Source organism: Aquiflexum gelatinilyticum, from assembly GCF_024813435.1.
GTDB classification, from domain to species: Bacteria; Bacteroidota; Bacteroidia; order Cytophagales; family Cyclobacteriaceae; genus Cognataquiflexum; species Cognataquiflexum gelatinilyticum.
This window is the reverse complement of the sequence record NZ_JANAEZ010000007.1, coordinates 173,014-230,684: the sequence shown is the minus strand read 5'-3', so window position 1 is coordinate 230,684 and position 57,671 is coordinate 173,014. Positions and strand designations below refer to the sequence as shown.

56 protein-coding genes (2 of these 56 only partly in view) are annotated in these 57,671 nt (G+C 40.9%); 43 read left to right on the top strand and 13 right to left on the bottom strand.

From position 1 onward, the window contains the following. Positions 1 to 374: the start of an NTPase gene (locus NK987_RS16030; protein ID WP_259264670.1), read on the bottom strand. The gene continues 616 nt to the left of window position 1, outside the view; the window shows 374 of its 990 coding nt (coding positions 1–374); it begins with the start codon at positions 372 to 374; its stop codon lies beyond the left edge, outside the window. Between the two features lie 73 nt (positions 375 to 447). Here NK987_RS16030 and NK987_RS16025 point away from each other — a divergent pair, with 73 nt between their 5' ends. Further along, positions 448 to 1,356, top strand: a complete 909-nt coding sequence (locus NK987_RS16025; protein WP_259264669.1) for a M28 family peptidase — start codon at positions 448 to 450, stop codon at positions 1,354 to 1,356. Between the two features lie 40 nt (positions 1,357 to 1,396). Beyond that, positions 1,397 to 3,175 (top strand): chloride channel protein, encoded by a 1,779-nt coding sequence (locus NK987_RS16020; protein ID WP_259264668.1) that lies wholly within the window; start codon positions 1,397 to 1,399, stop codon positions 3,173 to 3,175. Positions 3,176 to 3,716: 541 nt separating this feature from the next. Here the strand turns inward: NK987_RS16020 and NK987_RS16015 are convergent. Beyond that, entirely contained in the window at positions 3,717 to 5,072 is a 1,356-nt protein-coding gene (locus tag NK987_RS16015; protein ID WP_259264667.1) for an FAD-dependent oxidoreductase, read from the bottom strand. A 25-nt stretch (positions 5,073 to 5,097) separates the two neighbouring features. Then, on the bottom strand, positions 5,098 to 6,384 hold the full coding sequence (gene kynU, locus NK987_RS16010; protein ID WP_259264666.1) for a kynureninase: 1,287 nt from the start codon (positions 6,382 to 6,384) through the stop codon (positions 5,098 to 5,100). A 160-nt stretch (positions 6,385 to 6,544) separates the two neighbouring features. On the opposite strand from kynU, the gene NK987_RS16005 reads away from it, so the two are divergent. The 4 genes from NK987_RS16005 to NK987_RS15990 all read left to right on the top strand — a co-directional run bounded on the left by NK987_RS16005 (position 6,545) and on the right by NK987_RS15990 (position 9,322). Next, entirely contained in the window at positions 6,545 to 6,925 is a 381-nt protein-coding gene (locus tag NK987_RS16005) for a RidA family protein (protein ID WP_113923586.1), read from the top strand. 93 nt (positions 6,926 to 7,018) lie between these two features. Then, positions 7,019 to 7,504: a hypothetical protein gene (locus NK987_RS16000; protein ID WP_259264665.1), complete on the top strand. Its 486-nt coding sequence runs from the start codon at positions 7,019 to 7,021 to the stop codon at positions 7,502 to 7,504. Between the two features lie 75 nt (positions 7,505 to 7,579). Then, on the top strand, positions 7,580 to 8,980 hold the full coding sequence (gene fumC / locus NK987_RS15995) for a class II fumarate hydratase (protein WP_259264664.1): 1,401 nt from the start codon (positions 7,580 to 7,582) through the stop codon (positions 8,978 to 8,980). 21 nt (positions 8,981 to 9,001) lie between these two features. Next, positions 9,002 to 9,322, top strand: coding sequence for a hypothetical protein (locus tag NK987_RS15990; protein ID WP_259264663.1), 321 nt, complete (start codon positions 9,002 to 9,004; stop codon positions 9,320 to 9,322). A gap of 5 nt (positions 9,323 to 9,327) precedes the next feature. Here the strand turns inward: NK987_RS15990 and NK987_RS15985 are convergent, their stop codons facing one another. Beyond that, positions 9,328 to 10,296, bottom strand: a complete 969-nt coding sequence (locus NK987_RS15985) for a sugar phosphate isomerase/epimerase family protein (RefSeq protein WP_259264662.1) — start codon at positions 10,294 to 10,296, stop codon at positions 9,328 to 9,330. A gap of 139 nt (positions 10,297 to 10,435) precedes the next feature. Further along, on the bottom strand, positions 10,436 to 10,873 hold the full coding sequence (locus NK987_RS15980) for a hypothetical protein (protein ID WP_259264661.1): 438 nt from the start codon (positions 10,871 to 10,873) through the stop codon (positions 10,436 to 10,438). Positions 10,874 to 10,948: 75 nt separating this feature from the next. Between NK987_RS15980 and NK987_RS15975 the strand changes: the two genes are divergently transcribed. Further along, the gene (locus NK987_RS15975; RefSeq protein WP_259264660.1) at positions 10,949 to 12,625 is read left to right on the top strand and encodes an amidase; all 1,677 of its coding nucleotides are present in this window, start codon (positions 10,949 to 10,951) and stop codon (positions 12,623 to 12,625) included. 17 nt (positions 12,626 to 12,642) lie between these two features. Then, on the top strand, positions 12,643 to 13,809 hold the full coding sequence (gene solA, locus NK987_RS15970) for an N-methyl-L-tryptophan oxidase (RefSeq protein WP_259264659.1): 1,167 nt from the start codon (positions 12,643 to 12,645) through the stop codon (positions 13,807 to 13,809). A 158-nt stretch (positions 13,810 to 13,967) separates the two neighbouring features. Here solA and NK987_RS15965 read toward each other — a convergent pair whose 3' ends face one another. Next, the gene (locus tag NK987_RS15965) at positions 13,968 to 15,032 is read right to left on the bottom strand and encodes a hypothetical protein (RefSeq protein ID WP_259264658.1); all 1,065 of its coding nucleotides are present in this window, start codon (positions 15,030 to 15,032) and stop codon (positions 13,968 to 13,970) included. A gap of 353 nt (positions 15,033 to 15,385) precedes the next feature. Between NK987_RS15965 and NK987_RS15960 the strand changes: the two genes are divergently transcribed. Next, positions 15,386 to 17,218, top strand: a complete 1,833-nt coding sequence (locus NK987_RS15960) for a phosphoenolpyruvate carboxykinase (GTP) (RefSeq protein WP_259264657.1) — start codon at positions 15,386 to 15,388, stop codon at positions 17,216 to 17,218. A gap of 196 nt (positions 17,219 to 17,414) precedes the next feature. Here NK987_RS15960 and NK987_RS15955 read toward each other — a convergent pair whose 3' ends face one another. Further along, positions 17,415 to 18,752 carry a glucuronyl esterase domain-containing protein gene (locus tag NK987_RS15955; RefSeq protein WP_259264656.1) on the bottom strand — a complete coding sequence of 446 codons (1,338 nt, stop codon included), beginning with the start codon at positions 18,750 to 18,752 and terminating at the stop codon, positions 17,415 to 17,417. A gap of 371 nt (positions 18,753 to 19,123) precedes the next feature. Between NK987_RS15955 and NK987_RS15950 the strand changes: the two genes are divergently transcribed. Together NK987_RS15950 and NK987_RS15945 are read left to right on the top strand one after the other, a co-directional pair. Further along, positions 19,124 to 19,990 carry an alpha/beta hydrolase gene (locus NK987_RS15950; RefSeq protein WP_259264655.1) on the top strand — a complete coding sequence of 289 codons (867 nt, stop codon included), beginning with the start codon at positions 19,124 to 19,126 and terminating at the stop codon, positions 19,988 to 19,990. 64 nt (positions 19,991 to 20,054) lie between these two features. Next, positions 20,055 to 20,621: a glycosyl-4,4'-diaponeurosporenoate acyltransferase CrtO family protein gene (locus NK987_RS15945; RefSeq protein WP_259264654.1), complete on the top strand. Its 567-nt coding sequence runs from the start codon at positions 20,055 to 20,057 to the stop codon at positions 20,619 to 20,621. Between the two features lie 52 nt (positions 20,622 to 20,673). Here NK987_RS15945 and NK987_RS15940 read toward each other — a convergent pair whose 3' ends face one another. After that, positions 20,674 to 20,805 (bottom strand): hypothetical protein, encoded by a 132-nt coding sequence (locus tag NK987_RS15940; RefSeq protein WP_259264653.1) that lies wholly within the window; start codon positions 20,803 to 20,805, stop codon positions 20,674 to 20,676. 178 nt (positions 20,806 to 20,983) lie between these two features. Here NK987_RS15940 and NK987_RS15935 point away from each other — a divergent pair, with 178 nt between their 5' ends. The 16 genes from NK987_RS15935 (at position 20,984) to NK987_RS15860 (ending at position 34,710) form a co-directional block, all read left to right on the top strand. Then, a complete protein-coding gene (locus NK987_RS15935; protein WP_259264652.1) occupies positions 20,984 to 21,310 on the top strand; it encodes a four-helix bundle copper-binding protein in 327 nt (108 codons plus the stop codon). Positions 21,311 to 21,599: 289 nt separating this feature from the next. Next, a complete protein-coding gene (locus tag NK987_RS15930; protein ID WP_259264651.1) occupies positions 21,600 to 22,982 on the top strand; it encodes an NAD-dependent succinate-semialdehyde dehydrogenase in 1,383 nt (460 codons plus the stop codon). Between the two features lie 51 nt (positions 22,983 to 23,033). Continuing rightward, positions 23,034 to 23,774, top strand: a complete 741-nt coding sequence (locus NK987_RS15925) for an SDR family oxidoreductase (protein WP_259264650.1) — start codon at positions 23,034 to 23,036, stop codon at positions 23,772 to 23,774. A 116-nt stretch (positions 23,775 to 23,890) separates the two neighbouring features. Further along, a complete protein-coding gene (locus tag NK987_RS15920; RefSeq protein ID WP_259264649.1) occupies positions 23,891 to 24,538 on the top strand; it encodes an SDR family oxidoreductase in 648 nt (215 codons plus the stop codon). A 5-nt stretch (positions 24,539 to 24,543) separates the two neighbouring features. Further along, on the top strand, positions 24,544 to 25,539 hold the full coding sequence (locus NK987_RS15915; RefSeq protein WP_259264648.1) for an NADP-dependent oxidoreductase: 996 nt from the start codon (positions 24,544 to 24,546) through the stop codon (positions 25,537 to 25,539). Positions 25,540 to 25,675: 136 nt separating this feature from the next. Then, the gene (locus tag NK987_RS15910) at positions 25,676 to 26,080 is read left to right on the top strand and encodes a hypothetical protein (RefSeq protein ID WP_259264647.1); all 405 of its coding nucleotides are present in this window, start codon (positions 25,676 to 25,678) and stop codon (positions 26,078 to 26,080) included. 80 nt (positions 26,081 to 26,160) lie between these two features. Further along, entirely contained in the window at positions 26,161 to 26,922 is a 762-nt protein-coding gene (locus NK987_RS15905; protein ID WP_259264646.1) for an SDR family NAD(P)-dependent oxidoreductase, read from the top strand. A gap of 386 nt (positions 26,923 to 27,308) precedes the next feature. Continuing rightward, the gene (locus tag NK987_RS15900) at positions 27,309 to 27,719 is read left to right on the top strand and encodes a hypothetical protein (RefSeq protein ID WP_259264645.1); all 411 of its coding nucleotides are present in this window, start codon (positions 27,309 to 27,311) and stop codon (positions 27,717 to 27,719) included. Between the two features lie 19 nt (positions 27,720 to 27,738). After that, positions 27,739 to 28,359, top strand: a complete 621-nt coding sequence (locus tag NK987_RS15895; RefSeq protein WP_259264644.1) for a hypothetical protein — start codon at positions 27,739 to 27,741, stop codon at positions 28,357 to 28,359. A gap of 293 nt (positions 28,360 to 28,652) precedes the next feature. Beyond that, complete coding sequence (locus tag NK987_RS15890) at positions 28,653 to 30,017, top strand: SNIPE associated domain-containing protein (RefSeq protein ID WP_259264643.1); 1,365 nt, start codon at positions 28,653 to 28,655, stop codon at positions 30,015 to 30,017. 40 nt (positions 30,018 to 30,057) lie between these two features. Beyond that, positions 30,058 to 30,591, top strand: a complete 534-nt coding sequence (locus NK987_RS15885) for a hypothetical protein (protein ID WP_259264642.1) — start codon at positions 30,058 to 30,060, stop codon at positions 30,589 to 30,591. A 149-nt stretch (positions 30,592 to 30,740) separates the two neighbouring features. After that, a complete protein-coding gene (locus NK987_RS15880; RefSeq protein ID WP_259264641.1) occupies positions 30,741 to 31,520 on the top strand; it encodes a competence protein CoiA in 780 nt (259 codons plus the stop codon). A 285-nt stretch (positions 31,521 to 31,805) separates the two neighbouring features. Further along, complete coding sequence (locus tag NK987_RS15875) at positions 31,806 to 32,738, top strand: lipase family protein (protein ID WP_259264640.1); 933 nt, start codon at positions 31,806 to 31,808, stop codon at positions 32,736 to 32,738. A 311-nt stretch (positions 32,739 to 33,049) separates the two neighbouring features. Beyond that, on the top strand, positions 33,050 to 33,955 hold the full coding sequence (locus NK987_RS15870; RefSeq protein ID WP_259264639.1) for an endonuclease/exonuclease/phosphatase family protein: 906 nt from the start codon (positions 33,050 to 33,052) through the stop codon (positions 33,953 to 33,955). A 115-nt stretch (positions 33,956 to 34,070) separates the two neighbouring features. Further along, positions 34,071 to 34,370 carry a nucleotidyltransferase family protein gene (locus tag NK987_RS15865; protein ID WP_259264638.1) on the top strand — a complete coding sequence of 100 codons (300 nt, stop codon included), beginning with the start codon at positions 34,071 to 34,073 and terminating at the stop codon, positions 34,368 to 34,370. Next, on the top strand, positions 34,363 to 34,710 hold the full coding sequence (locus NK987_RS15860; RefSeq protein WP_259264637.1) for a HepT-like ribonuclease domain-containing protein: 348 nt from the start codon (positions 34,363 to 34,365) through the stop codon (positions 34,708 to 34,710). Before NK987_RS15865 ends, NK987_RS15860 begins: the two co-directional genes overlap by 8 nt. Before the next feature lie 7 nt (positions 34,711 to 34,717). Here the strand turns inward: NK987_RS15860 and uvrC are convergent, their stop codons facing one another. The 3 genes from uvrC to porW form a co-directional block, all read right to left on the bottom strand. Beyond that, positions 34,718 to 36,556, bottom strand: coding sequence for an excinuclease ABC subunit UvrC (gene uvrC / locus NK987_RS15855; RefSeq protein ID WP_259264636.1), 1,839 nt, complete (start codon positions 36,554 to 36,556; stop codon positions 34,718 to 34,720). Positions 36,557 to 36,956: 400 nt separating this feature from the next. Continuing rightward, positions 36,957 to 39,233: a penicillin-binding protein 1A gene (locus NK987_RS15850; protein ID WP_259264635.1), complete on the bottom strand. Its 2,277-nt coding sequence runs from the start codon at positions 39,231 to 39,233 to the stop codon at positions 36,957 to 36,959. A 29-nt stretch (positions 39,234 to 39,262) separates the two neighbouring features. After that, positions 39,263 to 41,896, bottom strand: coding sequence for a type IX secretion system periplasmic lipoprotein PorW/SprE (gene porW / locus NK987_RS15845; protein ID WP_259264634.1), 2,634 nt, complete (start codon positions 41,894 to 41,896; stop codon positions 39,263 to 39,265). 106 nt (positions 41,897 to 42,002) lie between these two features. On the opposite strand from porW, the gene NK987_RS15840 reads away from it, so the two are divergent. From NK987_RS15840 to atpG, 10 genes are all read left to right on the top strand, one after another. Then, a complete protein-coding gene (locus tag NK987_RS15840) occupies positions 42,003 to 42,875 on the top strand; it encodes a M23 family metallopeptidase (protein ID WP_259264633.1) in 873 nt (290 codons plus the stop codon). Between the two features lie 2 nt (positions 42,876 to 42,877). Further along, complete coding sequence (locus NK987_RS15835) at positions 42,878 to 43,306, top strand: bactofilin family protein (RefSeq protein ID WP_258422168.1); 429 nt, start codon at positions 42,878 to 42,880, stop codon at positions 43,304 to 43,306. Next, positions 43,266 to 43,526, top strand: coding sequence for an AtpZ/AtpI family protein (locus NK987_RS15830; protein ID WP_258422169.1), 261 nt, complete (start codon positions 43,266 to 43,268; stop codon positions 43,524 to 43,526). Before NK987_RS15835 ends, NK987_RS15830 begins: the two co-directional genes overlap by 41 nt. Before the next feature lie 24 nt (positions 43,527 to 43,550). Then, positions 43,551 to 43,937, top strand: a complete 387-nt coding sequence (locus tag NK987_RS15825) for a hypothetical protein (protein ID WP_259264632.1) — start codon at positions 43,551 to 43,553, stop codon at positions 43,935 to 43,937. A gap of 18 nt (positions 43,938 to 43,955) precedes the next feature. Next, positions 43,956 to 44,981 (top strand): F0F1 ATP synthase subunit A, encoded by a 1,026-nt coding sequence (atpB, locus tag NK987_RS15820; protein ID WP_259264631.1) that lies wholly within the window; start codon positions 43,956 to 43,958, stop codon positions 44,979 to 44,981. A gap of 38 nt (positions 44,982 to 45,019) precedes the next feature. Next, on the top strand, positions 45,020 to 45,274 hold the full coding sequence (gene atpE, locus NK987_RS15815; protein WP_241124829.1) for an ATP synthase F0 subunit C: 255 nt from the start codon (positions 45,020 to 45,022) through the stop codon (positions 45,272 to 45,274). 83 nt (positions 45,275 to 45,357) lie between these two features. Next, the gene (locus NK987_RS15810) at positions 45,358 to 45,852 is read left to right on the top strand and encodes a F0F1 ATP synthase subunit B (RefSeq protein WP_258422172.1); all 495 of its coding nucleotides are present in this window, start codon (positions 45,358 to 45,360) and stop codon (positions 45,850 to 45,852) included. A gap of 1 nt (position 45,853) precedes the next feature. Next, a complete protein-coding gene (gene atpH / locus NK987_RS15805) occupies positions 45,854 to 46,414 on the top strand; it encodes an ATP synthase F1 subunit delta (RefSeq protein WP_258422173.1) in 561 nt (186 codons plus the stop codon). Positions 46,415 to 46,443: 29 nt separating this feature from the next. Further along, entirely contained in the window at positions 46,444 to 48,024 is a 1,581-nt protein-coding gene (gene atpA / locus NK987_RS15800) for a F0F1 ATP synthase subunit alpha (RefSeq protein WP_258422174.1), read from the top strand. 77 nt (positions 48,025 to 48,101) lie between these two features. Next, complete coding sequence (atpG, locus tag NK987_RS15795) at positions 48,102 to 48,980, top strand: ATP synthase F1 subunit gamma (protein ID WP_258422175.1); 879 nt, start codon at positions 48,102 to 48,104, stop codon at positions 48,978 to 48,980. Between the two features lie 56 nt (positions 48,981 to 49,036). Here atpG and NK987_RS15790 read toward each other — a convergent pair whose 3' ends face one another. Then, complete coding sequence (locus tag NK987_RS15790; RefSeq protein ID WP_258422176.1) at positions 49,037 to 49,630, bottom strand: methyltransferase family protein; 594 nt, start codon at positions 49,628 to 49,630, stop codon at positions 49,037 to 49,039. Positions 49,631 to 49,774: 144 nt separating this feature from the next. On the opposite strand from NK987_RS15790, the gene NK987_RS15785 reads away from it, so the two are divergent. Further along, complete coding sequence (locus tag NK987_RS15785) at positions 49,775 to 50,986, top strand: NAD(P)-dependent oxidoreductase (RefSeq protein ID WP_258422177.1); 1,212 nt, start codon at positions 49,775 to 49,777, stop codon at positions 50,984 to 50,986. 4 nt (positions 50,987 to 50,990) lie between these two features. Continuing rightward, the gene (gene deoC / locus NK987_RS15780) at positions 50,991 to 51,653 is read left to right on the top strand and encodes a deoxyribose-phosphate aldolase (protein ID WP_259264630.1); all 663 of its coding nucleotides are present in this window, start codon (positions 50,991 to 50,993) and stop codon (positions 51,651 to 51,653) included. A gap of 3 nt (positions 51,654 to 51,656) precedes the next feature. On the opposite strand, the gene NK987_RS15775 is transcribed toward deoC, so the two are convergent. Next, entirely contained in the window at positions 51,657 to 52,841 is a 1,185-nt protein-coding gene (locus tag NK987_RS15775) for a Na/Pi symporter (RefSeq protein WP_259264629.1), read from the bottom strand. A 328-nt stretch (positions 52,842 to 53,169) separates the two neighbouring features. Here NK987_RS15775 and NK987_RS15770 point away from each other — a divergent pair, with 328 nt between their 5' ends. From NK987_RS15770 to NK987_RS15755, 4 genes are all read left to right on the top strand, one after another. Beyond that, positions 53,170 to 54,300 (top strand): hypothetical protein, encoded by a 1,131-nt coding sequence (locus NK987_RS15770; protein ID WP_259264628.1) that lies wholly within the window; start codon positions 53,170 to 53,172, stop codon positions 54,298 to 54,300. Between the two features lie 76 nt (positions 54,301 to 54,376). Then, positions 54,377 to 54,820, top strand: coding sequence for a nucleoside deaminase (locus NK987_RS15765; protein ID WP_259264627.1), 444 nt, complete (start codon positions 54,377 to 54,379; stop codon positions 54,818 to 54,820). Between the two features lie 105 nt (positions 54,821 to 54,925). After that, positions 54,926 to 55,531 (top strand): superoxide dismutase, encoded by a 606-nt coding sequence (locus tag NK987_RS15760; RefSeq protein WP_258422182.1) that lies wholly within the window; start codon positions 54,926 to 54,928, stop codon positions 55,529 to 55,531. Positions 55,532 to 55,750: 219 nt separating this feature from the next. Further along, positions 55,751 to 57,671, top strand: the 5' portion of a protein-coding gene (locus NK987_RS15755) for a TonB-dependent receptor (protein WP_259264626.1). 515 nt of this gene lie beyond the right edge of the window; the window shows 1,921 of its 2,436 coding nt (coding positions 1–1,921); it begins with the start codon at positions 55,751 to 55,753; its stop codon lies off the right edge, out of view.

The following is a 57,671-nucleotide window of genomic DNA, read 5'->3' as shown; positions in this document are numbered from 1 at the left end:
TTGGTAGGGATCATGTTTTTATTGTTGGTAAAAGGTCCAATGTTCAATACTGTGTTTCCATTGGCTTTTCTGGTAAGGATCACGATAGAAGAAATCATCCTTTTGGCAAACATTGCGGCAAAACCCGCCTGTACCTCTTCGGAGATGGCAACATCTTCTAATTCATAATAGGCTACCGGATCTCCACCGGCTAATACCAAAGCCGGATGGATTTCATGTGCCAATGTTTCCCAAGAAAAGGAAGGTCGGGCTTGGGGTGAATTTGAAATAAGAACAATGGATTTCCCATCCAAAAAGGTTTCAGGAAGGGCATTTTGAGCCATACTTGGTCTTACAAAAGCAAAAACCATCAGCAAGGCAAAAAGATATTTCATAGGTGTTAAGATTCGAGCGATTATATCTTACTATTTTTACGAATATACATAACGGACCAATTTAAAAAGACATATGCTTAATTTATTGAAATTTTTGATGTTATTTTTTCTCATAGCCCCATTGGGATTGAGAGCACAAAAAATCGACCAAAGCAAATTGCTCAATGACATTGAATACCTTTCTTCCGATGAACTCGGTGGGAGAAAACCACTCTCAGAGGGCAGTTTGAAAGCCAGGAAGTACATTCAGGAGAGGTTCAGGGAATTGGGGCTGAAATCTCAGTATCCTGATTTTATCCAATATTTTGATTTTCAAAACAACAGAGAAGGCAAGCTTTATGAGAATGCTGCCAATATTGTTGGCTTCGTCGGAGGCAAAGAAACAGAGAAGCTAATTGTTATTATGGCCCATTATGACCATATTGGTAAGAATGGGGAACAAATATTCAACGGCGCCGATGACAATGCCTCGGGAACAGGTGCTGTATTGGCATTAGCCGAGTACTTTTCCAAAAACCGACCTAACCACTCTATGTTATTTGTCGCTTTGGATGCTGAAGAAATGGGTCATCAGGGAGCAAAAGCTTTGGTGGATGATTTCCCTTTTCCAATTGAACAGACTGTTCTGAATATCAACATGGATATGATCAGCAGAAATGTTGACGGCGAAATATATGCTGTAGGGACTTACCATTATCCCCAACTGAAGCCTATAATAGAAAATGTTGCGGAAGGACGGTTTCCAAAATTATTATTTGGACATGATGTTCCCGGTCAAAAAGCTGATTGGACCAATGCATCGGACCATTCCCAATTTCACAAAAACAGGATCCCTTTCATTTACTTTGGAGTAGAAGACCATGAAGATTATCACAAAGTGACTGATACATTTGAAAGGATTCAGCCGGAATTTTATAGTGGCGCAGTTGAATTGATTTTGGATATTATCATTGCTTTTGACCGAAACTTGAATAAAGAATAAAATGAAATGGATACATTTGATTGAAAATCAATAGATAGGATTGGCAAAAACTGATTACATAACACGATTTTTAATTTGGAGGATCCGCCACCTCAGTACAAAAAACTTTGTTTTAATCGTAAGTGGGGTAATCGGTATTGTTTCCGGCGTGGCTGCAGTGATTCTCAAAGGCTTGGTCCATGCTATACAGCACTTTCTCACCAACAGTTTTTATGAGGAATATGCCAATTTTTTCTACATCGTTTATCCTATCATCGGAATTTCTCTTGCTTACCTCATAGGGACCTACGTCCTCAAAGACAAGGGTGGGCATGGAATCCCCGATATCCTATATATCATTTCCAAAAAAGGAAGTTTAATCCCGAGGGTCAAAATGTACAGCCGGGTGATTACTTCTGCACTGACAGTTGGATTTGGAGGTTCAGTAGGATTGGAAGCGCCTATTGTCGTAACGGGTTCTGCAATTGGTTCAAATATTGGAGTATTGATGCACCTAAATGCCAAAAAAAGAACCCTTTTGATTGGATGTGGTGCAGCCGGAGCGATATCCGCAATCTTCGGGGCCCCTATCGGTGCGGTAATATTTGCTATAGAAGTTATACTTATGGAAGTAAGTATCGGCAGCTTTATTCCCCTATTGATAGCTTCGGTTACCGGAGCTCTCACATCAATTCTTTTGCAGGGTAATGAGAGTATGTTCAACTTTTCGATATCCGAAGAATTTGTGGCCTCCCATGTACCATATTACTTTGGCTTGGCTGTTTTTACTGGTTTTGTTTCGCTATATTTTAGTAGAACTATCTTAAGTACAGAAGGATTTCTTGATAGATTCGATGAGCCTTTCCTTAAACTTCTTTACGGTGGGGCGTTTTTGGGTTTGATCCTGTTTATTTTTCCTCCCATCTATGGCGAAGGATATGATACCCTCAATCATCTAGTCTCCGGCCAACCCAATAATATCCTTTCGAAGAGTCCTTTTTTCTCAGAAATAGATAATCCTTATTTCATTATTCTGTTTCTTTCAATGATTATTTTGATCAAGCCCATTGCATCTGCCATCACAATCGGTACCGGAGGAAGTGGTGGTGTTTTTGCTCCTTCTTTGTTTGTAGGTGGAATTGCCGGTTTTCTGTTCGCTTATTCTGCCAACCTTTTGAACCTGCCGATTGAACTTCCATTGGCTTCATTTACATTGGTCGGCATGTGTGCGGTGATGAGCGGGGTGCAGCACTCTCCGCTATCAGCGATATTTTTAATCGCAGAGTTGACAGGTGGGTATGAACTTTTGATTCCGTTGATGCTTGTTTCCTCCATTTCTTTTGTCACTACCACCTATTTTGACAAGGATTCACTTTACAAAAAGCAACTGATCGCAAAAGGTACCTTTCTTCCTTCCACCAAGGATGAGGAGGTCCTGGAACTCATGGACATTAAAAAAATAATGGAAAATGATCTGTTGCCTGTTTCGCCGGAAGCAAGTCTTGGTGACCTATGCGAATTGGTAAAACTTTCGAGAAGAAACATTTTTCCAGTAGTGAATGAGTACGGCGACCTGAATGGAATAGTGACTTTGGATGATATCAGGGAGCTTATGTTTGACTCAGAAAGTCAGAAAACGCTGAAGGTCAAGCAACTGATGCATTCTCCCCCTGAAGTGATAAACAGTAACGAAAATATGCAAAATGTAATGGATAAGTTCGAAAAATCAGGAGCCTGGAACCTCCCTGTTACAGACTCGGGCAAATACATCGGATTTATCTCCAAAGCAAGAATTTTTCATGCCTATAGAAAGAAATTGATCCGCCAAAATCAAGAATAATCGGGATTACTTTCGCTATTTTTTTACCTGATTATCAACCCCAAAAAAATACAATGATTTTGTAAATTTCTCATTTACAGTGAATTATCCACAAAATCATGTAAAAGTGAAAGGAGTTAATTCATTGATTTTCAATGGGTTATACTAGTTTTTTCGAGTATTGTGGAAAAGTATTCGAAAATGTGGATAAAAAAGCCTTGCATTTTCAGATATGTCTTTACATGCTGATTTCGAAGTTTTTGAAGATTTTACTATAGAATTGGCGGTGACTTTTCCGATGAATCCAGCTATCCCAAAACTGAAATTATCAAAAAATATTGCCAACACTTGTCAACAAAAAAGTTATGACAAAATACTAAAAATTCATTTTGAAATTTTCTGTTTGGATAATCAAGAAATTTATAAAAAATATACAAATTTAACATGCTGAATACAATTCTTAATGTAGAATTGGAATGACATTCAAAGTAAAAATTTTTGCAGAAGGCAATAAACCAAAAAGGCAAAAAAATAGCTGCTCCTTTCGAAGCAGCTATTTCTTTTATACAGCTTTCGCTTTGTCCATTTGGTAAAGGATATCTTCGTAATCCAATTTATCCCAATTTTGGGAAATCAATGGGCTTGACATGACCTTGTCCATGATTTTTTCCTGTAGCTTCCCTTGAGCATATGCCTCTGAGTAGGGCATATTGGAAAAAGTCACCATGGTGTAGAGCGGAACCCAATCCTTAGGATACAGGCTATGCAGTTTGGCTTCGATTTTTTTTCGGATCAGGAATTTCGGATCAGACACCTCATTTCTCATTTCCTCGAAATTTTCCATCGCAAGCTGACAAATCGCATCTGTGTCCTTTTTTCTCTTTTTCTGGAATTTGGCAAATACCAACTCCCATGCATTGGTCCCGAACTTTTCCACCAACTCATCCAAAATGAAGCAATCCTCAAATCCACAATTCATCCCTTGACCATAAAAAGGAACCATGGCATGGGAAGCGTCCCCGATCAAAAGAGCGCTTTTGAGCATCCAAGGATAGCATTCAATGTTGATGAGGGCGGAAGTAGGGTTTTTGAAATATTCTTCTTTCAGATTAGGCATAATCTTATACGCATCATCAAAGTAGGTTTCAAAAATGCTTGTCACATCTTTTTCATCCCTGATATTTTCAAAACAGACACGCTCGCCGTCAAAAGGCAAAAATAGTGTACAGGTAAATGATTTATTGGGATTTGGAAGGGCTATCAGCATAAAACTGCCTCTAGGCCAAATATGGAGGGCGTTGGGATCCATCGCAAATTCACCATCCTCCGTGGGAGGAATGCTGAGTTCCTTGTAGCCATGGGTGATATATTCTTGTTTGTAATTGAAGCGGACTTGCTTCAGCATAGCATTTCGGAGGGCCGAATATGCGCCATCTGAACCGATGATTACATTGGAAAAGATTTTTTCTTGACTTCCATTTGCATCAGTTATGGTCAATTCATTGGTCCTCAAATCAACATCCTCCACCTTATGTCCAAAAAACATATTGACTCCAAGTTTTTCGGCTTCGTCTACTAGCAATTGATTGAATCTGCCACGGGAAATAGAATAAATGGCTTGCCCCTCTTTTCCATAGGGAATGAAACTGGTTTTTCCGTGTTCATCATGGATCTTGCGTCCATACATGGGGATAGTCAAAGTCAACACCTTTTCCTTTAAGCCTGCTTTTTCAAGGGCATTCCATCCCCTGTCGCTCAGTGCCATATTGATGGATCTGCCTTCTTCTTGGTATTGACCTTTACGGTTGTCGGGTCTTTTCTCGTAAACGTTTACGTCAAGACCTCTTTTTTTCATATATATGCTCAACAATGATCCGATAAGTCCGGAACCAAGGATGCTGATTTCATTTTTTTTCATGGTTTGAGAGTAACTTATTGCCCGATCAGGCAAATTTGTGAAGGGATTGTTCCAGGATTTTTGCAAATTGATAAACATCCATGAAACTGTTATATAACGGTGTGGGTGCGATTCTGATTACGTTTGGATGTCTCCAGTCCCCTACTATTGCATTTTGGTAAAGCTCATCAAAGACCGCTTTTCCGCCTTTTTTGACGAGCAAAGATAATTGACAGCCTCTTTCGTTGGTATTATTTGGGGTAATTATTTCAATAACACCGCGTTCACCGTTTATTTCTTGAAGTAAAAACTCCAAATAACCTGTCAAAAGTTCACTTTTTTGCCTAAGGGCCTCCATCCCAGCTTCCTGAAAAATATCCAAAGAAGCCTGATGTGTTGCCAAAGCAAGTACATTAGAATTGGCCAATTGCCATCCATCTGCGCCAAACATCGGCTTAAAACCTTTTTCCATCTTAAACCGCTCTCCCTCATCATGTCCCCACCAACCTGCAAATCTCGGCAAGTCGGGACTTTCGGCATGGCGCTCATGTACAAAAATACCGGAGATGTTGCCTGGTCCTGAATTCATGTATTTGTAACTGCACCATGTGGCAAAATCCACGCCCCAATCATGCAACTGAAGGGGAACATTTCCTGCAGCATGGGCCAGGTCAAATCCCACTTTTGCTCCTGCTGCATGTCCCGCGGAAGTGATCGCCTCCATGTCAAACACCTGCCCGGTATAGTATTGTAAGCCTCCCATCATCACCAAGGCAAGTTGGCTCTGATTTTCTGAAATGGTTTTTAGAATGTCTTCAGTCCTCAGCGTATATTCTCCCTCCCTGGGTTTCAATTCAATGATAGTCTGATCGGGATCCAAGCCATGAAACTTTACCTGCGTCTCGAGCATATACATGTCGGAGGGAAAAGCACCTGCTTCAGTGATGATTTTGAATCGCTCTTTGGTAGGCTGGTAAAATGACACCATCAAAAAATGAAGGTTTGAACTTAGGTTATTCATCGCCACGACCTCATGCTCATGTGCACCGACAATCTCAGCCAAAGCCGGTTTGGATTTTTTGCGGACATGATACCATGCGTCTTCCCCATGAAAATGTCCATCTACTGCCAGATTGGCCCAGTTATCCAACTCCTTTTGGATGTATTCTTTTGTGGTTTTGGGTTGTAGCCCAAGGGAATTGCCACAAAAATAAATCGCCTCCCTTCCATCGACTTTGGGAAAATAAAATCTCGACCGGAATCCTCCTAAAGGATCCTTTTCATCCATTTCTCTGGCAAAATCTTCTGAAAATCGGTAGTCTGTATTTTTCATTTTTAGTAATGGAAAGAAGGGTGTTGGCAAAGACTAAACCACCATCAAGGCAATAGGTTTGTCTCCATCATCAAAATTACCATGTTTCTGTTTTGAAAAAAACCGATTTGATTTCGGCGGTTGTTTCTGAATCTGTATTTTGCACAAAAATAGATATCCCATGTCCAAAGAAATCATCTTCTCAAGTGATGCCCCTGCGCCTATCGGGCCCTATAGCCAAGCTGTTAAAACCGGAAATACGCTTTATCTGTCAGGTCAGATTGCCTTGGATCCTGTCACCGGTGAGTTGATCAATGAAAATATTACCGAAGAAACCCACGCCGTCATGAAAAACATGGACGCGGTGCTGAGAGCTGGAGGTTTTACCTTTGCCGATGTAGTCAAATGCACCATATTTATCAGGGACATGGGTCAGTTTGCAACAATCAATGAAGCTTACGGGCAGTATTTCAAAACCAATCCGCCTGCAAGGGAAACCGTGGAAGTCAGCAAACTTCCGAAGAATGTCAATGTGGAAATTTCCTGTATTGCAGTAAAATAAATACAAAAATCCATTTCGGTTCAAATCTAAATTCCTTTACCGGCGATTAAGATTTGGACCACAACTTTTTTAATTGACTAGAGTTAGGTTCCCATGAATCCATTCCCCAATCATAGCGAAGTGCTTGTTTCTGCTTTGTCCAAAAATGAAGTGGAAGGAAGATTGTCAGCAGTGACCAAGGACATCAACTTTTTGGATTATGAAGAAAGGCTTCAAAAAGGATTTCAATTCAACGGAAAAGTGGAAAAAGAATCATTCAGACTTTCCTTGGTAGTCGATAAGCCTGATAGTTTTTTACCATTGATTTTGGGTAAAATCGAGGCGACACCAAAAGGGTGTATTTTGTTTCTCCAATACCGCCTATTTCCGAGTTCAGCATTTTTTCTTGGATTTTGGACTGTGATTACCTTGACATTGGCAGTGTTTTTTGGCTTTGTTTCACAAAAACCAATCTATGCAGGATTGAGTATCCTGGCCTGTATAGGGAATTATTACTTTGCCTGGAATTATTTCAAAAGGAAAATCAAGCTCTCCAAGGGAATTTTCCATGAAATTCTCAACATCAAAGTGATGGATTAATTCCCCTTATCCTTATGTATTCTTCTATTCAGGTAGTAATTTAGCAGCCTGAAAATAACCATAGCATCTAAAAATATGAGCATCAGGATAGAAAAAGATACCATGGGACCTGTTGAGGTTCCTGCAGACAAATATTGGGGAGCGCAGACCCAAAGGTCCATCAACAATTTCAAAATCGGCGGTGAAAAAAACAGGATGCCTATCGAAATCATCAGGGCATTTGCCATCCTCAAAAAGTCTGCAGCCATCGCCAATGCCGAGCTCGGAGTATTGACTCAGGACAAAGCCGATATCATTGCCAAAGTCTGCGATGAGATATTGACAGGACAGCATGACGATCAGTTTCCACTTGTGATCTGGCAGACAGGCTCTGGGACACAATCCAACATGAATGCAAACGAAGTAATCGCCTACAGGGCCCATGTGCTTTTAGGAGGTTCATTGGAAGATGCCAAAAAGAAAATCCACCCCAATGATGACGTGAACAAATCACAGTCTTCAAACGATACTTTCCCCACCGCCATGCACATTGCTGCGTATAAGATGGTAGTGGAAACAACCATTCCTGGTGTGGAGCTCCTCAAAAATACACTGAAAGCAAAATCAGAGGAGTTTATGGGTGTCGTAAAGATCGGCAGGACCCACTTTATGGACGCCACTCCGCTTACTTTGGGACAGGAGTTTTCGGGCTATGTAGCGCAACTTGAACATGGACTGAAAGCATTGAGAAATACTTTGTCCCACCTGTCAGAACTTGCCCTTGGTGGAACTGCAGTAGGCACAGGATTGAATACCCCTGCAGGGTATTCTGAATTGGTGGCCGCCAAAATCGCCCAATTCTCCGGTCAGCCAATGGTCACTGCACCCAACAAATTTGAAGCACTTGCGGCCCATGACGGCATTGTGGAAACCCACGGCGCCTTGAAGCAATTGGCAGTGAGTCTGATGAAAATCGCCAATGACATCCGGATGCTTTCTTCAGGTCCAAGATCCGGTATCGGTGAAATCCTGATTCCTGAAAATGAACCGGGATCATCTATCATGCCAGGCAAAGTCAATCCTACCCAAGTGGAAGCTATGACCATGGTGGCCGCACAGGTCATGGGCAACGACGTGGCAATTTCCATCGGCGGATCAAACGGACATTTTGAGCTGAATGTCTTCAAACCTATGATGATTGCAAACTTCCTACAATCAGCCCGTTTAATCGGAGATGCCTGTGTTTCTTTCAATGACAACTGTGCCATTGGTATTGAGCCGAATACAGCATTTATCAAACGACATTTGGAGAATTCCCTGATGTTGGTTACCGCATTAAATCCCTATATTGGCTATGAAAATGCCGCAGCCATTGCCAAGAAAGCACACAAAGAAGGGACAAGTCTAAGAGAAGCAGCTTTGGCATTGGGTCTATTGACAAACGAGCAGTTTGACGAATGGGTGAAGCCAGAGGACATGATCGGCAGTCTTAAATAAACAAATCAATTTTACCCCCATATGAAAAAATCGAACATTTTGATGACGACAGCGGCCGCCATGCTCCTGTTTTCCACCACACCTACATTTGCTGAAGGCAAAAGCAAAAAAGAACCAAAAGTATTGACCGCTGAAGAGCAAGTAAAACTTGAGGAAATCGAAGCCAGGGTTCTTGAAATCCGAGATATGGAATTATCAAATCTTGAAAAAGCTGAAAAAGCCGAAATCAAAGCAGAACTGAAAAGCCTTGAAAAAGAAGCCAGAGCCCTCCGTGGAACGGGTCTTTACATTTCCACAGGGGCTTTGATCATCATTATCATCCTTTTGATTATCCTTCTTTAAGACAATCAGCACTTCAGATTCAAAGCAGAGAGGTAATCAAAGCTTTTTTGAAGGGCATTTACAGGATCAGGAGTCAGGTCTTTTTCTAACAGAAAATGGTTGGCTCCTGATTTTTTTGCTTCGCAAAGAATCTCGGACAAGTCCAAAACCCCATCGCCTGCATCAGCCAGGTACGGGAATAACCCCATCCATTCACCCATATTCCCACCATCTCCTGGGAAAGTTTTTTTCTCACGCATGTCTTTCACATGGAGCAAAGGGAACCTTTTTGGATTTTCCTTGAGGTATTTGATGGGGTCAATGCCTGCCGCGATAAACCAAAAAACATCCATCTGCATTTTGACCAAATCAGCATCTGTGTTGTCAAGTATCATCTGGAAAGGAACCACGCCATCAACAGCTTTGTGGCCATAGCCATGGTTATGATAGAAGAAAGTCAAGCCGTTTTTCTTGGCAGATTCACCGACCTGATTGAAGATCTCAGCAGTCTTTTTGTAATCGTCGAGGCTTTTCCTCATGTCATCAGGAATCATGGCGATCCCGACATATTTGTGCCCGACCACGTGTGCTGCTTCCGCCACACCCTCCATGTTGTTTCTCAAAGTCGGTAAATCCACATGGATGCTCGGGGCAGAAAGTCCATACCTGTTTAAAATTTCCTTTACCTCTTTTGGTGTTTTTCCAAAATACCCGCTTCCGGAAAAGCCCAATGCATTGGCTGCCATTTTCCAACCTTCCTTGGTCGCTTCATCCGAAAATGTATATGGCCCAAAAAACTCCAACTCTTTATATCCGATTTCCGAAATCACTTTAAGCGTTCCTTCAAAATCTGCCGAAAGGGCTTTGGGAACCGTAAACAAGGCAACGCCAAGGGATTTGATTTTTTGCATGTCATCGGCCATAGTCAAATGGGGCATTAAGCTACCTGCGGCTACCGCAACGGCACTTTTTTGGATAAAATTTCTTCTGTTCATAGGTTTAAGGTTATTGAAATAAAGATTCGAAAACGAATTTCAGCAAAATATCAGGAATCAATTTTAACACCAACAATTTTGGGTTGGATATTCTTGATATTTGGCTTTTCATTTTAATTAAAGCCAATCAACCACTGATTTAGCTATCGAGTGTTTGTATATATTTCTTTACCTTGACGGAACGGATAAATACAACAATCAGCAATACCATCCAGATGATTTGATTGAAACCGATTTGGAACACGGTCCTTTTGTTCCATCCCAAATCAGGAATAAAAGCAACCAAAACCCAAACCAGAAGTGCCAGATGTCCGATGATCCCGACCAAAATCAAATACTGCCAACTGATCGGATAAAAGGCACTCATAAAAATCAGAAATCCCAAGATCATCCCGAAAATCCCGAAGACGTTGGTATTGGACTCCGCGAGGTAATCCGGATTCATTGAAAGCCATTTCAAAAAGTCTTCTCCAAAATATCGGAAGAAAGCCGACCAAGCAAAGGTGTACATCCCTGTAAGCAATAACAAGCCGCGTAGGGGCATTGGAAAACTTGGTGTAATGCTGTTTTTGTCCATAATCTAAATTGGCTATATTCCTCGAAAATAACATTTACTCATCCGAATAGGTTTTTTTACCAAACGTAAATCTACATGAAGAGAATTATAAAAAGGAACCACATAAGTTTAATTGTAGGGGGAATCCTCCTTTTGTCTGCGGGATTTGTCGGCGGCAAAATGATGGCGGACATCAGTCCCGAAAACATTGCCAACGCTGAAATCCTGATCGGACTTGAATTTTCTCCCGTCGAGAGGGACAGCATGAACCGCAATTTGACCAATTACAGGACAAGTTATGAAACCATGCGCAAGCAGCCCATCACAAATTCAGTTGCTCCAGCCATTGGTTTTAATCCTCTTCCCCATGGTTTTGTTCCAAATCAGATTCAGGAAGAAAGTGATTGGGGATTACCTGTAAATGTCAGTTTACCCAAAAGGGAAGCTGACATCGCCTACCTTTCCGTCGCTGAACTTTCTTCTTTGATCAAAAGCAAAAAGCTGAGCTCGGAAAGATTGACAAGAATCTACCTCGACCGGATCAAAACTTATTCGGATACACTTCAGTGCCTTATCACCTTGATGGAAACTGAGGCCATGCAAAAAGCCAAAGCCATGGATGCCGAGCTTGCAAAAGGAACCTACCGCGGTCCGCTGCATGGCATTCCTTATGGCATCAAGGATTTGTTGGCTGTAAAAGGTACCAAAACCACATGGGGTGCTATGCCTTATAAAGATCAGACGATCGATGAAACAGCGACAGTGGTAGAAAAACTCAATGAAGCAGGCGCAGTCTTGGTGGGTAAATTTACCTTGGGTGCCTTGGCCATGGGAGATGTGTGGTACGGAGGAGTGACCAAAAATCCTTGGAACATGAAGCAAGGTTCAAGCGGTTCATCGGCTGGATCGGCCTCTGCTGTGAGTGCGGGATTGGTGCCTTTTGCCATCGGAACAGAAACACTCGGAAGCATTGTCTCGCCGTCCACAAGAAACGGTGTGACCGGATTGAGACCTACATATGGCCGGGTAAGCAAACATGGTGCGATGGCATTGAGTTGGAGCATGGACAAAATCGGCCCAATTTCCAGGTCGGCTTTGGACAACGGTATCGTGCTTTCGGTCATCAATGGATTTGACCCCAAAGACAAAAGCACCATCGCCGCTGCATTTCAATACAACTCCAAAAATTCTATCAAAGACATGAAAATCGGATATTTTGCCCCTTTCTTCGAAGGGACAAGGGCAAACATAGACAAGGATCAAAAAGTATTGGAAGACCTGAGGGCGATGGGACTGGAACTCCATCCTGTCGAACTCAAAACTTCTGTCGATCCGAGCAGCATGCTGATTTCACTCTATGTGGAAGGTGCTGCGGCTTTTGATGACTTGACGAGATTGAATCTCGATGACCAACTGGTCGCCCAACACCGCAATGCCTGGCCAAATCTCTTCCGTGCAGCAAGGTTTATCCCGGCAGTAGAATACATCCAAGCCAACAGGTACAGAAGCATTTTGATCGAAGAGATGCACGCTTTATTTCAGGAATATGATGTGATTGTGACTCCTTCCTTTGCGGGAAACCAACTTCAGATCACCAACCTGACCGGACATCCTGCCCTCTGCATGCCAAACGGTTTTGCTGAAAATGGCAGCCCGACTTCCATTACTTTTTTGGCCAACCTTTTTGACGAAGAAAAGCTGGTAATGCTAGGTAAAGCTTATCAGGAAAATACCGAATGGCAGAAAAAGAGACCTCCCTTTTTTGACAAATAGAAATCCATCCGATCCTCATGGAAAGAAATACATATGATGTGGCAGTGATAGGCCTAGGTGCGTTGGGCTCATCGACCCTTTGGCAACTGAGCAAATCGGGGAAAAGAATCCTTGGCATCGACCAATTCTCCCCTCCACATACCATGGGTTCTTCCCACGGGGAAACCAGGATTACCAGACTTGCGGTCGGCGAAGGAATGGATTTTGTGCCCATTGTCAAGAGGTCCCATGAAATCTGGAAAGAACTTGAGTCCCAAACAGGGTCTACCATCATGACGACAACAGGCGGTTTGCTTTTTGACTCCGGAATCCAAAGTTGGGCGAAGCATGGCTCGGAAGGGTTTTTCGAAAGGACAGTGAAATTCGCACAAGAGGGAAACATACCCTATGAGGTTTTTGATGCCCAAGAACTCGGAAACCGATATTCTGAATTCAATTTAGAAGAAAGCGGCAAAGTCTATTACGAGCCGAGTGCAGGATTTCTCCGGCCCGAGCTGGCGATTTCGACCCAACTCCAACTTGCCGCACAAAATGACGCCGTGATCAAAACCCACACAAAAGTATTGGGTATCTCGCCTATTTCGAGTGGAGGTGTGCAGATCCAAACCAACCAAGGAACCTTTGAAGCAGCTCAGGCGGTGATCAGTGCAGGTCCGTGGGTCAAGGACTTCTTGCCTTCCTTTGTCAAGACTCAATTCAAAATCTGCAGACAGATCCTGCATTGGATTCCCAAGAAAGGAAAAACATTTGAACTGGGAAAAACCCCCATATTCATGTGGGGATATGATTCGGGGCCTGAAGACTTTATCTATGGTTTTCCTTCTTTGGATGGCGCTACGATCAAAGTCGCCTCGGAATCCTTTGTAGAAAGAAACCATCCCGATACGATTTTGAGGGATGTTTCGGAAGCAGAATGTGAGGATTTTATCCAAAATAAAATTGCCAACCGATTTAACTATATCGATAAAAAGGTGGTCCAATCCAAAGTCTGCATTTATACAGTCACCTCTGATTCCTATTTCGTGGTGGATGAATTGCCTGATTTCCCCGAGGTTTTGGTGGCTTCAGCCTGCAGCGGTCATGGGTTCAAACACTCCGCCGGACTTGGAGAAGGCATTGCTGATAAAATCCTTGGGAAAAAGCCTAGGTTTGATTTGGAGGTTTTTGGTTTCCGGGATTATTAACTTAGGAGCATATATTTGTATGCTAATCTGGTCTTATCCATCATTTCAATTGTAAACAGATATTAATTGATATTGGATATTGATTGATATTGTTTTGGTCACAAGCCCCTTCATTTGCTTTGAGCGCCATGGTTTCCCTAGTTTATTTTGATTGTTCTTCATCTCGCATTCTTCTTTATCCAGTTATCCAAAACTGACGTAACTGAATACTTGACTCCTTTAAATCGGTCCGGAGGTGCGGTGTCCAAAGCTTTTCGGACTTCGAGGATCGCAGGATAAAAATCCATACCCAGTCCTGAAAGTTGCCCGTCAAGCACACGAAGCAACCTTTCAATCCCAAAATGATCAAATGACCATTCTTGAAGGTTATTGGAATCGCGTATAGTCGAACGGATATCAGCGGCCATCTGTAGGATGCTGAGGCGGACCGGCTCGGTAAACAAAGCCGGATGGTCCACCATGTTGCCATCAAAAAAATCATAGGCATAATGGTAATTGTACTCAGACACCAGAATCCCGATCAATTCACTTTCCCAATCAGGCCTTGATTTGATTTTTTCAACTGCCGCCTCCCTGACCTCCGCATCGTGGTACCTTCCGGTGAGCGGCAAAATCCCAAGGATACTTTGGGTAGAATCCAAACCTTCAATTTCCCTCATGTAAGTTTCATATTGTTCTTTGTCCTGTGTCTGGATTTGCGAAATTATTTCTTTTTGCTGCTTACTTTGGTAGACAAGCCAATCAACCAACAGACCAACCGTAAAGACAAGACTAAACAAAAATCCTATGTAGAAAAAGATCCTTACCGGTGCAAAACTTGGCTCTTTTCCCAAAAAAAGCACCAGAAACGATGGAATGAAAATCAACAAAGGAAACCAAATCAGGGAATTCATATTGGCCAGCCAAGGGGAAAAACTCACTGCCTCGGTGATATTGTCCCATTTTAGTGCGGCTGAAAAAAACACGGTAATTACAAATGCGATGCAAAGTATTACTGCCAAAAAATTTCTCCAAAATGGATCCGGAGTCAGCATACCAAAGACCCCAAGTCTGGACAAGTAGAAAAACAATCCAATGCTCCCTAAGGAAATCCCTAAACCGAAAAACGACAAACCCAATCCATATCCCATGGCATTGTCACCTCCCATATTCGGCTTTGGATAATTCAAATACAACAGGCATAGGTAGAATACCAAAGTCAGAACAAAAGAAAATTTACCCATAGTATTTTTGGTTTGAAGCTATTTTTTGAGAAGAAATTAAATTACAGACAAAACAGGTTCAACATCAAGTGAGTAACGTCAGATGACAGATTTCATAATTACCTGAAAATGACATCTATCATGATTTAGTAAAATTTTAATCACCTGACTTTAGGCTATTTTTCGCTCAGAAATGAATAATTTAGGGTTGTGGAAATCAGGTAAAATTTAATCAATAAATATAAAATTCTAAATAAAGAAAGAAATAGGCTTTTTGGATTGAGTGCCTGTATTTTTACAACAAAAAAAACTACGATTAACTTCTAAACCCAAATTTTAACTTTAAAAAAACAATCTGCTAAAATCAAGAAACTATGCTGACACAAATCAAAACTGAATTAAAGGACTGGGTGGATTCAATGACGGGCCACTTTGGTCCGGATCATGTCCATTGGTGTGATGGTTCCGAACAAGAGTATGATATACTTTGTCAAAAAATGGTGGATAAAGGAACCTTCATCAAACTCAATCCGGAGAAGAGACCGAATAGTTTTGCATGTTTTTCGGACCCAAGCGATGTAGCTAGGGTCGAAGACAAAACTTTTATCTGTAGCAGAAGAAAAGAAGATGCCGGACCGACCAACAATTGGATGAATCCGACTGAAATGAAGGAAATTTTGAACGGGCTTACTGCCGGAAGCATGAAAGGCAGGACGATGTATGTCATTCCTTTTTGTATGGGTCCGGTGGGTTCACACCTTTCCAGATACGGTGTTCAGATTACAGACAGCGAGTACGTGGTCGTCAACATGAGAATCATGACCAGAATGGGAGCACCTATCCTGAAATACATTGATGAGCATTTTGTCAAATGTATCCATACCCTTGGTGCTCCTTTGGAGCCGGGACAAAAAGACGTCAAGTGGCCATGTAACCCTACTGTCAAGTACATTTCTCATTTCCCTGAAGAAAGACTGATCATTTCCTACGGCAGCGGCTATGGCGGAAATGCCCTTTTGGGAAAGAAATGTTTTGCACTTAGAATTGCTTCCACCATGGGAAGGGAAGAAGGATGGCTCGCTGAGCACATGCTGATCCTAGGTGTGGAAAGTCCCCAAAAGGAAAAAAGCTATATCGCAGCAGCATTTCCAAGCGCCTGCGGTAAGACCAACTTTGCCATGATGATCCCTCCCAAAGAAATGGAAGGATGGCGCATCACCACCATCGGCGATGACATTGCATGGATTCACAAAGGAGAAAACGGAAGATTACACGCCATCAACCCCGAAGCAGGGTACTTTGGCGTGGCTCCCGGCACCAACTACAAGACCAACCCCAATGCCATGGAAAGCATCCGGGCAAATACGATTTTTACCAACGTAGCTGTGACCCATGATGGAGATGTATGGTGGGAAGGCATGACTAAAGAAGTGCCTGAAGGTCTTACTGACTGGCATGGCAAACCTTATGACATTGCAAGCGGAAAACCCGCAGCTCATCCCAACTCCCGTTTTACAGCTCCGGCAAATCAAAACCCTGCAATAGATCCGGAGTGGAACAATGCCGAGGGAGTGCCGATCACTGCATTCGTTTTTGGGGGAAGAAGGAGCACCACGGTGCCATTGGTCTACCAGGCTTTCAACTGGAATTTTGGTGTCTATATGGCCGCGACAATGGGATCGGAGACTACCGCGGCAGCTTTTGGTGAAGTAGGAAAAGTCCGAAGGGATCCATTTGCGATGCTGCCATTTATGGGCTACCACATGGGAGACTATTTCAACCATTGGCTACAGTTTGGCAGAGACCTGCAAAACGCCCCAAGGATCTTTGGTGTCAATTGGTTTAGAAAAGACGAGGAAGGCAACTTCATCTGGCCGGGATTCGGTGACAACATGCGTGTACTCAAGTGGATCATCGGCCGTTGCAAAGGAAGGATTTCTGCTGTCGAATGTCCGATTGGCTGGAGACCTAGGTACAAAGACATGGACTGGGAAGGCATGCATGATTTCAGCAAAGAGGAATTTGACAAGATCATGATGATCGAGCCGGAGCCTTGGAAGACTGAATTGCTTGGCCACAGTGAGCTGTTCGAAAAAGCCTATGACAAAGTCCCGAAAGAGTTTTTCTTCATGAGAGAATTGTTGCTATCTGCGCTTTGGAGATCACCGGATAAGGTGGATCTTGCATCCGAGAGAGGAGATCATTAAGCCATTGAAAATGCATAATGCTTAAAAACTGATATTGGATATTGATAGATATTTATCCCCCAATTGACGTTAAGATTTGTTTTTGAACCAACTGGAAACAAAGGGAATATCAAGGTCCTTTTAAATTGGAAAATCCTCGGGAAGTAGCTCTTCTCGGGGATTTGTTTTTTTTAGAAAAATTTTCTGAAACCAAGTTCTATTTGGAAAAGTACCGCTGTGCGTATTGAATAAATGTCGGCCAATTCGGGACGACCGTATGGCCGCCGCTGTGTTGTCTGAAGGCGATTTCTCCTTCTAGAAGACCTGTTTCCTGTGGAGGAAAAACATCCGTTCCCAGATCATTTTTTCCCAAAAGCCGATACACCGGTCCGGCATACACTCCGGCCAAAAACATTCCCTTTGCATCGATCCATTGTCCTTCGACTTCCGGCGAACCCACACTGATGAATACCGGCCTCGGCGCACAGAGCGCAATGAGTTGGTGGGCATCGACGGGAAGGTCATTTGGACTTAGCGGTCCTGCATATTTGATAAAATTGGGTGCAAACCAATGGTATTCCGCAGAGGAAGCAAGGTTTTCTACCTGTTCTCCAAAAACGCGGCGAAGAATTTTAGCACCACCCGCACCTGAGGAACCGATAAAGCCGATTGCAAAACGCTCATCATAAGCCATGGCTACTATTGCTGCTTTGCCATACCGGGACAAGCCTTCGATTACGACACGCTTTTCATCTACTTTTTTGTCAGTTTCAAAATAATCCATGGCCCGACTTGCTCCCCAAGCCCAAGCCCGAAGTGCACCCCAATCATCTGCTTTTCTAGGTTCGCCTTTGTTGACCAAGCCGATGATGCCGCCTCTCAGTCCGGCACCGTGGTCAGCCTGATAGCTAGTCGGTATGAGAATGGCATATCCCCAACCATTATCCAGAATCTGTTCTTGCCAAGGCTTACCGTCCTGAGGAGGTCGACGGAAATTGGCAGGAAAATTCCAACCGAATTCCAAAACCATAGGAACCTTCCCATTCCCATTGGCAGGTGTGGTAATGGTCATTTCCAAGGTGACCTCTATCGAAGGATATGATGAATTGTCCACAATGCCGAGCAACTCACGGACTTTGACTGGTGTGTTGCCGATGAGGCTGTCCTTTTCAGATTTTACTTTCCATGTCACCGCAGGCACATTTTCGGGAATCCGACCGTAGATTTCTCTGTCAAAAGCTTCTTTGATTTCAAGCCTACGTGATTCCCACTGTTCCGGAGTATTGACTTTGGAACCATTATCGAAGACCAAAGGATCGGGAAGCGAGGTGTAGGCTGTCGCTTTAGATTCGTCAGCATTTGCGGCATTTGGCGCTTCCGGATTGCCGGATGGTCCGGGACGGAGGGACTTGATGCCAAGCATGTCCATCATCAACTGATGGTCCTCCCGACTCAGTTTGGCAATGCTGTCCCTTGCCTGTTGTGACATCTGCGAAAAAGAAGGAAGTGAAATCAGGATCAAAAACAGAAAAAGAAGCGGAAGGGAATGTCTCATTTTTGGGTATTTATTATAAAATTTAAGCATGTCATCCTGCTTATTCAAGGGATGTTTGAAGAATGGTTGAATATGTTCCTTCGGGGGTGAGATGAATCAAAAATAAGCCTTTGCTGTAGATCGGACCTTGGTCATCTACCGCAAAGCAATATTCCATGCAATCACTCAGCGCTTCTAACTTGCCAACAGAATGATTGCACTTCCCAAAAAAATGGGTTAGTTTGGGTAATCAATTTGTCTATCAATCTTTTTCATATCCGGTTAAAGCTTTGTTTTCAAAGAAGAGACAACATTGATAGAATTACTCTTTTTCGAATTCTGTTAGGGCATTCGGAAAGCCTACTATTAAAACCACAAAATTATTCCAGCTCATGTACAAAAAACTTTTATTCCTCTCGATGGCTTTGATTATGATTGTATCTCAATCTAAGTCCCAAAGCATTTCTCCCGAAAACAGCCCTCCCCAAACAATTATCAAACAACTAAAAAACGACAAAGGCGCACCCTACGAACTCGCAATAACACTTCCGTCAGCTTACCAACCTGAGAAAGAATACAAAATCCTCTATTACCTTGATGCTTATTGGCTACAGGATATGGTCAGAGGATGCTATCGCCTTAAAGCCATGTCGAGCGAAATGGAGGAGGTGATTTTGGTGGGAATATTATCAGTAGGAAATGAAAAAGACTGGCACAAACAGCGGAATATGGATTACACGCCTACCGTTTATGACTTAAGCTGGTTGAAATTAAAAATTGAGTTTGGCGGTATGTTCTTAGATGAAACCAACACAGGTGGTGCCGAGCATTTTATGCATTTTCTGAAAAACCAAATTATCCCGACAATAGAAAAAGAATACAAAGTCAATGCTAAGACTAGGGGTATTTTGGGCCATTCGTTCGGAGGCTTATTGGCTTTTTACTCTTTTGTGAATTACAATGATTTATTTGCCAATTACATCCTGCTTGCTCCAGCTATATGGTGGAATGATTCGGAAATATTTCAGGACAAAGCCTCCCTTCTGAGTCAAAAAGAAGCGAAGATGTTCATCGCAATGGGCACAGGAGAAATCAATATGTTGAAGATTCCTTTGGGAAAACTTACAGAAGAGTTGAAATCCAAAGACAACGAAAAATTAGTAATGACCTACAAACAATACGAAAACGCAACCCATAATTCTGTTTTGCCTCAGGGCATCTATGATGGGATTGAACTCTTGTACACCAAAAGCAAATGAAAAGGGAGCATGGTTTGGCGAATTTACTTTCTTCCATTTTTGGTTTAATCATGAATAAATAGCTATGGCAAAAAAGATATTTTTCCCATTGATGTCCATCTTCTTGGCTTATAATACCTATAAGCTTTTTATGGTATTCAGTTCCGTGTCCCAAGAAGAGTTTTCATTTTTGTTAAGCTTTATTTTGGCCATATTGCTCAACCTCTTCGTTACAGGAATCTTCGCATTTACAGGCTTTGTCTATCCAAGCAGCAGGTTGATGCCTGATTCCTACTATGTGGTCAAAAATCCAAAAGCGATCACAAAAGCCTATCGTTATTTGGGAGTCAAATACTTCAGGTCATTTTTAATGATGATCCATTGGGGCAAAGAAAAGAACCGCAAAAAATACTTTGACGGGACCAAATCAGGCATCAAAGATTTTGACTTTCAGACCCGGCAATCAGAATTCGGACATTTAGCGGCATTTGTGGTTATTTCTTTTGCTTGTGCTTTCCTTCTGCAGATGGGTCATTTCCAAATAGTTTTGCTGACAATGGCATTGAATATTCCTTTCAATCTTTATCCCGTCATTTTGCAGCGGATACATCGGGTGCAGATTCAAAGATTGAAAAAGTATATCAGCTCCTGATCAAAGAATTTTTCAAGCCTTTTTAAACTGGTTTTTCAGAACAATTCAAAAATCAGAGTCCTGAAGGATACTTTCCGTAGACACCGAAATACTCTTTTTTTCCTTTGAGGTATGTGCTGAGGTAGCCCATAAGAAGTCGATAAAATCCCCCTGTTTCACAACCATATTGATGGTAGTAATCCATTGTCAACAGAAATTTTTTGGAAAAAGGAAAACAACAGATTAACCAAACCTTTACCACAGTAAATAAGCAAAATGTGGGATTGACATAACATGTTCCCGGAAATCCGTAATGCCTCTTCATACAAAGATGGCCACCTTTAGCATTGCAATTATTCTTTTTTCACGTAAACCACAATAAAATGGAAAACTTAAAAAGCTGCATTGACGCGTGTTTGGCCTGTGTGGTGACCTGCGAAAAATGCATCACTGATTGTATCAAAGAAAGCAATCTGGATTGTATCTCAATATGCCGGGACTGTGCTGACATCTGTGCATTGTGTGCAAGGTTTGATGCAAGGGAATCTGCTTACGGATCGGGTCTCCACGCCCTGTGTGCAGAAATTTGCAGGGCATGTGCTGCCGAATGTGAAAAACATGCCGCTCACCATGATAGCTGTAAAGTCTGTGCAGAAGCCTGTAAAAAATGTGCAGAGATCTGTGAACAAATGGATTCTGCCAAAGCCTGATCTCAATCAAGCCGGAAGAGGGAGGACTATTGATGCTGTTTTTTTTGGTTTGAAAACTTCGAAATAAGGAGGCCAACCATTCTCCTCGAGACAATTTTTTGAGCAAATAACGCAACAAATGCCAACTATAGCCTAACACTTTGTGCTGGGTTGACAAGTCAATTCATCAAAGCCTTCATTTAGGTCTACTGCCATTTTTGATTCCTCCAATTCGGATTTTGGAATGGAAGTAGGCTTACGAGACAGATAAGGAAGAGATCCTTATCCATCAAATTAAATACAAACCAATATGGCCATTCAAACAACCAATCCTTTTACAAACAAGACAGTAAAGTCATTCAAAGAAATGACAGAGACGGCAGTGGAAGGAAAAGTAGCCAATGCACAAGAAGCTTTTACCCGCTGGAAAGAAACAAGTTACCAGCACAGGGCGGATTTGTTGCACAAAGTCGCCACCCTTATGCGGGTCAAAAAATCTGAACTCGCTCAAACCATCACCCTGGAAATGGGAAAAATCCTGTCGCAGGCCGAAGGTGAAATCGACCTGAGCGCTGATATTTTTGATTATTACGCAAATCACGGAGAGGAATTTCTTGCAGATAAAGTTCTCGATCCTGAATATGGAACTGCCCTTATCCGCAATAGTCCTATCGGGGTTTTGTTGGGTGTAATGCCCTGGAATTTTCCATTCTATCAGGTAGCGCGCTTTGTCGCCCCCAATATCATGGTCGGCAATACTGTTTTGCTCAAGCACGCTTCGATTGTGCCACAATGTGCCGCTGCCCTGGAAGAACTTTTTGCAGAAGCAGAAGCGCCTGAGGGGTTGTACACCAATCTCTTTATCTCAGGCAAACACGCATCTACACTTGTTTCTGACAAAAGAATCAAGGGAGTTTCCCTGACGGGAAGCGAAGAGGCCGGTGCAAGTATCGCCATAGAAGCCGGGAAATATTTGAAAAAGGTGGTCTTGGAGCTTGGCGGAAACGATGTCTTTATAATCCTGGAAGATGCCGATATCGATAAAACCGTCGAATGGGCTGTTGTGGGCAGGATGAATAACAACGGTCAGTGTTGTGTTGCCTCCAAACGTTTCATTGCGGTAGAATCAATTGCTGACACATTTATCCAAAAATTTAAGGACGCGCTTTCAAAAATGAAAGTAGGTGATCCGATGGATCCGGAGACAGAATTGGGTCCTTTGAGCAGCGAAGAAGCAGCTGTGGAATTGGCGGATCAGGTAAAACGCTCCGTTGACCAAGGGGCTAAAGTTCTGTTGGGAGGAAAACGACCAGACCGTGAAGGTGCCTTTATGGAACCGACCATACTCACCGACCTGAAACCGGGTATCGCTGCCTACCATGAAGAATTATTTGGTCCGGTGGCTTCCTTCTATGTGGTGAAAGACGAAGAGGCTGCCATCATCCTTGCCAACGATTCTGATTTTGGTTTGGGGGCATCTGTTTTTACACAGGATATCAAGCGCGGGAAGCGGATCGCGGATCAGATTGATGCCGGAATGGTATTTATCAACCACCCTACCTGGACACAGGCTGACCTTCCTTTTGGAGGAACCAAGCGTTCGGGATTTGGCCGTGAGCTTTCGGAATTGGGAATCCATGAATTTGTCAATAAGAAGCTCATCCGTGTAAGTGAGCTCAATGATCCATTTTAACATGCGGTTGCATCAAAACATAATTTCATTGAAACTAAAATTAATTATAAAATGGAAATGAAAGGAAAAGTCATCATAATAACAGGAGCCTCCAGTGGTATAGGCAAAGCAACAGCCTTAAAACTATCTAAAAAGGGTGCTAAAGTAGTACTTTCTGCACGTAGAAAAGATGAACTTGAAGCGCTGAAGAAGTCCATCGAAAAGGAAACTGGTGAGGCCTTGGTTGTCATTGCAGACGTTACCAAGAAGCCTGATATGGACAGGTTAGTTGCCAAAACGCTCGAAGCTTATGGAACTGTAGACGCCATAATTAACAATGCAGGGTTGATGCCTTTATCGTTTGTTAAGAAACTCAAAACCAACGAGTGGGATAAAATGGTAGACGTAAACATAAAAGGTGTGTTGAATGGTGTCGCAGCTGTTCTTCCTACGCTTATAAAAAATAAAAGCGGACATATTATCAATATTTCATCAACCGCAGCTTATAGTTATTTTCCGGGCGGCGCCGTTTATTGTGCCACAAAGGCCGCAGTGAAAATGTTTACCGAAGGACTGCGACAGGAGTTAGCTCCAACGTATGGTATACGCGTGACCTCTATAGAACCGGGAGCTGTAGCTACAAACCTACTGGATACCATAACTGATGAAGATATTTTAGGTAACCTATCAGAAATGCAGAAGATGACTGCACTTGAATCAGAGGATATAGCGGAAGCGATTTATTATGCCCTCAAGCAACCGCTTCGAGTGAATGTAAATGATGTGCATATCCTACCTACTGAGCAAAAGTAAGCTGCGCCTGCAGTTCTCATAGCTTGGGCACATTGGTCGACTTGTGCATGTCAGTCATGGAGAATTTCTAAGAAATAAACAGCATAGGTAATCTAAAATTATTAAAACCAAAAAATATGAAAGCCTTACAAATAGTAAGAAAAAATGTATTAGTGGCAGGTGCCAACGGAACCACAGGGAGAATCATCATCGGTTTATTAAAAAGATCAGAAGCCTATCAACCTATAGCGATGGTCAGAAAACAAGATCAAAAAGATTATTTTGAAAAGCAAGGCGTATCTACGGTACTTGCCGATTTAGAGGAAGATGTAAACCACGTAATGAAAAATGCGGATAAAGTAATTTTTGCGGCTGGATCAAAAGGTAAAAATATAATAGGTGTGGATCAGGAGGGCGCAAAAAGGCTAACAGATGCTGCCAAGGAGGCAGGACTTGAGAAGTTTGTCATGTTGAGCTCCATGGGAGCAGATAATCCATCTGTGAGTGATGAACTTGAAGAATATTTGAGAGCAAAGCAAAATGCAGATGATCATCTGCGTTCAAGTGGTTTGAATTACAGTATTGTAAGACCCGGCCATTTGACAGACGAGGATGGAACAGGCAAAATTCAACTCAATGAGAAACTGAAAATTCAGGGGAGTATCTCAAGAGCGGATGTGGCTAAAACATTGGTGGAAGCCTTGGAAGATGGCGTTAAACAGAACCAAGTTTTCGAAATTATAAGTGGAGAAGTTCCTATAGAGAAAGCCGTCCACCAAAATTAAAAATCATGAACAAGATTATCCTTTTGAACAAACGTCCGCACGGAAAACCAACGCTTCATGATTTTAAAATCACGAGCGAAGAGATGCCGGCACCAAAAGACAGTGAGGTCCTATTAAAAACAGTTTATGTCTCCGTCGATCCATATCTGCGAGGCAGAATGAATGATGCGAAATCATATATCCCTGCATTTGAATTAAATAAACCCATTCAATCGGGAATTATCGCCGAGGTAAAAGAAAGTAAACATACCGATTTCAAAAAGGGTGATTTTGTTTCGAGTAATTTGGATTGGAAGGAATATCAGATTTCTGATGGCAAAGACTTAGTCAAGGTGAATAAAACTGACGCAAAATTATCAAGCTATTTGGGAATATTAGGAATGACAGGGCTTACGGCTTATTTAGGCTTGATGGAAATAGGGTTGCCTAAGAATGGCGAAACCCTTGTCGTTTCCGGAGCAGGAGGGGCTGTTGGGACAATAGTGGGTCAAATCGGCAAATTGCACGGTTGTCGGGTGGTTGGCCTTACCGGTTCGGATGAAAAAGTATCTCTACTCACATCAAAGTTTAATTTCGATCATGCCATCAATTATAAAACAGCAAAAAATTTAAAAGATGCCATCAAAATTGCCTGCCCGAATGGTGTAGATATCTACTTTGATAATGTCGGCGGAGAGATTTCCGACGCTGTTTTAGCAAACATAAATAAGTACGCCCGATTGCCTGTTTGTGGGGCTATATCGCTCTACAATGAAACTGAGATTCAGCTGGGTCCCCGATTGCAGCCCCTCATCCTCACCAAAAGTGCTACTATGAGAGGATTTATTATTGGTGATTTAAAGGAAAAATTTCCGGCTGCCATTAAACAATTATCAGCATGGCTAAAAGACGACAAAATCACCTTCAGCGAAACCCTTGTGAAAGGGTTCGATAATATTCCCCAGGCATTTATTGATTTGTTTGATGGAAAAAATAAAGGAAAAATGATTGTAGAAATATGAAAAAGCCGGAAAACAGAACAGTGTTTATCACAGGCTGCAACTCAGGTTCCGTGGACAAGTATCCGCATACGATAAAGTCTCCTCAAGCCCAAAGTGCAACATTGTGAATACTCATAAAAAACCAAACACTAAAACTATGAAAACACTACAAAAATTTGTTGGGCTTATTGCACTCACCGCGCTGTTTGCTTCATGTCAGTCTCCGAAGCAAGCTCTTTCAGAATCAGATTCCAGGATGGAGATTATGAACAACATAGCCAGTGACCATGATATGTCAAAAGAAATGATGCAGACCATCATGTCCGGTGACCATGGCAAAATGCTGATGCACGAAAGAATGAATGCCATGATGGAGGACAAAAGTATGGTGAAGAAAATGATGAAAGACAATCCTGAAATGTCAAAACGCATGATGTCAGTAATGATGGAAACCGCCAAAGAAGACACCACCATGATGACGGACATGTGCAAGTCCATGATGAAAAACCCGGAAATGATGGAAATGATGAAAAAGATGAAAGAAAAGGAATCCAATCAATAAAACTGACAAAGCTGTTGCCGCATGCGGAATTTAAACAACAGGAAGTGAAAAAAAATGGATTTTAATTTACGCAATTTGAGATGAAAAAATTAGAGAACAAGGTTGCGATCATTACCGGTGGCGCAGGCAGTATTGGCATGACCACGGCCAAGCTGTTTTTGGAAGAAGGAGCAAAAGTACTCTTGGTAGATTTGGAGGAAGAGCCCCTCAAAAAAGCGGTGAAAGAATTGGGAGGAAAAGCCGTGCTGTATTGTGTGGCGGATGTGACCAAAGCAGCGGATGTCCAAAGGTACGTGGAAACGGCTGTAAAAGCCTTTGGGAAAATCGATGTGTTTTTTAACAATGCAGGAATTGAGGGAACGGTAAAACCGATCGTTGACTACCCGGAAGAAATGTTTGACAAAGTGATTGCCGTCAATGTGCGGGGTGTATGGTTGGGAAATAAATACGTCTTGCCCCACATGAATGACGGCGGCAGCATCATCATCACCTCCTCGGTGGCAGGCTTGCTTGGCAGTCCCAATGTCAGTGCTTATATCATCAGCAAACATGCCGGCGTAGGCATCATGCGTGCGACATCGGTGGAGGCTGCTCCCAGAAAAATCCGAGTCAACAGTGTACATCCTTCTCCTGTGGATAACCGCATGATGCGCTCGCTCGAAGAAGGATTTTCCCCGGGTCAGGGTTCGGCTGTCAAGAAGCAACTCGAGCTTACCATCCCGCTCGGCCGGTATGCCAAACCCATCGAAATCGCAAAACTCGTCTTGTTTTTGGCAAGTGATGACAGTCAGTTTATCACAGGTACGACACAGGTAATTGATGGCGGTATCAATGTTCAGTAGAAATTAATAGCGTTTTACCCTTTTTGATTTAATGGCTATTTTTTGAAATCCCTGCGTACTCAGGGAAATATGTGGCTACCTTCCGGAGTATGACGCGGACCTTCGGAAGGTATTGAAACACTTTTTTTTCTTACTCCGGAATTTGTCGTATTGCCCACCCCTTTTTCTGAAGCCCTTTTGAATAATGAAAATCCACATCTGGTATTGTCAAAAAGTAAGTGAGAGACAAAGCAAGCCAATGGCTTGGGGATGGTTTCATTCTGATTAATACTTCTACAAGCAGTCAGAAGGGGTTTTTTTACGGAAAAAGAAAAAAATAATTCAAAAAACCCAACCCATAAATACCCTTATCGTTATTTGGACTAAACCTAAATAAGATCAGAAATATGACTAGAATCCTAATCGCATTTTGCATTTTGTTTGCGCTTACTGCCTGTGAAAATGAGGACAACCTCAGCCCTCAGAATTCGACCGAATCCATCAATGCTTCACTCAGCTTGCCTGATGGATTGATTATAACAGAGTTTGTCGAAGATGGAAGGGACAAAACAGCAATTTTCAGTCCTTATACTTTTTTGTTCAACTCAAATGGTTCGGTGGTCGCCTCCAAAACAGGAACCTCCATCAACGGCACGTACCTTGTTTTCAGGGATGACGGCCGGGTAGAATTGCGGATGGATTTTCCGGAAAGTTCCGAGCTGTACGAACTCAGCGATGATTGGTATTTTATCTCCCAAAGTGGGAATACCATCAGATTTGAAGATAGCGGCGACAAACTCGTATTCCAACAACAGTAAAAAACCTAACATCCATAATATGAAAACACTCCTCTATTCCACACTAATAGTTCTTTGCCTGACACTTTCCCATAGTAATCTGTTGGCCCAAGAAGAAGGCAAAGCCAAAACCCTTTTTGGAAAGAATACACGAATCAATACCAAAGATTTGGGCTTTTTTGTAGCCCCGTCTTTTGGCTTTACCCAAATGGACGGAGGCAGTGCCTCACTTTTCAACCTGAGAGGCGGGGTAAGCCTGAAGGACAATATTGCCTTTGGCGCGTATTTCAATACCTCCATAAATGATATCCGGCCGCAAAGCGAAACCGCTCCCAATGTCTATATGGATTATTGGTCAGTCGGCGGATTTGCGGAATACACCTTATTGTCCAATAACCTGGTGCATGTAACTTTTCCCCTTTACATCGGATATGGTGAAGTGGAAATGGACAATGAAAACGGCAATGCAGGTCTTGGCGAAGCCAATTTCTTTCAGGTCGAACCCTCGGCCTTATTGGAAGTCAACCTCCACAAAAACGTCCGGTTGAATGTCGGGGCCGGTTACCGCTTTGTCGGACAGATGGAGTACCGCAATTTCAATCAGTCAGATATTTCAGGATTGACAGGCTATATGGGATTGAAATTTGGATTGTTCCGCTAAATCATCCACTGTCCATACCAACATAAAACAGGTCAAGAAGCAATCATCATTCCGAACTGTGTTGGAAGATTTCCCAAACCGTACTTTCAGAAAGTACGGTTTTTTTATTTAGTAGCAATCCGGGAACTCCATACCCAAATCCCGCAAGTCAATAATTGACCTGATGGGTGGATTGGATATATTATTTTTTAGTTATATGTTTAAAAAAGGAAAAATTAATTTTTGAGAAGTTTACCCAGACTCTATTTCTCAAATGGAACAAAATGATAATTTAAATTTAAATCGAACCAAAAATGGGACTATTTGACTTTTTAAAGAAAAAAGAGCTCGAGGAAATTAAAAATCTGAAGCTAAAACTCGAGAGATACAAATCAATCTCTGACATAGAACAGGAAGTGGAAAGTCAGAAAAAGAACTTGGATCAATTAATCAGTTTAAAAAACTCTGATATAAAAAACTTAGAAGCTGAGTTCAATGCATTAAATTCTAATTATCAAGGTGCTTTAGAGACCTATAAAAATCTTAGAAAGGAGGTTAGTGTATTTGAAAGCAAATTAGACCTAATTGAATTTGGTATCTATGAACCTATTTATGACTTTGAAAAATCCGACGACTATCGCGAGGAGCAAAACAAAATCATTCAAATTCAAAAAGAAATGATTACAGCCGACACTGCCGCAATATGTAACACAAATTGGACAGTAGAAGGTAGTGAAGCAAAGGGTCGCGTAATTGTCAAGGTTTACAAAAAACTCATGTTAAGGGCTTTCAATGGAGAATGTGATGTTTTAATTTCCAAGGTAAAATGGAATAACGTCAACCAAATGAAAGAGCGTATGCAAAAGTTGTTTGATGCCATAAATAAATTGGGACAGGGTTTTCAAGTTTATTTGAATTACCAATATCTAGACTTGAAAAAGAAAGAACTCATTCTCGAATACGAATACCAAGCAAAAAGACAGCAAGAAAAAGAAGAAATGAGGGCAATTCAAGAAGAATTGAGAGAGGAAGAAAAAGCAAAACGAGAATTTGAGCAAGCTCAAAGGGAAGCAGAAAAAGAGGAAGCTGCATATCAGAAAGCCTTGGATAAAGCTCGAAAAGAATTCGAAGCCTCAACAGGGGAAAAACACGAAAAGCTTCAAGCTCAAATTGAGAAATTGGAGCAAGAGTTAAGAGAGGCACAAGAGAAAAAAGAAAGAGCCCTATCAATGGCTCAGCAGACCAAGCGAGGACACATTTATATTATTTCAAATATCGGCTCATTCGGAGAAAATGTATACAAGATTGGAATGACAAGAAGATTAGAACCAATCGATAGGGTGAAAGAGTTGGGAGATGCTTCAGTTCCTTTTCAATTTGATATTCACGCGATGATTTATTCAGATGAGGCAAGGACCCTTGAGAATGATTTGCATAAGGCCTTCACAAACAAGAAAGTAAATATGTTGAATTACCGAAAAGAATTCTTCAATGTTACACTAGATGAGATTGAACAAAAGGTAAAGGAAATTGGACTTGAAGCGGAATTTTCCAAGCTACCGGAAGCAATGGAATATAGAGAAACTTTGGCGATCCTTGAAAAACTCAATTCCCAAGTCAAGCCTAAAACTGTTGATGAGTTGATTGAAGAAGAATTCCCAAGTAGCCTTAAATTATAGACAATAGGCTGTGGGCCATCACTTATTATCGCTTAAAAACATGAAAATAAAGGACAAAAAATTAATTCTACTCAAATCACTTTATGCAAAAAGGTTTGACGGGAATTACTATAATGTTGAGGAAATCATAAGTAATTCTGGACAGACGAATAGCAGTGAATCAGATAGTATAGCAAAATCATTAGCTGAAGAAGGTTTAATTAATATAGTATCGGATAAGGCAGGTACTGATGCAATGATTACTTCAGTCGGAGTTGAGTACATAGAAGATCTTAGTGTAGAAAAATACGACCCTCAGGACTTAATCGATCCAATAGAAAAAGAGATATTAAAAAGTAAACTGGACGAATTATTAGAAAGACTAAAAAGAATTGAAGTCGGACAACAAATCACCTATGATGACCTGATGGACGAGATTGAGACTTTAAAGAAATTGCTTGATGTTTTGGGTAAAAAAGATTGGAGACAAATGTTAAAGGGTAAACTTGTTGATGCAGGATTTGGCTTAGTTGCAAACGAAGTATTTGATTTACTTGTTCAAACATTTAAGGACATTAAACTTTTAAAGGGGTAAGGAATTCCTAATAATATTTATAGGCAGATGGGGGATTGGATTTTTAACTAGAAGAAATTAAGTTTAAGTTATTGAGGAATATCCACAAAATTCTTGAATATAGAAATTATTGAGGGGAGTTTAACATGCAGATTTAAAATCGTTTGCCAATGAAATATGCCTTTGTCAATGGAGATAAAATTGAAGCTGTAAAAGGAGCAACAGGCATCTGCCCTAGTTGTGGTTCAGAGTTAATAGCTAAATGCGGTGAGATCAATATAAATCATTGGTCACATAAAGGAACTCGAAATTGTGACATTTGGTGGGAAAACGAAACTGAATGGCATAGACAATGGAAAAATCGATTCCCTGCAGGATGGCAAGAAATAGTTCATTTTGATGGAAAAGGTGAGAAACATATAGCAGACATAAAAACTCATAAAGATTGGGTTTTAGAGTTTCAGCATTCTTTTATAAATTCTGATGAACGCAATTCTAGAAACAAATTTTACTCAAAATTGGTGTGGGTAATAAATGGTTTAAGAAGAAAAACAGATAAAGGACAATTTCAAAAAGTATTGGAAGGGAGTTCAAGAGCACCGGTTGGAAACGTAAACATCCGAAAAGTAAACTTCCCAAGAGAATCCCGACTTTTAAATGAATGGTTGAATTGCAGCGCTCCTGTCTTTTTTGATTTTTGCGAACTTAATAAATCACCTTTATGGTTTCTTCTTCCTTTAAACCTTAAAGAAGAGGCTTACCTAATGTCTTTCTCACGGAAAGAATTTATTGCTGTTCATAATGATAATGGATTCGATGAATTGGTTTACAAGTTGATACCAAATATTCAAAATATAATACTTGAACATAAACGAGACATTTCAAATGCTTCTGTAAATGATTTAATTAATCGTCATAAACAAAGAGTTTTTAGAAAAAGACGATTTTAATAATAAAAAACCATAATCGAATCGGCGGCCATATACTTAACTACGGCTATCCTCCAAACCTGCACCTTTTTCCTTCTAATTCCCCTCCAGAATAAAAAATTGTTATTAATTAATTTAAGGATTTTGGCAAAATGAAAATGCCATGTAACATATAGTAATTTTGCTGAATTCCCTCTAAATTTAGGTAAATCTAGAAATTAAGCTTGTGCGAGTTAAATCCGATTATCAGAAATTGGCGTAATAAATTACAAAAAAGAGTAAGGAGATATAAAAGAAAAATTAGAAATGGAAAATGTAGAAAACAAAATAAATTGGCCTTATGATCCCTTTCTTAAAATAAAAGACATAATAAATCAAGAAAATTGGGATGATAATAAATTCGGTATTAAAAAAGCATATTGTTGTTCTATTTTTTCCGAAATAGCATATTGGAATATTTCTGAATATGAGTTAGAAACTGACAAGAGAGTCAAATTAATACCTTGCGAAACTTATCAAATTCTTCATTCTGGTAAAATACCTTCTAACTCTTCTTCTCTGTTTCAAAGTGGAGAATTTGCTCAATTTCATTTAATAAATAGATATTTTGCATCAACTACAATCGTTAAAACTTCTAAAGTAATCATAGTGGCCATTCGAGGAACACAGAGTTTATACGATTGGTATGTTAATTTGCAAGTTTCAAAATTCACATTTAAAAAGAATGATAATTATAAATTTCATAAGGGCTTTTATAAAGCTATCCATACTAGTTTTGAAGAAATTGGCCAAAAGCTAAATGAGTGGCAAAAACAATCTAAAGTTCCAATCTATGTGACCGGACATTCACTAGGAGGAGCTATGGCCTCCATATTTAATGCGATCTTTTCAGAGTATTTTGGAAATTTATATGTTAATAGTCATTTTTCAATTAATTCTTGCTATACTTTTGGAATGCCAAGATACTGCAATTTGGCAGGAGTAGTCCATTTAAAAAACCCTTTTCACATATACAATACTATGGATATTGTGCCTGTAGTTCCTCCTAAATGGTTGGGCTATGAAAATAGTAGAAATGAATATAGATTAAATGGCCAAAGAATTGAAAATATATCGAAAGAAGAAAATTATAAAAATATAAAGTGGCTTTCAAAACTGATGTTTATTAATAGAATTAAAGAACATAACATAGAACTTTATAGAGGAAGAATAGAAGATTTAGTAAACGGAAAAAATTAATAATCTAGCATTCTATTTTTAACTATTTGGATTGAGGAAACCCTAAACAAAGAAACTGTACCCCTACCCAAATTAGATAGTGTTTCACTGAAAAGTGGTTTGTTCCCCCTCATTCTGATTCTCCTCCCCCCTCACTGCCAAATAAACTTTCTTCGCTTTGTCTTTGCCTACGAATCGGCAAGGGCTTCGATATTTTTTGTAAGATTAGTGGATGGAATATTTCGCCAAATGTGGGTATTATTACGTAATTGAAAAATAACAACTAGTATTGTTGCTATACAATCCTTGGGAGCATTAAAATTACTTCAATAATGAATAAATCTGTCAAGATCGGAACAACAGCCATTATCCTGCTAAGTACTTTATTTTTCTATTCGTGTAATTCAGAGAAAAATAAGGTAAATCAAAAATCCGATAATCTGAAAATTATCAGCTACAATGTCTGGTATGGATTTACTGAAGTACCGGAAAGAAAAAAGGCATGGATTGCATGGATGAACGGGCAACAACCTGATATTGTATCACTTCAGGAACTTAATGAATATACCCATCAAAAGTTAGCTGAAGATGCCAAAAGTTATGGGCATGCATACTCGGTCTTGTTGAAAGAGGATGGATTTCCAACCGGTATTACTTCCCGATATCCCATAGAAGATATAGTCAGAATCAAAGAAGGCTTCCATCATGGCTTACTGCGGGTGAAGATACAGGACATATATTATTACGTTATTCATTTGCACCCCAGCAACTGGGAATTCAGAAAAAACGAAATAGATCAAATCCTTAAGGATGTTGAAGGACTTCCTTCAAATGCCGGAGTAATCCTTGCCGGCGATTTCAATAACCTCTCTCCACTTGATTCGGAATTTTATGCACATGGAAGGCTGGAACCTTTTTTCGATGAAATGGACAAAAAGAACAAAGATGTAAACCTAAATCAGGGTAATCTGGATTATTCAGTGATCCAGGAAGTTATGGATTTTGGATTCACTGATCTTGATGCCAAGATGCGTGGCTCTTCCTATGCTTTTACAGGAAGCTTTCCAACATTGATTGAAAAAGAAGGCGAACATGGGGATCAAAGACGACTGGATTATATTTTTGCGTCAAAAAATTTGGTTGATAAAGTGACTAAAGCAAATGTCATTAGTACTGACACTACCCAAATCTTATCAGATCATCTGCCAGTAGTGGTTGAATTTCGTTTGGATTATTGAGTTTCCACGATACCTGGGGACCTGACGGCGGGAGGTGTTTGAAAAGAAGTCTTAGGTCGCCGGTGTTTATTTTGTCATCACAAAAAATTGTACATTTTATGCCTAAATTTGCCTCATGGGAATAGTTGACCGAAATATAGAAGACTTAAAAAAACTTTGTTCCATGTACAATGTGGAAAAGATGTACTTATTTGGTTCAGCACTAAATTCTAGCTTCAATAAAGAAAGTGATATTGATTTTCTTGTAAAATTTAAACCCATTGAATTATCAAAGTATTTTGACAACTATATGGATTTCAAGGAAAGATTGGAGAAATTATTTGGACGTGAAGTTGACTTAGTAGAAGAGCAAACTCTAAAAAACCCAATCTTAATCAAGTCAATTAATAAATCTAAAGCCCTTATTTATGGATGAGAGAATTCTTAAATGGCTTTATGATATTAAACTCTTTATCGACGAAATTGATAGCTTTTTTCCAGAAGAAGAAAAAGATTTTTTCAAGTACAGGGATAATGTAATGCTCAAAAGAGCTGTCGAAAGAAATCTTGAGATTATTGGCGAAGCTGTTAACAGAATAATTACTCGAAACAATTCTTTTACTGAGAAAATCAGTAATGCAAAAGCAATTATTGGATTAAGAAATCAGGTTATTCATGCTTATGACAATGTTTCCGATGAGAATATTTGGTCAATTCTAACAAATCATCTTCCTAAATTAAAAGTCGAAGTTGATGCGTTAATCGAAGAAAACTAAATAACTACTAGTCACCTGTGGAGCTTGACTCCCTCTCATCAATTTGATCCCCCTCCGGCCTCACCGCCAAAAAAACCTTCTCGGCTTTGTCTTTTCCAACGACTTCCACAAGTGCTTCAATATTGGCTTCCTGGATTTTTTTGAAGGATCGGAAATGCTTCAGGAGTTTGTTGGCGGTGTTTTCGCCGATGCCTTCGATGTCGGTCAACTTGGTGTTGAAGGCGTTTTTGCTGCGGACCTGACGGTGGAAGGTGATCGCAAAGCGGTGTGCCTCGTCCCGGATTTTTTGGATCAGACGCAGGGATTCGGATTTTTTGTCGATATGCAGCGGGTAGTTGTCTTCGGGAAAGTAGATTTCCTCCAGCCTCTTGGCAATCCCGATGATCGGCACCTGACCATAGATGCCGAGTTCCTTCAGCGCCTCCACAGCGGAAGACAGTTGTCCCTTTCCCCCATCGACGACGATCAGGTTGGGAAGTGGTTTTGCTTCCTCGAGGATGCGCTCATACCGTCTGCCCACGATTTCCTTCATGCTCGCAAAGTCATTGGGCCCGGTGACAGTCTTGATATGGAAGTGTCGGTATTCTTTGTTGGCGGGCTTTCCGTTGATAAAGCAGACCATGCTTGCCACAGGGTTGGTGCCTTGGATATTGGAGTTGTCAAAGCACTCGATGTGGATGGGTAGTTCCTTGAGAGAAAGGTCGGATTGAAGCTGCCGGAGCACGCGGTTCTTTTTGTCTTGTACTTCACCTGAAGCCAAAAGCTTTTCCTTTTTGTAGTACTTGGCGTTTTTGAGGGAGAGTTCTACGAGTTTCTTTTTGTCCCCGATTTTTGGGACGGCAAAGTTAAGTCCTTCAAATTCCTCTTCGAGGGGAATATTGGCGATAATTTCCAGTGACTCGGAGTTGAATTGATCCCGGAGGCGGATGATGGCTGTCAGAAGCAGTTCTCCGTCGGTTTCGTCCAGTTTCTTTTTGAGTTCGACGGTTTTAGTAAGGATGACAGCGCCGTTTTTGATTTTGAGGAAGTTGACATAGGCAGATTTTTCATCCGACTCTATCCCAAAGACATCGAGGTCGTGGATGGCCGGATTGGCTACCATGGATTTGGCCTGGTATTTTTCGAGGAGTTCGAGTTTGTTTTTGAAATAATGTGCCCGCTCAAAAGCCAAGCCTTCAGCAGCCTCCTGCATTTTCTTTTTGAAGTGGATCTTGGGCACGCCTAGATTTCCCTTGAGGATATGCTTGGCCTGTTCGATCTCTTTGTAATAATCGGGTTCGTTCTGCAAGCCTTCACAGGGTCCAAGGCAATTGCCGATATGGTATTCCAGGCAGACTTTGTACTTCTTTTCTTTGATCTTGGGTGGACTCAGGTCGAGGCGGCAGGTACGGATGGTAAAGATGCTGCGGATCAGTTCGAGGACATTGTTCATGCCCTTGACACTGGCAAAAGGTCCGAAGTACGTTCCCCTTCCGGTGATCATTCTCCTTGTGGGAAATAAGCGGGGAAAAGGTTCATTGGTCAGCAGGAGGTAAGGATAAGTCTTGTCATCCTTGAGCATGATGTTGTACTTGGGCTGGATCTTTTTGATCAGGTTATTTTCCAGCAGCAGGGCATCAAACTCGGTGTCTACGATGGTGATTTCGATCTTTCGGATCTCCTTCACCATTCTTTTGGTTTTGTAATTGATGCCGAGGGTTTTGACAAAATAGCTAGCCACACGTTTCTTTAGGCTCTTGGCTTTACCTACATAGATGAGTTCATTTTCGGCATTGAAATACTTGTACACCCCCGGAAGATCCGGAAGGGAATGGTAGTCTTCGACGCTGTAAGAGGATGCCTGCATGGGTGCAAATATAAAAAAAACAGCCCTGTGAAAGGCTGTCTTGAGGTCTTGGTTTTGGTTTTCTTTACAGTTTTAATTGTCCATAGTCCACGGTCGACAGTCCAAAGCCACTGCAAAGGATTTTCAATCTCTATTTTTTTCCAATTCAATGCTTATGTATTTCCAAAATACAAAGCTCAATATTTCAACCCCTTTTGGGTTTGTATGTTTATAAACATCCGTTTGTCTATAAATATGCGACTCCTTCGGAGTCGAACATTTTTAAACCAAACAATTTAAAGAGAACATGCATAAACCGCTTTTCCATTGGTTATATGCTTGAAGTTCATTTAAGCCTGCTATGGACTGTCGACTGTGGACTGTCGACTTTCAGCTATGGACTGTGGTCTGTCGACTTTTTTTAAAAATCATTCTTCTTCTGGTCGTATTCAAAATCCGTGAACCGGCTGTTTTCCAATTCGTATTTGTCACAATCGATCTCGATGCTGAGTGGTCTTTCAGGTCTTGGGAAGGGGCCTTTGGTATAGCCCAAAGACTGGTCTGCATAGACTTTTGCCATGTACTTGACCCAAATCGGTCTCGCCGTCTGACCACCTTGGCCGCTGACCCAACTTCTGAAGTGGATCGCCCTGTCGTCACCACCGACCCAAGCACCGGACACAAGGTCCTTGCTCATGCCTATGTACCAACCATCAGAAGCGTTTTGTGTTGTCCCGGTCTTGCCGGCAAGTTCATTGCCATCTCCTCTGATTGTCCAAGAAACACCCTGAGACGTTCCTCTTGATTCCTCAAAACCTCCACGGAGCATGTATACCATCAAGTAAGCGTGTTCTTCGCTCATGGCAGGTTTTTTCTTAGGGGTAAATTGCTGTAAAAGGTTACCGTTTTTATCCTCAATCCTGTCAATGTAAAATGGTGTGATATGTTCTCCTTTGTTGACAAAAGTGCCCATGGCTCCTACCATTTCATATACCGATACATCGGATGTACCTAAGGAAAGTGCAGGGACTTCTTCAAGGTCTGATGTGATACCAAGGCGGTGTGCGGTTTCTACCACTACTTTTGGTCCCAGTTTCTTCATCATAAATGCCGTAACCGAGTTGATAGACTGAGCCATCGCGAGACGGATTGTCATCTTTTCGTAGGAGAATTTCCCATCAGCATTGTTTGGACTCCAGGTAGGTTGCCCCGGGGTGTTGATTTCCACAGGCTGATCTACTACAGTGTAGCATGGACTGTAGCCGTTTTCGATAGCTGCAGCATAGACAAAAGCCTTGAAGGTTGAACCCGGCTGTCTTTTGCTTTGCTTCACATGGTCAAATTTGAAATATTTGTGGTTGATGCCACCTACCCAAGCCTTGATATGCCCTGTATGCGGATCCATGGATACAAATCCGGTCTGAAGGTGTTTCTTGTAATGACTCATGGAATCCATGGTGCTCATCAGGGTATCGATTTCTCCCTTTTCCCATGAGAAAACCTTCATTTTCTTTTTCTCATTCAATTTGATATCAATTGAGTCGGCTCCGGCGCCATATCTTTTGACAAGATTGCGGTAAGCATCAGTCCGCTTGACGGCAGTTTCCAAAAAGTCCGGGATGACTCTTCCATCACTGTCAATCCAAGGAGCCCGGGTACCCATTTCCTTCTCAAACTTTTTCTGCAACTCACGCATGTGTTCGTCGACAGCTTCTTCTGCATACTGCTGCATGCGGCTGTCAATGGTGGTATAAATCCTGAGTCCATCCCCAAACAAATCATAAGGAGTTCCGTCAGATTTTAGGTTTTCTTTTGACCATTTGATCAGGTCTGCTTTGATTACTTCTCTGAAGTAGGTCGCCAAACCTTGGTTTTGGTTGCCGACTCGATAATCCAATTCGATAGGAAGTTTAGATAGGGAATCATATTCCGTCTCTGTCAGGTACTCGTACTTTTCCATCTGTCCCAAAACAGTATTCCTTCTTCTCAAGGAATTATCAGGATTAAAGACAGGGCTATAATAAGAAGGTGCTTTGAACAGGCCGACTAAAGTGGCTGATTCCTGGATATTGAGGTCGATTGGCTCTTTGTTGAAGAAGGTTTTTGCGGCGGTTTTTATCCCGTAGGCATTGCTGCCAAATTCAGAAGTATTGAGATACAAAGTCAGAATTTCTTCTTTGGTATAGGACTTTTCCAGCTTGGTTGCTACGATCCATTCTTTGGTTTTGATGATCAGCATCCTCAATCCGGGGATCCTGCTCAATATTCCCTGAGATTCAAGGTTTCTTGTTTTGAAAAGGTTTTTGGCAGTCTGCTGACTGAGTGTACTTCCTCCTCCTGCTCCCTGTTGCAGTATGATGGACTTAAATAATACCCGGCCCATACTGAGGAAATCAATGCCCGAATGGTCATTAAAACGGATATCCTCTGTTGCGATCAAGGCATTGACCAAATTTGGGGAAAGGTCTGTGTAGGCAACAGGACTTCTGTTTTCCCTAAAATAATTTCCCAGTAAAACGCCATCAGAAGAATACAATTCGGAAGCCAGTTCACTTTGGGGATTTTCCAGTTCTTTGAAATCAGGCAACTCACCGAAAAGTCCGAGGAAATTTCCACTTACTGCCCAGACAAACAAAACGAAACCCAAGAGTCCCGCTGCAAAAACCATCCAGATATATTTAATTATTTTTTGGGTCATCTATGATTTGGTATTGAATCAGTGATAGATTAATAATAGGTATTGTTGTAGAAACTTCTGTATTCGTCGAGGTTCTTTCTTTTGTTCAGTTCTTGGAAGTTTTCAATCGAAATCAGAAAACAATTGGCTTTGTCCTCATCCGTCATAGAGGCATTGTCGAATCCCTCTAGGAATTTCTCCCTATACTCAATTCCTTTTTGGGCAGAGATAAATGGACTTACAATGAATATCGTATTTTCCCTGCTTAAGTTCATGTTTCCTGTTCGCAGCCTTGAACCCTGGAAGTTCTCATTGTGGAATTTTTCAAGGTCAGCAAGGAGATTTTTGGACTCCCCTGATTTATCTGCATCCAAAACGATTACAAATATATGTGTTTGGTTAGGATTATTTTTGTAAGGTGACTCGGGTTCCGCTTCGGCTTCTTCTGCCACGCCTTCTTCGGCAACGGTTTCTTCCTCAGTTTGGGTTTCTGTTTCTTCAGATACTTCAGCTTCAGCTTGCTCTTCATCTACTTTAAAAGTACCAAGCATTTTTCTTGCCATTTCTGCAAGACCCTCATCTTCGGTAGTCTGTATATAATTTTCCAGCCTTTCCTGAAATCTCGATATTTCTTCAGTCTTGCCGGTGATCATGATGTCCAAAAGCAGCAGTCTGTCGGTGTTGGCTGTCAGGGGATGCGCTTCCAGTGTGGACCTTACGAGTGCCTTGGCGTCTGCATATTGACCGTTGTAGTATAACTCGTAGGCTTGCTTATAGCTGCGTGAAGACTCCAAGAAAGCCACATTGCCTGATGCCTGATCAGGATTATTAACCGACATAGTAAAGGGTGAATCAGGAAATTCCCTGTTGAGCCGCTGGGCAAAAATGTCAGTATTGCCTCCTGTTTCTTTGTTTGCTAGGTAAAGGATGTAATATGCCTCCGGTTTTTTGATGGTATTCGGATATTTGGTGATCAGGCTCTCGAGGTTTTCGATACTGATAGGTGGGTTTTTCAAATCAAAAAACAGGATTTTACCTAACTCAAAGTAGGAGCGCTCCAATTCCAGTTTCATTTCTTTGATCTGATCCGGATTGCTTGGGATTTTGGACAATAACTCTTCCTTTGAAGGTATCTGGGACAAGATTGGGTTTTCTTCTGTGCTGACCGAATCAGTGGGCGCAGTAGTCACCTCCACAGGTCTGGTGGATGAGGTTTGAAAATTTTGGCTAGTTCTTCTCCAATTATCCTGCAATGGCCTATTCCCCCAATTCCTGTTGAAGTCGATGGATCCTTGTTGGATGGCAAGAGAATTATCAAAATAAAAAGATTCTCCACTGCCTCCTCTGCCACCAAATGCCAACAGGTTATCAAATATGCCAGTGGCTTTTTTGTCCTCTTTGGCTGCTGCTTCACTCAGCAGGCGCTCTTCTTCCTGCTTGATGAAATTTTCTGCTATCAGCGTCTGTGCTTCAAGACTCAGGTCAGCAAGAAGAAGCAGGCTATCATTTTTGGTGACGATATCATAATGAAAAACATATTTGTCCAAGATCTCTTTTCTGTCGGTGATGTCATCAAAAAGTGGATCAGTTGGACGGAAATTTACCAAAGCACTGTCGAGATAAAACTTTGCTGCCCTGAAATCATTTTTTTTATCAAAATTGATCATGGCGAGTTTTTCATAGATGTAGCCTTTTTGGATGGGATTTTGACTATCCTCCTTGGCGGCTCTGATCAAAAGCTTTTCTGCAGCTTCGATTTCTCCCTGCTTCAACTCAAAATTTGCTTTTTCAAAAAGGATGACATCTTTCAGATCCTTGTTTTTGCTGTCTTTGTAAAGCCCGTCAAAATAATTCCTGACTTTGTCTATATCCTTGGTTTGATTCAGTTCTGCTACTTGCTGGGCATAAAGCTGTGCAAAGAAAGCCCTTTCATAAGGGGGATTACCCTTGCCGGATTTCAGGTAATAATCATAAGCCAAAGCATCGATACCTTCCCTTTGGTAGAGTTGGCCAAGAATGAAATTGATCCGGGATTTCTCTTTTTTATCCTTGGTATAACTGAGGGATTTATCCAAGGCTCCGATTTTTCCATTCAGTTCCCCTCTTTTGTGATAGTAATAAGCGAGGGTTTTGTAGAGTTGGAATTTATTTTCAGCACTGATCCCGGATTCTTTGGATAGAAAATCGATCACATAGGCGGCATCGTCAAAATTATCCAAGTCAGTAAACAGCCTCATCAGCTGGATCAGACTTTTATGGCGGATGTCTTTTTTCTTGCCGTTGACATTGAGGTATTTGAAGGTATTGGAAGCATCGTCGAATTTGGCTTCATAATAATCTGCCATTCCGATCAAAAAATAGCTTGGACCTACCCATTTTGAAATTCTGTGCCAATCGACTGCTTTGGAGGAAAAGGACCTCACCTCCTCAAGCAATTCTTCATTTGAATCTATAAATGCACTGTCAATCGTATAAAATACCGGTAATACCTGACTGAAATCTTCCCTGTGGTTATTGGCAATACCGGTTTCAAGCTCCCGGATTTTGGCATCAGCATAATAATAGGCGTTGTATTTGGCCGTTGTATTATGAAACAACCTGTTGGTGAATGTATTCTTTTCAGAAGAACATGACAGTAGTCCCAAAGAAAAAAGAAACAAAATAAAGAAAATGAATTTATTCATGTTGAGCCAAAGGCTTAGAACGTCGAAATTACTTGAATTGGTGTAAATTAATAAACGCTTCGGAATAATATTATATTTTTACGGCTTTCATACAAAAGATAGAAGATTGAGTTTAAGAGCTAAAATAAGAAACTGGCTGACAGAGAAGTTTCTCATTGTCATTCGAAAAAAGCAGGATTTTTCTGTTTTGGGATCTTTCAATGTTTCATTTTCAAGGATTATTATCATGGGCGTTCTTTCCCTTTCCGTGATTTTTTTTATTTCCCTGGTATTGACGAGGACAATTCTAAGGCAGTGGTTTGATCCAGTATATATGGAAACCGAAAATACAGCCAAAATCCTGATGTTATCAGATATTGTGGATTCTCTGTCTGTGGCAGTCAGTCAGAAAGATGCCTACCTTGCCAATATACAAGGGATCATCAGCGGGAATGGTGTGCTTGACAAAGGGGTTTTGGAAGATTCTTCCGCCAACAAACCCGATTCAGGCAATTCCAAGGCAGCCGATTTTCGGCCGAGTAAAGCAACCTTGAGTATTCTTGATGAATTTAAAAGCACCCCTGTTGAATACTCAAATCCAATGGAGATTTCTGGGAATTCATTTGCCGAGGCATTTTTCTTTACTCCTATCAAAGGTGTGTTGACGGCTGTTTTTGCACCTCAGGAAGACCATTTTGGGGTGGATATAGTGGCAAAAGAAAATGAACCAGTCAAAGCCATTGCAGACGGAACCGTCATATTGGCCTCGTGGACACTGGATACAGGATACATTCTGAGTATCCAACATTCAAATGAATTGATTTCTATATATAAACATAATTCGGTAATATTGAAAAAAGTAGGGGAAATTGTCCGTGCCGGAGAAATCATCTCGATCATCGGAAATACCGGAGAACTTACCACCGGGCAGCACCTTCATTTCGAGTTATGGTATAAAGGTTCCCCTCTCAATCCTCAGGAATTTATTACTTTTGATTAGCTATGTTCAACAACAAGACAGAAGAAAAAAAATCGGTAGCCGACATGGTCAGTTCTACAAACGTTATTTCCAGAGAAACCAAAATTACGGGAGATATCTCTGCGGCAGGAAATATTAGGATTGAAGGTCAGCTTGAAGGTTTGGTAGAGTCCAAGACCAAAATAGTGGTAGGTGACTCTGCTTTGATCAAAGGAAACATCACTGCCCCTGAGGCTGAAATTTCGGGAAAAATAGACGGTGAAGTGTTTATCTCAGGTACCCTTTACCTTACCAAGACAGCAATTATCAACGGCAATATCACCACGCAGAAACTCATTGTGGAAAATGGCGCTGTTTTCAATGGAAAATGCCAAATGGTAGCCAAAGGGATGGTCGTATCCAAAAACACAGATGCCGAAGATAAACCCCAAAAACAGTTACAGTCCATCTGATCCGCCTACCTATCTGAAATATATAGGCCTTTCTTTTCAACTTTTTGCAATTATTGGTGCGGGGACATGGTTTGGCTGGTATCTGCAGCAAAAAAGTGCCATAAAATTTCCTGTTTGGATATTGCTGTTTTGCCTGGTATCGGTGGTTATTTCTTTTTACCACCTATACGTGAACCTCAAAAACGATGATAAATCCGAAGGAAACCGTAAAAATAATTAGCTTTGCGGGCTCAAATCGGTTTCTATGAAGGCCATCAAAATTCTAACAGTAAAGCTGCTCCTTTTTTCACTTCTAATTGGGGGTATATTTTACGTCTTGCAGGAGTATATCAAACCCGAGTGGGTACATGAAAGCCTTTGGACGATTCTATCGTTTTTCGTTTTATTGACTTGGCTGACCGGAATGTTTACACATTATCTGTTAGAGATCAGCAAAGAAAATTCTGTCAATATCTTATTGGGAGCAATAGGTATTCGGTTTTTGGCAAGTACCGGTTTCGTTGCGATCATGCTGTTCCTCAGAGTTGAGAATTTAATTCTGTTTGTGGTCAATTTCTTTATCATTTATTTCTTTTACTTATTGTTTGATATCTACACGCTTCTAGCTAATTTGCGCCCAAATTCGAAGTAGGTACTAAAAACTCATTTGATGGTCCGTAAATTTCTTTGCCTAAGTATTTTATTGTCAATATTTTGGCTAGGTTTTTCAAATTCTGTACATGCAGCCGGAGACGGAGAAAGCAAGACAGGATTTATCCTTCCGCACGTTATGGACAATTATGAGTGGCATTTTGCTACTGTTGGCCATACACATGTCACCCTCCCTTTGCCGGTTATTATTTATTCCCCGGATCAGGGATTGGAATTCTTTTTATCATCGAATTTTCAGAACCATGAAACCCATAAATTCGGAAAAGATTATGGTGTAAACGGTTATTATATTGACGAAAATTACAAGCTGCATGCAGCAGATGAGTCTAGGACCTTCTATGATTTTTCGATCACAAAAAATGTAATGATGATGTTCATTGTCATTGCTGTTTTACTTTTTCTAATGCTCAATTCCGCAAAATTTTATAAAAGAAATCCTGGAACTGCACCAAAAGGTATCGCTTCTTTTATAGAGCCTATTGTCATATTTGTTAGAGACGAAATCGCACTTCCGAATATCGGCCACAAAAAATACCTGAAATTCACCCCATACCTATTGACGTTGTTTTTCTTCATTTGGGTTGGAAACATCCTCGGCCTCTTCCCTGAAGCAGCCAATTTCACAGGAAACATCGCTTTGACATTTACGCTTGCCATATTCACATTTATCATTACCAATGTCAATGGAAATAAGGACTATTGGAAGCACGTATTTGCTACTCCGGGGGTACCTGTTCCATTATTGTTGATCATCGTTCCGGTCGAAATCATCGGTCTGTTCACCAAGCCTTTTGCCTTGATGGTCCGATTGTTTGTGGCGATTACAGCAGGTCACATTGTAATCCTGAGTTTCATCGCTTTGATATTTGTATTCGAATCAATGGCAGTAGGCGTGGCAAGTACTATCATGGTTGTATTTATCAACTTTATTGAAATCTTGGTAGCAACCATTCAGGCTTATGTATTTACCCTCTTCTCAGCCATGTACATTGGCTTGGCGGTGGCAGAACATGACCATCATTAATCAGTAATTACTTTGTTCAATTTATAAATCAAACACGTATGTTAACTTCAATCTTATTAACTGCCGGATTTGCACTTATGGGTGCTGGTATCGGTGCTGGAATTGTTGCAATTGGCGCAGGTCTAGGTATCGGTAGAATCGGTGGACAAGCCATGGAGGGCATTGCCCGTCAGCCTGAAGCAGCTGGAAAAATCCAGACTGCCATGTTGATCATCGCGGCTCTTATTGAGGTGGTTTCCTTGTTTGCGGTAGTAGTTTGTCTACTTATTGCTTTGGGAGAATACACTTTCTAAAAAAGTTTGGGGATTGGCGCTAGGCCAATCCCTTCCTTTTGATTAATTGAACAAGTTTTGTTATTCATATAAATTAACATCATATGGGACTTATTACACCTGGATTGGGATTGATATTCTGGTCAGCACTTGGATTTTTGATCGTATTATTTCTTCTCACAAAATATGCATGGAAGCCCATACTCGCTGCATTGGACGAAAGGGAAAAAAGCATTGATGATGCACTTAAGTCAGCTGAAATAGCCAGAAACGAAATGGCTAACCTAAAGGCTGAAAACGAGAGAATCATCCATGAAGCCAAAATTGAGAGAGACACCATGCTCCACAAAGCATCGGAGGCAGCCAAGCAAATGATTGATGAGGCCAAAGAAAAAGCACATCTTGAAGGAGCAAAAATGATCGAGAATGCTAAGGCAACTATAGAAACCGAAAAGCAGGCAGCTATCGAAGATATCAAAGTACAGGTAGGAATCCTCTCCTTGGCAGTGGCGGAAAAATTATTGAAGAAAAATTTCTCCGAAGATGCTGCCCAACAAAAGTTGGTTGAAGAATTGGTAAAAGACATCAAGCTAAACTAATATGTCAAACATAAAAGTTGCCTCCCGATATGCAAGTTCTCTTCTCGACCTTTCGGTGGAGAAGAATGCGCTTGAGGCAGTTATCGGAGACATGAAAATGCTGCTTTCAATTGCAGAGCAGAATAGAGACCTTGGACTTACATTAAAAAGTCCAATCGTCACCTATGACAAGAAATTCAATATCCTTAAGGCATTGTTTGGCAAAACTGCCAATGAAATCACAATGAGCTTTTTTGATCTCGTTACACGCAAAAACAGGTCAAATGTATTGATTCCCACTGCACAGGAATTTCTCAGGCAATATAATGAATACAAAGGCATACAGGTAGCTGAGGTTACTGTGACTCTGCCTTTGACAGAAAAACTGAAAAAAGAAATCATTGAAATTGTAAAAGAGATCTCTGGACTTCAAAAAGTTGAGCTTGTTGAGAAAATCGACAAAAGCCTTATCGGAGGATTTGTTCTCAAAGTCAATGATAAGTTATGGGATGATTCTATCAGCGGAAAACTGAGAAAAGCAAGGATGAAATTTGCCCAAAGGTATTTCGTGAAACTATTTTAAAATCAAAGAAAACATTTAATAAAAATATAATGGCACAAATAAGACCTGATGAAGTTTCGGCTATTTTGAGAGAGCAACTCTCAAACGCCAAGACTGATACTGAACTTGAAGAAGTGGGAACCGTCCTCCAAGTAGGTGATGGGGTAGCCCGGATTTATGGACTAACCAAAGCTCAGGCCGGTGAATTATTGGAATTTGACAACGGTCTTAAGGCAATGGTCCTCAACCTAGAGGAAGACAATGTCGGTGCTGTACTTTTCGGTGATTCCAAACTTGTCAAAGAAGGTGACAATGTAAAAAGAACCAAAAAGATCGCCTCAATTAAAGTTGGCGATGGCATGTTGGGCCGTGTAGTAGATACTTTGGGTAATCCTATCGATGGCAAAGGTCCATTGACAGGGGAACTTTATGAAATGCCTTTGGAGCGTAAAGCGCCGGGTGTAATCTACCGTCAGCCAGTAAACGAACCGCTTCAGACAGGTATCAAGGCTATTGACTCCATGATTCCAATCGGAAGAGGTCAGCGTGAATTGATCATCGGTGACCGTCAGACAGGAAAGACCGCTGTGGCTATCGATACAATTCTAAACCAAAAAGAATATTACGAAAAAGGAGAACCTGTATATTGTATCTATGTGGCGATCGGACAGAAAGCCTCTACTGTAGCAGGTATTGTTTCAGCTCTGGAAAAAGGCGGAGCACTTCCATATTCAGTGGTGGTATCTGCCGCAGCTTCTGATCCTGCTCCGATGCAGTTCTTTGCTCCATTTACAGGTGCATGTATCGGTGAGTTTATCAGAGATACCGGGCGTCCTGCATTGATTATTTATGATGATTTGTCTAAGCAGGCTGTAGCTTACAGGGAAGTATCTTTGCTTCTTAGAAGACCTCCGGGACGTGAAGCATATCCAGGTGATGTATTCTACCTTCACTCCAGACTTCTTGAGAGAGCTGCCAAAATCAACAACTCTGATCAGATTGCACGTCAGATGAACGACCTTCCCGAATCCATCAAGCATTTGGTGAAAGGTGGCGGTTCATTGACAGCACTTCCGATCATCGAAACACAGGCAGGTGACGTGTCTGCTTATATCCCTACCAACGTGATCTCGATCACGGATGGACAGATTTTCTTGGAATCCAACCTATTCAACTCCGGTATCCGTCCTGCGATCAACGTAGGTATCTCGGTATCAAGGGTGGGTGGTAACGCACAGATCAAATCCATGAAAAAAGTTGCAGGTACATTGAAGCTCGACCAAGCTCAATTCCGTGAATTGGAAGCCTTCTCTAAATTTGGATCCGACCTTGATGCAAGTACCAAAAGAACCATCGAGAGGGGTAGAAGAAACCAGGAAATCCTGAAGCAACCACAATATGCACCGGTTCCTGTTGAACTTCAGGTAGCAATCATTTATGTGTCTACCAAAGGATTTATGGATTCTATCGCTCCTGAAAATGCAAGACAGTTTGAAAGAGAATTCTACAACCTGTTGAAGAGCAGCCATCCTGAAGCATTGGAACTCATCCTGAAAAATGACATTGATGCTGCAGGTAAAATCCTTGAGCGTGCAGCAAAAGATTTGTCTGCAAAATTTGCAAAATTATAATTGATTAAATAAGGGCAGGAAGTAATCACGTTGTTTACTTCCTGCTTTCAAACTTTCTTTTTTCACAGAAGAATAATATGGCCAATCTTAAGGAAGTAAAGCAAAGGATCACCTCAGTCAGCTCCACACAGCAGATCACCAAGGCCATGAAAATGGTCGCTGCAGCCAAGCTTAGAAGGGCTCAGGATAGGATCATCAAAATGCGTCCCTACTCCCAAAAATTAACCTCCATTTTGAATGAAGTAGTTTCGGCAATGGGTGGAGAATTGGAAATTGCATATGCAGAGCAAAGACAAGTGCAGAATGTCCTGATCGTACCGATGACTTCTGATAAGGGTTTGTGCGGCGCCTTTAACTCCAATATCATGAAGGCTACCGTTAGCCTAATCGACAAAGAATACAAATCAAAAAATGTCACCATTCTTCCTTTGGGAAAGAAAGCCTTTGAATATTTTACCAGAAGATCTTATACCACCAAAACCGATTTCTACGAAATTTTTGCTGATGTCAAATATGACGAAGTAAGGGTCATAGCAGAATATGCGATGAATGGTTTTCTATCAAAACAATTTGATAAAGTTGTTTTGGTGTACAACCATTTTAGAAACGTAGCCACCCAAGATATTCAGGTGGAACAGTTTCTTCCAATGGGAGGGGTGAAAGATTTGACTACCAAAGATAAACCAACTTCAACGGATTATATTTTGGAGCCTTCAAAAGAATATGTCATTAGGGATTTGGTTCCTACGGCATTGAAAACACAGTTTTACAAGGCTGTCTTAGATAGCAATGCCTCTGAACATGGTGCAAGGATGACTTCTATGGACAAAGCAACCGAAAACGCCAATGAGTTATTAAAGGAATTGAAGTTGATGTACAATAGAAACCGTCAGGCAGCCATTACAAATGAAATCCTTGAAATCGTAGCAGGTGCAAACGCGCTTGAAGGAAGTTAAAATAGCTAACAATAATACCCATATTGAAGCCACCAAATAGGTGGCTTTTTTTATTTCTATACTTTCTTCTTTTTTAAGGGAATCAATGCTGAGACCTCATCTTGATATCGCTTGTACTTTGATCCATAGATTTCAATAAGTTTCTTTTCTTCAAAGTAAATCCCAAAGGGCAGGTACATGACCAACATGCCAAAATGAACTGCCGAACTCAGTGTTGGCTCAAAAAAGAAAAAACCCAAGAAGATGAGCAAAGTGCCGGAGTAAATCGGATGTCTGACATAAGAATGGATCCCAGAGGAGACAAATTCTTCAATTTGGACCAAATCATCGTGCGGATTTATTCCAATAAACTCTGATTTACTGAAAGCCTTAAAAGACTTCACCACGATGATGGTACCAAAACTCGCAAGCATATAGCCAATATAAGTTAGGGCAGAGGTTTTGACAAGAAGGTCAGTTTGGTCAAAGGAAGTACCAAAAGCCAGGATACCAAAAATAAATACTGTAGAAAAAACAGAATACAGCAATCGGTACCATATGTAAAGCCTTCCCATCCATCCTTTGATTTTTCTTTTTATATTCAGGCTTGCAAGCAGAGAATGAAGATAATAAAACAAAACCCAAAGGATAACCAAAATCAGATAAGGCATGACATCAACTTTTTTTACGAATATCCCATTTCTATTGACAAAAAGAAACATCTTCCCGGCAGGGTATAAAGAATTGTATGAATCAAAACATCAATTTCATATTTGTCAAAACAAATAACCATTGGACAATAAAATCCTGATTTCATGAAGATAGGTTTAATCAAAGAGGGAAAAGTGCCAACTGACAGAAGGGTCCCTTTTACCCCAAAACAGCTGTCATATTTATCCGAATTATACAGAGATTCACTTTCATTTTATGTCGAGTCCAGTCCGTTGAGGTGCTTTTCTGATGATGAATATATTCAGGAAGGAATTGAAGTGGTAGATGATATTTCATTTTGCGATTTACTGATGGGGGTCAAAGAAGTGCCTGTTTCACAATTGATTCCCAATAAATCGTATATCTTCTTTTCCCATACCATTAAAGAACAACCCCATAACAGAAAACTACTTCAGTCAATCCTGGAAAAAAACATCACCTTAATGGACTACGAAGTCCTAAAAGATGAAAATGGAAACCGAACAGTTGCTTTTGGACATTGGGCAGGAATCGTAGGAGCATACAATGGCTTGTGGACATACGGCAAAAAATCAGGGCTCTTTGATTTAAAAAGGGCTTTGGACTGCTTTGATAAGGAAGAACTGGAACAAGAATTGGTCAAAGTGGTATTGCCCCCCATAAAAATAGTAGTGACAGGAACAGGGAGAGTTGGAAAAGGAGTAGTAGAGGTCTTGGAACACATAGGAATAAAGGAGGTCGGGACCAAGGAATTGTTATTGCAATATTTTGACGAACCGGTATTTACTGTGCTTTCCACAGAGGAATATTATAGGAGAAAGACTGATGGAGGGTATGAGAGGCAAGAGTTTTATTCCCATCCTGAAAAATACGAAAGCCATTTTTTGAAATATACCGAAGTGAGCGACATCCTGATGGCTGCTGCATATTGGGATCCAAAGGCGCCAAAGCTATTTAAAATGGAGGATATCAGCTCAGAGGAATTCAGTATCTCGGTAATTGCAGACATTACCTGTGACATTGATGGATCTATCCCGACCACTATAAAAACAAGCAGCATCCTAAATCCAATCTATGATATCGACAGGGAAAGCTTTGAAGTGTTGCCGGCGTTTGGAAAACAGACTAGCATCTCGGTCATGGCCATCGACAATTTACCTACTGAACTCCCAAGAAATGCTTCCGAGGATTTTGGAAGCCAACTTATCCAACACTTGATTCCAGAATTATTGAAGGAAGAATCAAAGACCTTGGACAAAGCCACTATTGCTAAGGAAGGAGACCTGACAATTGAATTTATTTTTTTGAATGATTATGTAAATGCACCAGAAGATTGAGCAAATGAGCAACATTAAGATTGAAAAATATATAGAACAAACTGTTTTAAAAGCCCAAACAGTGGATGCTGACATAGAAAACATTGTCAAAGAAGCCAAGGAATTTGGGTTTGTAGGCGTATGTGTACCTCCTTTTTGGGTAAAAAAGGCAAAAAGGGAAATTGGTGATGCTGACATCCAATTGGTCTCTGTTGTGGGTTTTCCTCTCGGGTATAACCTTACCGAAACAAAAATAATTGAAACCGAGCAGCTCATAAAAATGGGGGCAGATGAAATCGATGTAGTTTGGTCTCTCACAGCCTTTAAAGCAGGAATGAACTGGCCAAAGATAGAACTTTCAAAACTCTCACAACTATGTCATGAACAAGAAAGGATATTGAAAGTAATCTTGGAAACAGCTTATCTCAGCGATTCGGAGATCATTCAAGCCTGTGAAATATGTGCAGATGCCGGCGTAGATTATGTAAAAACCTCCACAGGATTCGCACCGGAAGGAGCCAAAGAAAACCATATCAAGCTAATGCGGGAAAATCTTCCCAGTACAGTTGGAATAAAAGCTAGCGGAGGCATCAAAACCTTAGAGCAGGCATTGGGTTTAATCCGGGCAGGCGCAGACAGAATAGGAACAAGCTCCGGGGTTCAAATCGTCAAATCAGCTATGAAATAATTTTCAATACCCAGCTTCCGAAGAGATTTCTGTTTGGGGTGGAAGATTTGGGTTTTGATTTTGGTTTGCCTTACCCTCATCCTTATTCAGGTAAATCAAAATAAAGGGAATGATGAAAAAAGTAAGCAGGATATAAGCAAATCCAACAAATTTCCTTTTGACGGACTGATCGCCCAGAAAAGTCGCCAGTTTCACAGGAATGTTCCGAAGCCCTGGAAAAGGTAAAAACACCAGCGCTCCAAAAAAATTGAACAGGATGTGGACAATAGCTATGCTGATCGCTGCCTCAGTCTTATAAAGCGAGGCAATGACAGCTGTAATAGTAGTGCCAAGGTTCGCCCCAATAATAAAAGGAAAGACTTTTGATAAAGATACTTTCCTGTTTGCCACTGCAGGAACAATCAATGAAGTGGTAACAGTGCTTGATTGGACTGCGGCGGTAAAAAACAAACCATACAAGAACGATACATATGGAAATTTGAACATCTGTCGGCTCACTTTTTCAAAATTGGTTGAAATAAAAGTCCTAAATACAGTGTCTGAAAGGAATTTAATAGAAAAAAATACCAGAATTATCGACAAGATCAAACCCATAATCGGACTGTTGAGGAAGTCTACCAGCCATGAAGTCAATGGTCTGGTAAACAACACATTGTAAGTATACTCGCCTGCAAATTCAGTATTGGCATCAAAAAAAGTATTGGTGATAAACGCTGCCGATCTGCTCAAAAACCCAAGGTAAATTTCCAAAGGGAATAAAATCATTACGGTGAGGATATTAAAAATATCATGCACGACACCCGCTGTCAGTGCTCTCTTGAATTCACCCTTCTTCATGATGTATGAGAAAGCCACGAGGGTACTTGTCAAAGTGGTTCCAATATTGGCTCCCATCACCATAGGAACCGCCTGCATCAAAGTCAGGTTGCCCGAGGCGACCACAGCTACAATCATGGATGTCACCATTGAACTGCTTTGAACCAATGCTGTAATCAGCAATCCTACAAAAAGTCCTACAAATGGATTATTGGTCGCCTGAAAAAGTTCTTCAGCCAAGTTATTGTTTAACTTGACCATAGACATGGTCAGCAAATCAATAGAAAACATGAAAAGAACAAATGCCAACAGCATTTGAAAAATTATCAATCCCTTGTTGGACTTCTGACTAGCTTCCTTGAGTTCGGCCATTTATATAAAACCCCTCATTAAGGGGTTAATTCCCTTTAATTTAGGTGCAAAATAAAAGTAAAGCAAATTAATAAAGCGGGATTTAGGATGAATATTTTGTTAACATTAAATTTTTGAGAATCAAACCTTAGCCATTGGAAAAAAACACAGCTCATTTTGTTCTTTTGTCCTAAATAGGGTAATTTGAGTCTGAAATATGGCCCATTTTAAAAATTTAAAGGGGATATTCGATTTTTAAGTGAAGTTTGCCTTAACAATTTGTTAATATTGACTGCCAATAAACTTCTTTAAATTTGCACCGGAAAAAAATCTTTCACCCATATCCAACATGGCCAAGCTTAAAGACCAAAATATAAATCAGGATGCCCTATCCAAAGCAGCCTATTCACTTTTTGATTTTACTAAGAAAGAAAGAACATTTTTAGTCACGATCTGCATTTTGGTTTCAATAGCAGGTATTATTTCTCCTTATACTTATTGGGCAATGTGGTTTGGTTTTATCTTGGCGGCCTATTCTGCGATCGCCAACGACAGTATTCAGACCATCGGTACATTTATTGCGTCCAACCAAAATCGAAAATGGTATTGGCTTTGGCTATTTATGGGATTGATTTTTTTAGGAACAGTTACCTTCAGTTGGTTTACCTACAATGGAGATGTAAGTTACCAGCGATTAATGGTACCGGGATTGGAAAAAGCCCCGGAAAGTTTTGTCTTCCTCCAACTCGCAGCACCGATCGTACTTTTGGTAATGACCAGGTTGAGGATGCCCGTTTCCACTACTTTCTTGTTATTAAATGTTTTTACCTATAAGGCTGGCACAATCGTAGATGTGATGAAAAAATCCTTTATTGGATATATTCTTGCATTTACTTTGGCAATTATAGTGTGGTTTGTACTTGAAAAATTTGTAGAAACCTACCTGAAAGGAAAACCTAAGCCATATTGGGATGTCTTACAATGGATTACCTCAGGTATACTTTGGGGAGTTTGGATCATGCAAGATGCTGCCAATATTGCTGTTTTTCTTCCAAGGAGTCTGAATGTTTGGGAATTCGTAGCTTTTGCCGGCTTCATTTTCATAGGATTGGGATTCTTGTTTTACATGAAGGGTGACAGGATTCAATCTGTAGTCAATGAAAAAACCAGGGTTACTGATGTAAGGGCAGCCACCTTAGTGGACCTAGTGTATGCTATTATCTTATTCTATTTCAAAATGGCCAACAATATCCCGATGAGTACAACCTGGGTTTTCATTGGATTATTGGGAGGTAGAGAAATTGCCATTGCTTTGGCAAAATCCAAAAAACTCGAAAAAAGGAAATTGAATATCGTGCAGGCCTTGTACCTGACCAGAAAAGACCTTACCAAAGCAACCATAGGCCTGATTGTTTCATTGGTCATGGCATTGATCATCAATGAGGGTGTAAGAAATGAGGTGTTTGATTACTTCAGGTAAATAAATCATATCCTAAAGAATGGCGTAGGTTTTGAAAAAAATCTACGCCATTTTTATTTTTGAACAAAACTTAAAAATGGAATTATACACGGACGCATACTTTATGAATGAAGCAATGAAACTCGCCCAGATTGCTTTTGAGGATGGTGAGATTCCTGTCGGGGCTATCATTGTGTGCAGGAATAAAATTATTGCCAAAGCATATAACCAAACCGAAAAACTCACGGATGTGACTGCCCATGCAGAAATCCTGGCCATTACTTCTGCAGCAAATGCCTTAGGCGCAAAATACCTGACAGAATGCAAAATGTATGTAACCCTCGAGCCTTGTGCGATGTGTGCAGGAGCCTCATTTTGGGCTCAATTAGGTGAAATTCACTACGGAGCTTCTGATCCAAAAAGAGGATTTTCAAGGTTAACAGAAAACCTCCTCCATCCCAAAACAAAAGTTACAAGTGGTTTGATGGCCGAAGAATCCAAAGCGCTTTTGGATAAATTCTTCAAAAAATTAAGAAATTGATTGATTTTAGGGCTTTTTAGAACCTTTTTAAATTCAATTTGGTTGAACTTAGGTATGAGACAATAGAATTTCATTATTTATGTTTAACCATAAACCTTTATAAAAATGGCTTTTGAACTTCCAAAACTTCCTTATGATTTCAATGCGCTTGAGCCGCATATCGACACCAAAACCATGGAAATCCACCATGGCAAGCACCACAATGCTTATGTTACAAACCTTAACAATGCCATTGCAGGAACTGACCTGGAAAACAAGAGCATCGAAGAATTGATGAAAGTAGCGGGTAGCAACGCTGCTGTAAGAAACAACGGTGGCGGACATTACAACCACAGCTTATTTTGGACAATCATGAAACCAAACGGCGGTGGAAATCCAACAGGCGAAATCGGTGCTGCCATTGATGCAAAATTCGGTTCTTTTGAAAAATTCAAGGAGGAGTTTGCAAAAGCAGCGGCTACTCGTTTTGGATCGGGATGGGCTTGGCTTTGTGTAGATACCAAAAAGGAACTTTGTGTATGTTCATCTCCAAATCAGGACAACCCATTGATGGATGTTTCTGAGTGTCCGGGAACTCCAATCCTAGGTCTTGATGTATGGGAACATGCTTACTACCTGAATTACCAAAACAGAAGACCTGATTATGTGTCTGCTTTCTGGAATGTGATCAACTGGGAAGAAGTGGCAAAAAGATATGCAGCTGCGAAGTAATTGATACTTTAAACAACAATATAAAAGCCTTGGAACTAAGTCTCCAAGGCTTTTTTTGTACTCCTATCGAACGTTCTTTGTGTTCGGTAATGTACAGGCATTAAAATCCCATTTACATTTAATCAGTTGTTTTTCAGCTGTTTATAAATTTTTTATTTATTGGCATTCATTTTTCAATAGGGATGGTACAGCATTAGAAAACTAAACCAACCTATTACCATGAAAATTTCAACTCAGATTTTTACAGTCCTCTTTTTCTTCTTTTTAGGATTAAGCAACCTCGCGGCAAAAGATGTCGCTTTGATAACCGGACAGGTAAAAGACCAAAAAGGAGAGTCACTGCCATTTGTCAATGTTGCACTTGTAGAAGCTCAGACTGGAACCTTGATCACAGGAGCTGTGACAAGCGACTCAGGTGAATTTCTGATCGAAACTGCCAGATCCGGAAAAGTCCATCTTGTGGTATCTTCCATAGGTTTTGAAACATTCAAATCAGAAGAGTTTGAAATCAAGGTGGGATCCAACAAAGAATTCGGAGCAATCTCACTCAAGGAAGAAGCAGGAAACCTTGAAGAAGTAACAGTAAGGTCCACAAGACCGGATATCATCGTCGAAGCAGACAAAACCACCATCAATGTCGAAGGCACTGTCATGGCAGATGGAAATACAGCCTTGGATGTGATCGGAAGATCTCCAGGTGTGTATGTCGACGAAAATGATAACATCAACCTCAACGGACGTCCTGGAGTGACTGTCATGATCAATGACCGACAGACCTATATGTCGGCCAATGACCTTGCCAACTTTCTCCGATCCATGCCAGCGGACAACATCAAAAGCATAGAAATCATCAACAACCCTACCTCCAAATTTGATGCGGAAGGAACTGCCGGAGTGATCAATATCAGGTTGAAGAAAAATAACCTTGACGGCATGTTTGGAAATATTCAGACCGGAGGCATGTACAATGGCATTTACGGACCAAATGCAGGGATCGCACTGAATGTCAAAAAAGGCAAATGGACCAATACTGCCAACTTGAATTACAATGAATTCAATTTCTTGAACGATATCAGTATCAACAGAAACTTCCAGTTGGAAGAAGGTGTCTCAAACTTTGACCAAAGCAGCAAGATCACTACAATCAACAAAAGCTTGTTTTTTACCGGTGGGACAGATTATGAAATCAATGACAAACACAGCGTAGGGATTAATGTCCAGGCTTCTGATTACAATGGTGAAAATGACGGCAAGTCATTTACCGAAATCAACAATCCGGGAACTGATGACCTCTTCTTTCTAAGATCAAACAATGACGGCGAAAGCAATAACAAAAGAATTTTCGGAAACTTCCATTATGTAGGACTTTTGGATACACTCGGGACAAAATTCACTACTGACGTGGATTATACCAGAATGAAATCAAATTCCCAGTCATTGCTTTCAAACAATAGATGGATCAATGACAAAGAGCCAACAGCTGCCAGAGACTATATCTTGACGCTCAATGACATGGATTATACCATTTTCACTGCCAAAGTCGACTTTACCAAGCCACTTGGAAAAGGTAGGGTTTTGGAAACAGGGCTTAAAGGAAGCTGGGTAAAATCAGACAACAACCTAGACCTCAGCAAAGCAGTAGAAGAAGAACCTTTTGAGCAGGACCCAAATTCTAACAAGTTTATCTATGAAGAAAATGTCCTTGCCGCTTACGCTACTTACAAAAGCAAATTTTCTGATAAAGTAAGCTATCAAATGGGTTTGAGAACAGAATATTCGGACATCACCGGAAACTCCGTTACTCTTGATCAAGTAAACAAACAAAACTACATCAACCTGTTCCCAAGTTTCTTTGTGCAGCAGGAAGTCAGCAAAAACTATCAAATCATCTACAATGCCAATAGAAGGATCAATAGACCAAATTATCGCTTGCTGAACCCTTTCATTTTCTACATTGATCCATTGACTACAGAGCAGGGAAATCCTTACCTCAAGCCACAATATTCCAACAACCTAGAGATGAATCATGTCATCAAAGGTCAGTATCAGTTTACTTTGGGATATTCGTTGACCACCGATGTATTTCAACAAATATTCACCCAGGATGAGGAAACTAGAACCACTACAACATACACCGCCA

Excerpts from the sequence above, each read along its gene's own strand:
- NK987_RS16025 (WP_259264669.1), top strand. The coding sequence starts at position 448 with ATGCTTAATTTATTGAAATTTTTGATGTTATTTTTTCTCATAGCCCCA.
- NK987_RS16015 (WP_259264667.1), bottom strand. The coding sequence starts at position 5,072 with ATGAAAAAAAATGAAATCAGCATCCTTGGTTCCGGACTTATCGGATCA.
- kynU (WP_259264666.1), bottom strand. The coding sequence starts at position 6,384 with ATGAAAAATACAGACTACCGATTTTCAGAAGATTTTGCCAGAGAAATG.
- NK987_RS16005 (WP_113923586.1), top strand. The coding sequence starts at position 6,545 with ATGTCCAAAGAAATCATCTTCTCAAGTGATGCCCCTGCGCCTATCGGG.
- NK987_RS16000 (WP_259264665.1), top strand. The coding sequence starts at position 7,019 with ATGAATCCATTCCCCAATCATAGCGAAGTGCTTGTTTCTGCTTTGTCC.
- fumC (WP_259264664.1), top strand. The coding sequence starts at position 7,580 with ATGAGCATCAGGATAGAAAAAGATACCATGGGACCTGTTGAGGTTCCT.
- NK987_RS15990 (WP_259264663.1), top strand. The coding sequence starts at position 9,002 with ATGAAAAAATCGAACATTTTGATGACGACAGCGGCCGCCATGCTCCTG.
- NK987_RS15985 (WP_259264662.1), bottom strand. The coding sequence starts at position 10,296 with ATGAACAGAAGAAATTTTATCCAAAAAAGTGCCGTTGCGGTAGCCGCA.
- NK987_RS15980 (WP_259264661.1), bottom strand. The coding sequence starts at position 10,873 with ATGGACAAAAACAGCATTACACCAAGTTTTCCAATGCCCCTACGCGGC.
- NK987_RS15975 (WP_259264660.1), top strand. The coding sequence starts at position 10,949 with ATGAAGAGAATTATAAAAAGGAACCACATAAGTTTAATTGTAGGGGGA.
- solA (WP_259264659.1), top strand. The coding sequence starts at position 12,643 with ATGGAAAGAAATACATATGATGTGGCAGTGATAGGCCTAGGTGCGTTG.
- NK987_RS15965 (WP_259264658.1), bottom strand. The coding sequence starts at position 15,032 with ATGGGTAAATTTTCTTTTGTTCTGACTTTGGTATTCTACCTATGCCTG.
- NK987_RS15960 (WP_259264657.1), top strand. The coding sequence starts at position 15,386 with ATGCTGACACAAATCAAAACTGAATTAAAGGACTGGGTGGATTCAATG.
- NK987_RS15955 (WP_259264656.1), bottom strand. The coding sequence starts at position 18,752 with ATGAGACATTCCCTTCCGCTTCTTTTTCTGTTTTTGATCCTGATTTCA.
- NK987_RS15950 (WP_259264655.1), top strand. The coding sequence starts at position 19,124 with ATGTACAAAAAACTTTTATTCCTCTCGATGGCTTTGATTATGATTGTA.
- NK987_RS15945 (WP_259264654.1), top strand. The coding sequence starts at position 20,055 with ATGGCAAAAAAGATATTTTTCCCATTGATGTCCATCTTCTTGGCTTAT.
- NK987_RS15940 (WP_259264653.1), bottom strand. The coding sequence starts at position 20,805 with ATGGATTACTACCATCAATATGGTTGTGAAACAGGGGGATTTTATCGA.
- NK987_RS15935 (WP_259264652.1), top strand. The coding sequence starts at position 20,984 with ATGGAAAACTTAAAAAGCTGCATTGACGCGTGTTTGGCCTGTGTGGTG.
- NK987_RS15930 (WP_259264651.1), top strand. The coding sequence starts at position 21,600 with ATGGCCATTCAAACAACCAATCCTTTTACAAACAAGACAGTAAAGTCA.
- NK987_RS15925 (WP_259264650.1), top strand. The coding sequence starts at position 23,034 with ATGGAAATGAAAGGAAAAGTCATCATAATAACAGGAGCCTCCAGTGGT.
- NK987_RS15920 (WP_259264649.1), top strand. The coding sequence starts at position 23,891 with ATGAAAGCCTTACAAATAGTAAGAAAAAATGTATTAGTGGCAGGTGCC.
- NK987_RS15915 (WP_259264648.1), top strand. The coding sequence starts at position 24,544 with ATGAACAAGATTATCCTTTTGAACAAACGTCCGCACGGAAAACCAACG.
- NK987_RS15910 (WP_259264647.1), top strand. The coding sequence starts at position 25,676 with ATGAAAACACTACAAAAATTTGTTGGGCTTATTGCACTCACCGCGCTG.
- NK987_RS15905 (WP_259264646.1), top strand. The coding sequence starts at position 26,161 with ATGAAAAAATTAGAGAACAAGGTTGCGATCATTACCGGTGGCGCAGGC.
- NK987_RS15900 (WP_259264645.1), top strand. The coding sequence starts at position 27,309 with ATGACTAGAATCCTAATCGCATTTTGCATTTTGTTTGCGCTTACTGCC.
- NK987_RS15895 (WP_259264644.1), top strand. The coding sequence starts at position 27,739 with ATGAAAACACTCCTCTATTCCACACTAATAGTTCTTTGCCTGACACTT.
- NK987_RS15890 (WP_259264643.1), top strand. The coding sequence starts at position 28,653 with ATGGGACTATTTGACTTTTTAAAGAAAAAAGAGCTCGAGGAAATTAAA.
- NK987_RS15885 (WP_259264642.1), top strand. The coding sequence starts at position 30,058 with ATGAAAATAAAGGACAAAAAATTAATTCTACTCAAATCACTTTATGCA.
- NK987_RS15880 (WP_259264641.1), top strand. The coding sequence starts at position 30,741 with ATGAAATATGCCTTTGTCAATGGAGATAAAATTGAAGCTGTAAAAGGA.
- NK987_RS15875 (WP_259264640.1), top strand. The coding sequence starts at position 31,806 with ATGGAAAATGTAGAAAACAAAATAAATTGGCCTTATGATCCCTTTCTT.
- NK987_RS15870 (WP_259264639.1), top strand. The coding sequence starts at position 33,050 with ATGAATAAATCTGTCAAGATCGGAACAACAGCCATTATCCTGCTAAGT.
- NK987_RS15865 (WP_259264638.1), top strand. The coding sequence starts at position 34,071 with ATGGGAATAGTTGACCGAAATATAGAAGACTTAAAAAAACTTTGTTCC.
- NK987_RS15860 (WP_259264637.1), top strand. The coding sequence starts at position 34,363 with ATGGATGAGAGAATTCTTAAATGGCTTTATGATATTAAACTCTTTATC.
- uvrC (WP_259264636.1), bottom strand. The coding sequence starts at position 36,556 with ATGCAGGCATCCTCTTACAGCGTCGAAGACTACCATTCCCTTCCGGAT.
- NK987_RS15850 (WP_259264635.1), bottom strand. The coding sequence starts at position 39,233 with ATGACCCAAAAAATAATTAAATATATCTGGATGGTTTTTGCAGCGGGA.
- porW (WP_259264634.1), bottom strand. The coding sequence starts at position 41,896 with ATGAATAAATTCATTTTCTTTATTTTGTTTCTTTTTTCTTTGGGACTA.
- NK987_RS15835 (WP_258422168.1), top strand. The coding sequence starts at position 42,878 with ATGTTCAACAACAAGACAGAAGAAAAAAAATCGGTAGCCGACATGGTC.
- NK987_RS15830 (WP_258422169.1), top strand. The coding sequence starts at position 43,266 with ATGCCGAAGATAAACCCCAAAAACAGTTACAGTCCATCTGATCCGCCT.
- NK987_RS15825 (WP_259264632.1), top strand. The coding sequence starts at position 43,551 with ATGAAGGCCATCAAAATTCTAACAGTAAAGCTGCTCCTTTTTTCACTT.
- atpB (WP_259264631.1), top strand. The coding sequence starts at position 43,956 with ATGGTCCGTAAATTTCTTTGCCTAAGTATTTTATTGTCAATATTTTGG.
- atpE (WP_241124829.1), top strand. The coding sequence starts at position 45,020 with ATGTTAACTTCAATCTTATTAACTGCCGGATTTGCACTTATGGGTGCT.
- NK987_RS15810 (WP_258422172.1), top strand. The coding sequence starts at position 45,358 with ATGGGACTTATTACACCTGGATTGGGATTGATATTCTGGTCAGCACTT.
- atpH (WP_258422173.1), top strand. The coding sequence starts at position 45,854 with ATGTCAAACATAAAAGTTGCCTCCCGATATGCAAGTTCTCTTCTCGAC.
- atpA (WP_258422174.1), top strand. The coding sequence starts at position 46,444 with ATGGCACAAATAAGACCTGATGAAGTTTCGGCTATTTTGAGAGAGCAA.
- atpG (WP_258422175.1), top strand. The coding sequence starts at position 48,102 with ATGGCCAATCTTAAGGAAGTAAAGCAAAGGATCACCTCAGTCAGCTCC.
- NK987_RS15790 (WP_258422176.1), bottom strand. The coding sequence starts at position 49,630 with ATGCCTTATCTGATTTTGGTTATCCTTTGGGTTTTGTTTTATTATCTT.
- NK987_RS15785 (WP_258422177.1), top strand. The coding sequence starts at position 49,775 with ATGAAGATAGGTTTAATCAAAGAGGGAAAAGTGCCAACTGACAGAAGG.
- deoC (WP_259264630.1), top strand. The coding sequence starts at position 50,991 with ATGAGCAACATTAAGATTGAAAAATATATAGAACAAACTGTTTTAAAA.
- NK987_RS15775 (WP_259264629.1), bottom strand. The coding sequence starts at position 52,841 with ATGGCCGAACTCAAGGAAGCTAGTCAGAAGTCCAACAAGGGATTGATA.
- NK987_RS15770 (WP_259264628.1), top strand. The coding sequence starts at position 53,170 with ATGGCCAAGCTTAAAGACCAAAATATAAATCAGGATGCCCTATCCAAA.
- NK987_RS15765 (WP_259264627.1), top strand. The coding sequence starts at position 54,377 with ATGGAATTATACACGGACGCATACTTTATGAATGAAGCAATGAAACTC.
- NK987_RS15760 (WP_258422182.1), top strand. The coding sequence starts at position 54,926 with ATGGCTTTTGAACTTCCAAAACTTCCTTATGATTTCAATGCGCTTGAG.